Annotated in this window: 38 protein-coding genes and 3 pseudogenes; 8 read left to right on the top strand and 33 right to left on the bottom strand. The window is 66.1% G+C overall.

Going from position 1 to position 42,922, the window contains the following annotated elements; translation table 11 throughout:
- The 3 genes and pseudogenes from CXZ05_RS18580 to CXZ05_RS18570 all read left to right on the top strand — a co-directional run.
- A pseudogene (locus CXZ05_RS18580) lies at nt 1-392 on the top strand (lipoyl synthase); the annotation flags it as partial.
- 88 nt (nt 393-480) lie between these two features.
- Nucleotides 481-1,233 carry a DUF4191 domain-containing protein gene (locus CXZ05_RS18575; protein ID WP_102974000.1) on the top strand — a complete coding sequence of 251 codons (753 nt, stop codon included), beginning with the start codon at nt 481-483 and terminating at the stop codon, nt 1,231-1,233.
- A 134-nt stretch (nt 1,234-1,367) separates the two neighbouring features.
- Nucleotides 1,368-1,679 (top strand): annotated as a pseudogene (locus tag CXZ05_RS18570) (DUF3817 domain-containing protein); the annotation flags it as partial.
- Nucleotides 1,680-1,685: 6 nt separating this feature from the next.
- Here the strand turns inward: CXZ05_RS18570 and CXZ05_RS23505 are convergent.
- Nucleotides 1,686-2,123 carry an RDD family protein gene (locus CXZ05_RS23505; RefSeq protein ID WP_102973998.1) on the bottom strand — a complete coding sequence of 146 codons (438 nt, stop codon included), beginning with the start codon at nt 2,121-2,123 and terminating at the stop codon, nt 1,686-1,688.
- A gap of 39 nt (nt 2,124-2,162) precedes the next feature.
- Nucleotides 2,163-2,207 (bottom strand): annotated as a pseudogene (locus tag CXZ05_RS23725) (hypothetical protein); the annotation flags it as partial.
- A gap of 187 nt (nt 2,208-2,394) precedes the next feature.
- Here CXZ05_RS23725 and glnA (CXZ05_RS18560) point away from each other — a divergent pair.
- A complete protein-coding gene (gene glnA / locus CXZ05_RS18560) occupies nt 2,395-3,819 on the top strand; it encodes a type I glutamate--ammonia ligase (RefSeq protein ID WP_102973997.1) in 1,425 nt (474 codons plus the stop codon).
- Between the two features lie 358 nt (nt 3,820-4,177).
- On the opposite strand, the gene CXZ05_RS18555 is transcribed toward glnA (CXZ05_RS18560), so the two are convergent.
- The 5 genes from CXZ05_RS18555 to glnA (CXZ05_RS18535) form a co-directional block, all read right to left on the bottom strand.
- Nucleotides 4,178-4,786 carry a hypothetical protein gene (locus CXZ05_RS18555; RefSeq protein ID WP_102973996.1) on the bottom strand — a complete coding sequence of 203 codons (609 nt, stop codon included), beginning with the start codon at nt 4,784-4,786 and terminating at the stop codon, nt 4,178-4,180.
- 130 nt (nt 4,787-4,916) lie between these two features.
- A complete protein-coding gene (locus tag CXZ05_RS18550; RefSeq protein ID WP_102973995.1) occupies nt 4,917-5,432 on the bottom strand; it encodes a GNAT family N-acetyltransferase in 516 nt (171 codons plus the stop codon).
- A gap of 6 nt (nt 5,433-5,438) precedes the next feature.
- Nucleotides 5,439-5,864 (bottom strand): VOC family protein, encoded by a 426-nt coding sequence (locus CXZ05_RS18545; protein ID WP_102973994.1) that lies wholly within the window; start codon nt 5,862-5,864, stop codon nt 5,439-5,441.
- A 21-nt stretch (nt 5,865-5,885) separates the two neighbouring features.
- Nucleotides 5,886-8,897 (bottom strand): bifunctional [glutamine synthetase] adenylyltransferase/[glutamine synthetase]-adenylyl-L-tyrosine phosphorylase, encoded by a 3,012-nt coding sequence (locus CXZ05_RS18540; RefSeq protein ID WP_102973993.1) that lies wholly within the window; start codon nt 8,895-8,897, stop codon nt 5,886-5,888.
- Between the two features lie 9 nt (nt 8,898-8,906).
- A complete protein-coding gene (gene glnA / locus CXZ05_RS18535; RefSeq protein ID WP_102973992.1) occupies nt 8,907-10,247 on the bottom strand; it encodes a type I glutamate--ammonia ligase in 1,341 nt (446 codons plus the stop codon).
- 242 nt (nt 10,248-10,489) lie between these two features.
- Between glnA (CXZ05_RS18535) and panB the strand changes: the two genes are divergently transcribed.
- The gene (gene panB, locus CXZ05_RS18530) at nt 10,490-11,395 is read left to right on the top strand and encodes a 3-methyl-2-oxobutanoate hydroxymethyltransferase (RefSeq protein ID WP_102973991.1); all 906 of its coding nucleotides are present in this window, start codon (nt 10,490-10,492) and stop codon (nt 11,393-11,395) included.
- Nucleotides 11,396-11,416: 21 nt separating this feature from the next.
- Here panB and CXZ05_RS18525 read toward each other — a convergent pair whose 3' ends face one another.
- Complete coding sequence (locus CXZ05_RS18525) at nt 11,417-11,581, bottom strand: SPOR domain-containing protein (RefSeq protein ID WP_003801719.1); 165 nt, start codon at nt 11,579-11,581, stop codon at nt 11,417-11,419.
- Nucleotides 11,582-11,705: 124 nt separating this feature from the next.
- On the opposite strand from CXZ05_RS18525, the gene map reads away from it, so the two are divergent.
- Nucleotides 11,706-12,584 (top strand): type I methionyl aminopeptidase, encoded by an 879-nt coding sequence (map, locus tag CXZ05_RS18520; RefSeq protein ID WP_102973990.1) that lies wholly within the window; start codon nt 11,706-11,708, stop codon nt 12,582-12,584.
- A gap of 80 nt (nt 12,585-12,664) precedes the next feature.
- A complete protein-coding gene (ppgK, locus tag CXZ05_RS18515; protein WP_102973989.1) occupies nt 12,665-13,468 on the top strand; it encodes a polyphosphate--glucose phosphotransferase in 804 nt (267 codons plus the stop codon).
- Nucleotides 13,469-13,600: 132 nt separating this feature from the next.
- Here ppgK and nrdR read toward each other — a convergent pair whose 3' ends face one another.
- The 3 genes from nrdR to CXZ05_RS18500 all read right to left on the bottom strand — a co-directional run bounded on the left by nrdR (nt 13,601) and on the right by CXZ05_RS18500 (nt 16,300).
- Nucleotides 13,601-14,155, bottom strand: coding sequence for a transcriptional regulator NrdR (nrdR, locus tag CXZ05_RS18510; protein ID WP_102973988.1), 555 nt, complete (start codon nt 14,153-14,155; stop codon nt 13,601-13,603).
- 154 nt (nt 14,156-14,309) lie between these two features.
- Complete coding sequence (gene hisD, locus CXZ05_RS18505; RefSeq protein WP_102973987.1) at nt 14,310-15,686, bottom strand: histidinol dehydrogenase; 1,377 nt, start codon at nt 15,684-15,686, stop codon at nt 14,310-14,312.
- Nucleotides 15,687-15,727: 41 nt separating this feature from the next.
- On the bottom strand, nt 15,728-16,300 hold the full coding sequence (locus tag CXZ05_RS18500) for a hypothetical protein (protein ID WP_102973986.1): 573 nt from the start codon (nt 16,298-16,300) through the stop codon (nt 15,728-15,730).
- Nucleotides 16,301-16,480: 180 nt separating this feature from the next.
- Here CXZ05_RS18500 and CXZ05_RS18495 point away from each other — a divergent pair, with 180 nt between their 5' ends.
- Nucleotides 16,481-16,939 carry a flavin reductase family protein gene (locus tag CXZ05_RS18495; protein ID WP_180987453.1) on the top strand — a complete coding sequence of 153 codons (459 nt, stop codon included), beginning with the start codon at nt 16,481-16,483 and terminating at the stop codon, nt 16,937-16,939.
- A gap of 51 nt (nt 16,940-16,990) precedes the next feature.
- Here the strand turns inward: CXZ05_RS18495 and dnaE are convergent, their stop codons facing one another.
- From dnaE to CXZ05_RS18385, 22 genes are all read right to left on the bottom strand, one after another.
- Complete coding sequence (gene dnaE, locus CXZ05_RS18490; RefSeq protein WP_102973984.1) at nt 16,991-20,548, bottom strand: DNA polymerase III subunit alpha; 3,558 nt, start codon at nt 20,546-20,548, stop codon at nt 16,991-16,993.
- A gap of 52 nt (nt 20,549-20,600) precedes the next feature.
- Nucleotides 20,601-21,527, bottom strand: coding sequence for an RluA family pseudouridine synthase (locus CXZ05_RS18485; protein WP_102973983.1), 927 nt, complete (start codon nt 21,525-21,527; stop codon nt 20,601-20,603).
- On the bottom strand, nt 21,520-22,092 hold the full coding sequence (gene lspA, locus CXZ05_RS18480; protein ID WP_102973982.1) for a signal peptidase II: 573 nt from the start codon (nt 22,090-22,092) through the stop codon (nt 21,520-21,522). Before lspA ends, CXZ05_RS18485 begins: the two co-directional genes overlap by 8 nt.
- Nucleotides 22,093-22,173: 81 nt before the next feature.
- Nucleotides 22,174-22,869: a DivIVA domain-containing protein gene (locus CXZ05_RS18475; RefSeq protein WP_102973981.1), complete on the bottom strand. Its 696-nt coding sequence runs from the start codon at nt 22,867-22,869 to the stop codon at nt 22,174-22,176.
- Between the two features lie 171 nt (nt 22,870-23,040).
- Complete coding sequence (locus tag CXZ05_RS18470) at nt 23,041-23,328, bottom strand: YggT family protein (protein WP_102973980.1); 288 nt, start codon at nt 23,326-23,328, stop codon at nt 23,041-23,043.
- Nucleotides 23,329-23,461: 133 nt separating this feature from the next.
- Nucleotides 23,462-23,992 carry a cell division protein SepF gene (locus CXZ05_RS18465; protein ID WP_102973979.1) on the bottom strand — a complete coding sequence of 177 codons (531 nt, stop codon included), beginning with the start codon at nt 23,990-23,992 and terminating at the stop codon, nt 23,462-23,464.
- Nucleotides 23,993-24,081: 89 nt separating this feature from the next.
- Nucleotides 24,082-24,819: a YggS family pyridoxal phosphate-dependent enzyme gene (locus CXZ05_RS18460; RefSeq protein WP_102973978.1), complete on the bottom strand. Its 738-nt coding sequence runs from the start codon at nt 24,817-24,819 to the stop codon at nt 24,082-24,084.
- The gene (locus tag CXZ05_RS18455) at nt 24,812-25,528 is read right to left on the bottom strand and encodes a polyphenol oxidase family protein (RefSeq protein ID WP_102973977.1); all 717 of its coding nucleotides are present in this window, start codon (nt 25,526-25,528) and stop codon (nt 24,812-24,814) included. Before CXZ05_RS18455 ends, CXZ05_RS18460 begins: the two co-directional genes overlap by 8 nt.
- Nucleotides 25,529-25,597: 69 nt before the next feature.
- Nucleotides 25,598-26,830 (bottom strand): cell division protein FtsZ, encoded by a 1,233-nt coding sequence (ftsZ, locus tag CXZ05_RS18450; RefSeq protein ID WP_102973976.1) that lies wholly within the window; start codon nt 26,828-26,830, stop codon nt 25,598-25,600.
- Between the two features lie 204 nt (nt 26,831-27,034).
- Nucleotides 27,035-28,126, bottom strand: a complete 1,092-nt coding sequence (locus CXZ05_RS18445; protein WP_102973975.1) for a cell division protein FtsQ/DivIB — start codon at nt 28,124-28,126, stop codon at nt 27,035-27,037.
- A complete protein-coding gene (murC, locus tag CXZ05_RS18440; RefSeq protein ID WP_102973974.1) occupies nt 28,119-29,498 on the bottom strand; it encodes a UDP-N-acetylmuramate--L-alanine ligase in 1,380 nt (459 codons plus the stop codon). Before murC ends, CXZ05_RS18445 begins: the two co-directional genes overlap by 8 nt.
- On the bottom strand, nt 29,495-30,595 hold the full coding sequence (gene murG, locus CXZ05_RS18435; protein ID WP_102973973.1) for an undecaprenyldiphospho-muramoylpentapeptide beta-N-acetylglucosaminyltransferase: 1,101 nt from the start codon (nt 30,593-30,595) through the stop codon (nt 29,495-29,497). Before murG ends, murC begins: the two co-directional genes overlap by 4 nt.
- Before the next feature lie 10 nt (nt 30,596-30,605).
- Nucleotides 30,606-31,931 carry a putative lipid II flippase FtsW gene (gene ftsW / locus CXZ05_RS18430; RefSeq protein WP_102973972.1) on the bottom strand — a complete coding sequence of 442 codons (1,326 nt, stop codon included), beginning with the start codon at nt 31,929-31,931 and terminating at the stop codon, nt 30,606-30,608.
- 2 nt (nt 31,932-31,933) lie between these two features.
- Nucleotides 31,934-33,538 (bottom strand): UDP-N-acetylmuramoyl-L-alanine--D-glutamate ligase, encoded by a 1,605-nt coding sequence (murD, locus tag CXZ05_RS18425; RefSeq protein ID WP_102973971.1) that lies wholly within the window; start codon nt 33,536-33,538, stop codon nt 31,934-31,936.
- Nucleotides 33,520-34,629, bottom strand: a complete 1,110-nt coding sequence (gene mraY, locus CXZ05_RS18420; RefSeq protein WP_102973970.1) for a phospho-N-acetylmuramoyl-pentapeptide-transferase — start codon at nt 34,627-34,629, stop codon at nt 33,520-33,522. Before mraY ends, murD begins: the two co-directional genes overlap by 19 nt.
- Nucleotides 34,626-36,098 (bottom strand): UDP-N-acetylmuramoyl-tripeptide--D-alanyl-D-alanine ligase, encoded by a 1,473-nt coding sequence (gene murF / locus CXZ05_RS18415; protein ID WP_102973969.1) that lies wholly within the window; start codon nt 36,096-36,098, stop codon nt 34,626-34,628. The genes mraY and murF overlap by 4 nt, the downstream gene beginning before the upstream one ends.
- A 6-nt stretch (nt 36,099-36,104) precedes the next feature.
- Nucleotides 36,105-37,751 (bottom strand): UDP-N-acetylmuramoyl-L-alanyl-D-glutamate--2,6-diaminopimelate ligase, encoded by a 1,647-nt coding sequence (locus CXZ05_RS18410; protein WP_102973968.1) that lies wholly within the window; start codon nt 37,749-37,751, stop codon nt 36,105-36,107.
- A gap of 83 nt (nt 37,752-37,834) precedes the next feature.
- Nucleotides 37,835-39,643, bottom strand: a complete 1,809-nt coding sequence (locus CXZ05_RS18405) for a penicillin-binding protein 2 (RefSeq protein ID WP_102973967.1) — start codon at nt 39,641-39,643, stop codon at nt 37,835-37,837.
- Between the two features lie 44 nt (nt 39,644-39,687).
- Nucleotides 39,688-40,353, bottom strand: a complete 666-nt coding sequence (locus CXZ05_RS18400) for a hypothetical protein (RefSeq protein ID WP_102973966.1) — start codon at nt 40,351-40,353, stop codon at nt 39,688-39,690.
- Nucleotides 40,350-41,348: a 16S rRNA (cytosine(1402)-N(4))-methyltransferase RsmH gene (rsmH, locus tag CXZ05_RS18395; protein ID WP_102973965.1), complete on the bottom strand. Its 999-nt coding sequence runs from the start codon at nt 41,346-41,348 to the stop codon at nt 40,350-40,352. The genes CXZ05_RS18400 and rsmH overlap by 4 nt, the downstream gene beginning before the upstream one ends.
- 174 nt (nt 41,349-41,522) lie before the next feature.
- Nucleotides 41,523-41,951, bottom strand: coding sequence for a division/cell wall cluster transcriptional repressor MraZ (gene mraZ / locus CXZ05_RS18390; protein ID WP_102973964.1), 429 nt, complete (start codon nt 41,949-41,951; stop codon nt 41,523-41,525).
- Nucleotides 41,952-42,354: 403 nt separating this feature from the next.
- Nucleotides 42,355-42,726 carry a DUF3040 domain-containing protein gene (locus tag CXZ05_RS18385; RefSeq protein WP_102973963.1) on the bottom strand — a complete coding sequence of 124 codons (372 nt, stop codon included), beginning with the start codon at nt 42,724-42,726 and terminating at the stop codon, nt 42,355-42,357.
- Nucleotides 42,727-42,922: the final 196 nt, after the last annotated feature.

The following is a 42,922-nucleotide window of genomic DNA, read 5'->3' as shown; positions in this document are numbered from 1 at the left end:
AGGGCCGGAACCTGGGCATGGTCACCAAGTCCAACCTCATCCTGGGCATGGGCGAAACCCGCGAAGAGATCTCCGAGGCCCTGCGCGACCTGCACCAGGCAGGCTGCGACCTGATCACCATCACCCAGTACCTGCGCCCCTCCGAACGCCACCTCCCCGTGGACCGCTGGGTCAAGCCGCAGGAATTCGTGGACCTCCAGCACGAAGCCGAGGAGATCGGCTTCCTCGGCGTCATGTCCGGCCCCCTGGTCCGCTCCTCCTACCGCGCCGGCCGGCTCTGGGCCACCGCCATGCGCAAGAAGGGCTGGGAAATCCCCGCCGAACTCGCCCACATCGAGTCCTCCGGATCCACCCGCCAGGAAGCCAGCTCCCTGCTCGCGGCGCACCAGTAGCAACAGGCAATTCCCACGGTCAGGGGCCGGACGCCGGAACTATTCGGCGTCCGGCCCTTTGTCGTGGATCACGTAGAATTAAGGCACTATGGCGAAATCCCCTGACTCCAGCAACAACACTCCTGCGGCCGCTGATGGCTCCAAGCGCGGGCTCTTTGGGCGCAAGCCCAAGGCCGTGAAGGAGAAGAAGCCCAGCCGGCTCAAGCAAATCCGCGAGGTCTTCAACATGACCCGCCGCCACGACCCCATGGTTCCGTGGCTCATGCTGCTGGCGTTCCTTGGCGTAGTGGCCGTCAGCCTTGTTGTTGGCCTGTTGCTGAATAACTGGATTACCGGCCTGATCATCGGCATCCCGTTGGGTTTCCTCGCGGCTACGTTCATTCTTTCCCGCCGTGCCGAGGGGGCCGCCTTCGCCCAGATCGAAAACCAGCCGGGAGCATCCGGCGCTGCCCTCAGCACGCTGAAGCGCGGCTGGATCACCGAGGAGCAGCCCGTGGCCGTGAACCCGAGGACCCAGGACGCCGTTTTCCGCGCCGTCGGACGTCCCGGCGTCGTGCTCGTTGCGGAAGGGCCCACGCACCGCGTGCGCCCGCTGATCGAAGGTGAACGGAAGAAGCTGGCGCGCATCCTTCCCAACGTCACCATCCACGTCATCGAGACGGGCCGTGGCGAGGGCCAGGTACCCATCAGCCAGGTGGCGAAGAAGATGAACAAGCTGAACAACGAGCTCACCAAGACCGAGGTCAGCGCCGTGTCCAAGCGCATCGCGTCGCTGGGCACCCGCCTTCCGATCCCCAAGGGCGTGGACCCCTACAAGGCCCGCCCCCAGCGCGGACGCTAATCCGCCTGATCCGCCCCGGTGGCCGCCGCATCTGCGCCGGCCCCGGGGCGTTTTTCGTTGAACGGGCATATCCCGGTTGAAACGCATATTAAAGCCAGCCAGACCCCCAGCACCTTCAGAAGCCGGAGCCTCCTGTGAAATTCCCGTCCGCGTCCGCCGTCATCCGCGCCTTCCGCCTGCTGGCGGTGGCGGAAGCCTTTAGCTGGGCCGCGCTCCTTACCGGCATGTATCTCAAATGGATCGCCGGGACCACCGAACTCGGCGTAGAGATCGCCGGGCCGGTTCACGGCGCGCTGTTCATCGGCTACGGTGCGGCGGCCCTTGTCCTGTGGCGCCTGCAGCGCTGGCCCTTCAGGGTGGCGCTGTTGGCAGGCCTCTCGGCGGTGTTCCCCTTCGCCACGGTCCTGTTTGAGCGGTGGGCGCTCCGCCGGGGATGTCTCTCGGCCGGGCGGCTACCTGCGGATGAGAACGGTGTTCATGGCCTTGTCATGGAGTCCGCGCTGGTCGGGATCGAAGATGACCGCCGGGATCACCAGACAGACCAGGACGGTGCGGACCAGGGCGGCCAGCGGGCCTGCCGCTGAGCCGTCCAGCTTCACCACGTGGATGCCCATCGCCCGGTGCCCGATGCTGTAGCCCAGGGTCCCGATCAGCAGGATCTGCTCGGCGGCAAAGACGGCAAGCGTGGCCATGGAATTGCCGGCGAGGAACACGTTGCTGATCAGCAGCGCGATGGTCCAGTCGATGGTGATGGCCAGGATCCGCCGGCCGGCGCGGGCCATGGATCCGGGGCCTGCCTCGGGGAAGCCCAGGCGTTCCCCCGGGTACTTGGAAATGCCGGAAGTGTCCGGCCCGCTGAGCCACGAACCGATGTCTTTGCGATCTACCACCTACCAAGTTTACCGAGCCGCGGGCAGCCCCTCGGACGTTCACACTATGGATAGGCGTGGACCACAGTGTGGACACCGTATAGCGTTTACATATCAGTAGGTTCTGTAACCTGCCGGAAACAAAGCGGACACGGACGGGAAATCCCGAATCCCTAGGGTGGTAACAGTTGCTAGCGAGCCTGGAGCGGGGCACTTTTGTGTTTCCGCTCATTGGATTGCGCTGGACCACTTGGCTTTATAGCCAGTTATTACATATGCGTAAGGAGCATAGATGTTCAAGACTGCGGACGAAGTCCTCAAGTTCATCAAAGATGAAGACATTCGGTTTATCGATATCCGCTTCACCGACCTCCCCGGCGTTCAGCAGCACTTCAACGTGCCCGCCAAGAGCGTGGACGCCGACTTCTTCGTCAACGGCCAGCTCTTCGATGGTTCTTCCATCCGCGGCTTCCAGGGCATCGCCGAGTCTGACATGCAGCTCATTCCGGACGTCACCACCGCGTTCCTGGACACGTTCCGCATGGAGAAGACCCTTGCGCTGAACTTCTCCATCGTGAACCCCCGCACGGGGGACCCCTACCACCGCGACCCGCGCGGTGTGGCAGAGAAGGCTGAAGCCTACCTCGCCTCCACGGGCATCGCCGACACCGCGTTCTTCGCTCCCGAAGCAGAATTCTTCGTGTTCGACAACGTCCAGTACAAGTCCTCCCCGGAGGGCAGCTTCTACAAGATCGACTCCGAAGAAGCTCACTGGAACACCGGCCGCGAGGAAGAAGGCGGCAACCTGGGCTACAAGACCCCCATCAAGGGCGGATACTTCCCGGTTTCCCCGACCGACAAGCAGGCCGACCTGCGCGACGCCATGTGTGTTGCCCTGGACGAGGCCGGCCTCGAGGTCGAGCGCAGCCACCACGAAGTTGGCTCCGCTGGCCAGGCCGAGATCAACTACAAGTTCACCACGCTGACCCACGCGGCTGATGACCTGCAGAAGTTCAAGTACGTCATCAAGAACACCGCCGACGCCTGGGGCAAGTCCGTCACCTTCATGCCGAAGCCGGTCTTCGGTGACAACGGCTCGGGCATGCACTGCCACCAGTCGCTGTGGAGCAACGGCGACCCGCTGTTCTACGACGAGAAGGGCTACGCCGGCCTGTCCGACACCGCCCGCTGGTACATCGGCGGCCTGCTGAAGCACGCCGACGCGGTCCTCGCGTTCACCAACCCGACGGTCAACTCCTACCGCCGCCTGGTCAAGGGCTTCGAAGCCCCGGTCAACATGGTCTACTCGCAGGGCAACCGCTCCGCCGGTATCCGCATCCCGATCACGGGCTCCAACCCGAAGGCCAAGCGCATCGAGTTCCGCGCTCCGGACCCCTCCTCCAACCCGTACCTGGCCTTCGCTGCCCAGCTGATGGCCGGCATCGACGGCATCCGCAACCGCATCGAGCCCCCGGCTCCGATCGACAAGGACCTCTACGAGCTCCCCGCCGAGGAAGCCAAGGACATCCCCAAGGCTCCGGGCACCCTCGAGGAAGCACTGCAGGCACTGGCCGAGGACAACGAGTTCCTGCAGGCCGGCGGCGTGTTCACCCAGGACCTGATCGACACCTGGATCGAGTACAAGTACGAGAACGAGATTCGCCCGCTGTCCCTGCGCCCGAACCCCTACGAGTTCGAGCTCTACTACGGCGTCTAGCTAGATCAACGGGCTGAACCGGGTTTAGTCCGTAAGAACCTCGTTACAGCGAAGGCCGGCCCCAGGTTTCAATCACCTGGAGCCGGCCTTTCGTCGTCTGCGGTTCACGGCTCTTGGGACACCCACTTAGCCGCGGCTTCAGTGGGGTCGGGTTCTTGACTCGCGTGTCTAAAGGTCAGGTCGTACTTGCCCCCAGGAAGTTCAATTGGGAACTCCGATAATTCCCGAAGCTCAGACTTACTGTCCTTGTCTCCACCTTGATATGTCACATGTAGCCTCATAGCCGCAACGGTAGAACAACTGCTGATTCTTAGAAAGACGCCTCGCCGAGGGATTGCGCACGAGAACGGGTGCGGTCTCACGTACCCGTGCAGGGTTCCTCCGCGTACCGTCCCCACAACGAGTCTGCACCCGTGCCGCCGAAGGCTGCCCGGTCATCCCGCAGCGCGCGGCACAGAATGAGGGAGTCCGCGAAGCTCCGCCGGATGTAGGCCTCCCAGTCCGCCCGTTCAGAGGTGAAGGCCTGCGTTCCCATCTGGTACTTCAGGTGGGCGAAGTGATCCAGGATCCGGTGGGCCGTCGCTTCGGCCCGGCCCGCCAGCTGCTGTGCCGCCAGCTTCGCCGCAGGATCCGCGACCGCCGAGACGTCCGGCAGTTCCTGACGGCGCCAAAAATACGGTTGCAGGTCCACATTGTCCACGAAGATCCTGTCGATCTCCTGCTGCTGGGCATAGAGCGAGGAAGCCGTGCTGCTTTCCAACGTGCTCCTGATCCCGGCGTACTGGTACGCCGCCGCGATGAGCGTGGCGGCCACACCCGCCCCGATGAGCAGCAGCTCAGCCCTCCCGAACCTCCTGGCACGGCCGCCCTTCGCCCGCGCCCGGGCATGGTCTGCGTCCTGCCGCAGTTGGGGCGCCGGAAGCCGGCCCCCGACGTGCTGAGACCGGGAGCCGGCCTGTTCCGGCAAGTGCCTCCGAGACGAAGACCCTTTCAAGCCTTCCCCCCAACAAGGTTTGAAGTGCACTGCCAAGACACAGCGTAGGCACGCACCTGTGCTCGCGCAACGGTCCGGCGGTGTTTCGGGACGGGATCAGCGCTCAAAAGGCGGCGTACATGGTCCGCTGGGGCCCGGCCTCGCCGCCCAGATAGAGGCCTTTGTCCGCAAAACCCGCCTTCAGGTAGGCTCCCTGCCCGGCGGGGTTGCGCTCGTTGACTGAAAGCACGACGCCGGCCTGGCCGCCTCCCAGCCTGGCGGTCAGTTTGGCGGCGGCCGCCACTGCCGCGGAAGCCGCCGCCTGTCCCAGGCCCTGACGCTGCCGCCGCCTGTCGATCAGGAACCCGCGAAGCAGCCAGGCGGAGTCGTCGTCGGGCCAGCCGGCCAGCCCGGCTGCCCCCGACTGCAGCGTCAGTACCCCTGCAGCCGTGCCGCCCGCCTCGATGACATAGGGCCTGCGGGACCCGTCCTCGAGCCCTGCCAGCATCATGCGCAGCGGGTCGCCCACAAACTCGTGCTGGCCCGGGGCGAGTTCCAGTTCCGCCACCGCGCCCAGCTGGATGGCCCGGGCATCGGCATCCAGGTCCCGCAACGGAATGAGCCATACGTCCGGCCTCATGATCCGTCAGGAAGCAGGTGCCGCCCCGTCGGAGGGCGGACCCGCCGGATCCATCCACATGACCTCCCACAGGTGCCCGTCCGGATCCTGGAAGCTGTGGCTGTACATGAAGCCGTAATCCTGCAAAGGCTGCGATTCGGATCCGCCGGCGGCCAGGGCCTTGCCCACCATCTGGTCCACTTCCTCCCGGCTGTCCACCGAGAAGGCCATGATGGCTTCGGTGGCGGAGGTTGCGTCCACGATCTCTTTGGCCGTGAACGTCTTGAAGAACTTCTCCACGAGGAGCATGACGAAGGCGTCGTCGTTGATCACCATGCAGGTGGCGTTCTCATCCGTGTAGTCCTGGTTGAACTTAAAGCCCAGCGCGGTGAAGAACTGCACGGACCTATCGAGGTCCCGGACGGGCAGGTTCATGAAGATTTGGGTAGCCATGCGCCCAAACCTAGCACCGGTTCAGTGGCCGTAGAAGACTTTCTCGAACACCGCACGGGCGCGCCTGCTCACCCGCAGGTAGTCCTCCTCGAACGCTGTGGCCATCCCTTCCTCGTAGCCGCACCATCTGGCCACGGCCTCCAGGTCGCGGCGGGAGGAGGGCAGCAAATCCGAGGCGCGGCCCGTCCAGATCACGTTCGCGGAACGGATCCGGCTGGCGAGCTGCCAGGCGTCGGCCAGCAGGCCGGCGTCTTCCTCTTCCAGCAGCCCCAGCGAGGCCGCCGCCTGCAGAGCCTTCAGGGTGGACGTGGTGCGCAGTTCGGGGTGGCTTCCGGCGTGCTGGAGCTGCAGCAGCTGCACGAGCCATTCCACGTCGCTCAGTCCGCCGCGTCCCAGTTTGAGGTGCCTGGCAGGGTCGGCGCCGCGGGGCAACCGTTCGGATTCCACCCGCGCTTTGATCCGGCGTATCTCCCGGATGTCCGCGTCGGAGACGGCGGCCGGGTAGCGGATGGGATCAACCAGCGTCACGAAGTCCGCCGCGAGCCCGTCGTCACCGGCGATCGGCCGGGCGCGGAGCAGTGCCTGCGCCTCCCAGATGAGCGACCAGCGGCGGTAGTACTCGCCGTAGGACTCCAGGGACCGCACCATGGCCCCGTTCTTGCCTTCGGGACGAAGATCGGCGTCGACGGCGAGAACCCGCTCGGCCATGATAGCCGGTTTGAGCGGCTGCGTCAGAAGGCTGGAAAGATGGCCCACGATCTTCGCGGCCTGCTGCTGCGCTTCATCGTCCGGGGCTCCGGGCAACGCCCGGTGGACGTACAGGACGTCGGCGTCGGACCCGTAGCCGATTTCCAGCCCGCCCTGCCGGCCCATGGCCACCACCAGCACCGCTGTCTTCAGCGGACCGGTGGCGGAGACAATGTTTTCCGCCACCCGCAGGGCACCCAGGATGGCGGCCCGGTCCGTCTCTGCCAGCGCCTCCCCCACTTGGTCCTGGCCGAGCAGGCCGGCGCTGTCCGCGATGGCGATCCGCAGGATTTCACGCCGGCGGATGAGCCGGATGAGGCGCATGGCGCTTTCCGGGTCCGAGTGCCGGGACATTTTGGAGGTGATCTCCTGCCACTGCGCCTCAAAGCTGAGCGGCGCCAGTTCCTTGTCCGTCCCCAGCCAGGACACCGATTCCGGCGACACTTCCAGGAGGTCGGCGATGAGGCGGGAGTTGGACAGCATGTGGCACAGCCGCTCGGCCGCCGCAGCGGAATCGCGGAGCATGCCGAGGTACCAGTGCGTGGTGCCGAGCGACTCGCTGATCCTGCGGAAGGCGAGCAGCCCGGCGTCGGGGTCCACGCCTTCGGCCAGCCAGCCCAGGAGGATGGGCAGCAGCTGCCGCTGCAGGGCCGCGCGCCGGCTGACCCCGGCCGTCAGGGCCTCGATGTGGCGGAGTGCACCCTGCGGGTCCCGATAACCGAGCGCCGCGAGCCTGCCCTGCGCCGCTTCCGGCGTCAGGCGTGCATCCTCGCTGCTCAGCTTGGCGGCCGTGTTCAGGAGCGGACGGTAGAAGATCCGGTCGTGGAGTTCCCGGACCGAGCGTTTTGTCCGCTGCCACGCGGCCAGCAGGGCGTCGGGGTGCGGCCGGTCGGTGGAGAAGGGCCCGAGCACCGCCTTGGCGAGCGTGCGGAGGGGCTCCTCCTTGACCGGCATGAGGTGCGTGCGGCGCAGCTGGAACAGCTGGATGCGGTGTTCGAGCAGGCGCAGGTACCGGTAGGCATGGTCGAAGGCCGCTGCGTCCGCCCGGCCGATGTAGCCCCCCGTCGACAGTGCGGCGATGGCCGATGTCGTGTCGCGGCGCCGGAGGGACTCATCTGACTTGCCGTGGACGAGCTGGAGTAGCTGGACTGTGAATTCGACGTCGCGGAGCCCGCCCCGGCCCAGCTTGATCTGCCGCTGTTCCTCGGCCGGCGGGATGTGTTCGGTGACCCGGCGGCGCATGGCCTGCACGGATTCAACGAATCCGTCGCGGTTCGCCGAGGTCCACACGAGCGGCGATACGGCCTCCTCGTAACGCGCGCCCAGCTCGGCGTCGCCCGCGATCGTCCGCGCCTTCAGGAGCGCCTGGAACTCCCAGCTTTCCGCCCAGCGGGCGTAGTAGCTTTGGTGCGAAGCCAGTGTCCGGACCAGCGGCCCGGACTTTCCTTCCGGACGTAGGTTGGCGTCAACTTCCCACAGCCCGGGCTCACGCGCCGGGGACATAATGGCGCGCGAGATGCCGGACGCCAGCGCCGTGCCGATGGTGTTGGCCCGGGCGTCGTCCAGCTCGCCTGACTCCACAACGTAGATGACATCTACGTCGGAAATGTAGTTCAGTTCCCGGGCTCCGCACTTGCCCATCCCGATTACTGACAATGCGACGTCGGCGACCTCCCCGGCGTCGAACTTCCCCCCTGCTTCGGCACGGGAGACCGCAAGGGCGGCCTCGATGGCCGCTCCCGCCAGGTCCGCGAGTTCGGCGCCGACGGCGGGCATGAAGTCCAGCGGGTCAGCGGCGCAGAGGTCCTTGACGGCGAGGTCCACCACGCCCCGCCGGTAGGCGGTGCGAAGCGCCACGTAGGCCTCGGGGCCCGAAATGCCCGCCACCGGCCGGGCCGCGGTGGGGTCGGCGCGCACCGACCTGAGCAGCTGGGCGCGGAGCTCCGCTGGATCGGCCTGGAGCGGTTCCGGACTGGCGGTCACGCTGAACGCGTCCAGGTGCTCCGGGTGCCGGATGAGGAATTCACCCAGCGCCTCGCTGGCGCCCAGGACCCGGTAGAGCGGTTCGCTCACCTCGGTGTCCGCCGCTGCCAGCTTCCGCAGGTCCGGGTGCTTCTCGATCAGCCGGACCAGGGACTGCAGCGCGGCGTCCGGGTTCGCCGCCAGTTGCAGGCCGGCAAACAGGACGTCCCGGTCAATGCCCTCCAGCTCGGGGGCGGCGAGAAACCGTTCGCCCTTCTCGAGGTCACTGAAGCCGGCGGTAATGAGCCGGCGGGCCAAGCTCACCGCAGCCGCCTAAAGGATGGCGAGGTTGCGCTGCAGCTCATAGGGGGTCACCTGCAGGCGGTAGTCCTGCCACTCGGCCCGCTTGTTGCGCAGGAAGTGCTCGAAGACCTGCTCGCCCAGGATCTCCGGCATCAGTTCCGAGTCCTCCATGGCACGGATGGCGTCATGCAGGCTGGCGGGAAGGGGGTCGTGGCCCATCGCCCGGCGCTCGGCGGAGCTCAGCGACCAGATGTCGTCCTCGGCCGCTGCGGGCAGTTCGTAGCCCTCCTCGATGCCCTTCAGCCCGGCGCCCAGGAGCACGGCGTAGGCAAGGTAGGGGTTGGCGGCCGAATCAATGCCGCGGTATTCGATCCGGGCTGACTGTCCCTTGCCCGGCTTGTACAGCGGGACGCGGACCAGGGCGGAGCGGTTGTTATGCCCCCAGCTCAGGTAGCTGGGCGCCTCTCCCCCGCCCCAGAGGCGCTTGTAGGAGTTGACGAACTGGTTGGTGACCGCGGTGAATTCGGGGGCGTGCTTGAGAACGCCGGCAATGAACTGGCGGGCCGTCTTGGAGAGCTGGAACTCCGCACCTGCCTCAAAGAAGGCGTTGGTGTCACCCTCAAAGAGCGAGAAGTGCGTGTGCATGCCCGAACCCGGGTGGGCCGTGAAGGGCTTGGGCATGAAGGTGGCGTACGTGCCCTGCTGCAGCGCCACCTCCTTGATGACGGTCCGGAAGGTCATGATGTTGTCCGCCGTCTGCAGGGCGTCCGCGTAGCGCAGGTCGATTTCGTTCTGGCCCGGCCCGGCCTCGTGGTGGCTGAACTCCACGGAGATCCCCACCGACTCCAGCATGGTCACGGCAGTGCGGCGGAAATCCTGGGCCACGCCTCCGGGGACGTGGTCAAAGTAGCCGCCCTCGTCGACCGGAATGGGGGAACCATCGGGGCCGGGTTCTTGGGACTTAAGCAGGTAGAACTCGATCTCCGGGTGCGTGTAGCACGTGAACCCCATGTCGGCTGCCTTGGCCAGGGTGCGCTTGAGGACGTTGCGCGGATCCGCTGCCGAGGGCTCGCCGTCGGGAGTAAGGATGTCGCAGAACATGCGGGACGTTTGCTCGGTCTCGCCGCGCCACGGAAGGATCTGGAAGGTGGACGGGTCCGGCTGGGCCAGCATGTCCGATTCGAAGACGCGGGCAAGCCCCTCGATGGCAGAGCCGTCAAAGCCCAGGCCCTCGTCGAAGGCACCTTCGACCTCGGCAGGAGCCAGGGCCACCGACTTGAGCGAGCCCACGACGTCGGTGAACCACAGGCGCACAAAGCGTACGTCCCGCTCTTCGATCGTGCGCAGGACAAACTCTTGCTGGCGGTCCATGAAGGCCTCTTTTCCGGTCTACGTTCATGCCCCGGTCCGTCCACGACGGAGCAGCGGCAGCTCACGAATCACTTTACTAAGCATTTACGCGTGATGCTGGCGGGGCTGCAGCGCGTAACACAGCGTTAACACTCAACCGGAGAGCGGGCGGCCCCGCCCGGGCAACCCATTATGACGCGAATCACCAGTGGTCCCCTGCCGGCCGGTGGCTAGCACGGCAGGTCCCGGACTACGCTCTAGCCATGGCCTCAAGCAGCAGTCCCGATGCAAGCATGTCCGCGGAAGTAACCGCACCTTACGGGAGCGGCCCCGCGGCAGCCGCAGCGCCGCCGTCGGAATCCGCACGGAAGCCGCTCCCCCGGATCCGCACGCACCACCTGCAGCAGGCCAAGACCAGCGGCGAACACTTCGCCATGCTCACGGCGTATGACCAGTACACGGCAGAGATCTTCGACCAGGCCGGCATCGAGGTCCTGCTGGTGGGCGACTCCGCGTCCAACAATGTCTTTGGCAACGAAACCAGCCTTCCCGTCACCGTCGATGAGCTGCTGCCGCTGTGCCGCGCGGTCGCACGGTCAGCGAAGCGCGCGCTGGTGGTGGCGGATCTCCCCTTTGGCAGCTACGAGGTTTCGCCGCAGCAGGCTGTGGCCACCGGCGTGCGCTTCCTCAAGGAGGGCCTGGCGCACGCAGTGAAGATCGAGGGCGGCAAGTTCTACGCCGAAACCGTCAGGGCCATGGTCCAGGCCGGCATTCCGGTCATGGCCCACATCGGCTTCACGCCCCAGAGTGAGCACTCACTGGGCGGCTACCGCGTGCAGGGCCGGGGCGACGACGCCGCGCGGCTGGTTGAGGACGCTGCGGCGCTGACCGACGCCGGTGCTTTCAGCGTGCTCATGGAAATGGTTCCCGCGGAGACGGCAAAGGCCGTGGACGCTGCCATTCCGGTGCCCACCATCGGCATCGGCGCAGGCAATGCCACGACGGGCCAGGTTCTGGTCTGGCAGGACATGGCCGGGCTCCGCGGCGGCAGGATGGCCAAGTTCGTCAAGCAGTACGCGGACCTCCGGACCGTCCTGAGCGACGCGGCCAAGGCCTACGGCGAGGATGTCCGGTCGGGACAGTTCCCCGGACCGGAACATTCGTTCTAGGCTTGGGCGGCGCCGGCAAAATCAGTCGTCGTCGCCCTTTTCCCAGGTTTCATTGCGCGCCTTGACCTTCTCGAGGGCGTGTTCCGCCTCTTCCCGGGTCTTGTAGGGACCGATTAGCTGGGTCCAGTCCGACATCGCGTCTTCCTCCACCATGTGGGTCTTGACGTTGTACCAGTACTCGGGCATCGGTGTTCCTCGCTTTCCGGGTTAACAGACACTGCCGCCGTGATCCACGTAACGTAACCCGCAACGGAAGCCGCCGGGCGCATTAATTTACATGGCGTTCTGTGCTGCCTTATATGATCAATCTATGCCTTCCTTAGCCTCGACCGCACCCACCGGCACGCTTACCCCGGGAACCATCAGCCCGCAGCGGGCCGTTCCCGCGTCGATCGCGCGGCCGGAGTATGTCGGCAAGTCAGGTCCGGCCAAATTCACCGGGTCAGAGGTCAAGTCACCGGAAACCATCGAGAAGATCCGAGTGGCCAGCAGGATCGCCGCCCAGGCCATCGTGGAGGTGGGCAAGCACATCCGGCCGGGCATCACCACCGACGAGCTGGATCGCATCGGCCACGAGTTCCTGCTGGAGCACAACGCCTACCCGTCCACACTGGGGTACCGCGGTTTCCCCAAGTCCCTGTGCTCGTCGCTGAATGAGGTCATCTGCCACGGCATCCCGGACAGCACGGTGGTGCAGGACGGCGACATTATCAACATCGACATCACCGCCTTCATCGGCGGGGTCCACGGCGACACCAACCACACGTTCCTCGTGGGAGAGGTGGACGAGGAGTCGCGGCTGCTGGTTGAGCGCACGAAGGAGTCCCTCAACCGCGCCATTAAGGCCGTTGCCCCGGGACGCGAGATCAACGTGATTGGCCGGGCCATCGAGTCCTACGCCAGGCGGTTCGGCTACGGCGTGGTCCGCGACTTCACCGGACACGGCGTGGGCGAGGCCTTCCACACCGGGCTCATCATCCCGCACTACGATGCCGCGCCGGCCTACAACACGGTCATTGAGCCTGGCATGGTGTTCACCATCGAGCCCATGCTCACCCTCGGCACCATCGAGTGGGACATGTGGGCCGACGACTGGACCGTGGTCACCAAGGACCACAAGCGCACCGCGCAGTTCGAACACACACTCCTCGTCACCGAATCCGGTGCCGAGATCCTTACCCTTCCCTGACGCCAGGCAACCGCCCGCGTCATCCCGGCAAGTCACCCTTGCCCAGCCCGAGCCCCTACCCTGCCACGAACGGAATCCCATTGGCCAAGAAGGACGAAAAGACCCGCAAGAACGCCCCGCTGATCGGCATCGACATCGGCGGAACCGGAATCAAGGGCGGCATCGTCGACCTGAAGAAGGGCAAACTGATCGGTGATCGCTTCCGCCTGGCGACGCCGCAGCCGGCCACACCGGAAGCGGTCGTCGAGGTGGTGGCCAAGGTTGTCGAGGAACTCTCGGCACGCCCCGACGCACCCGAGGCCGACAGCCCCATCGGCGTGACCTTCCCCGGCATCATCCAGCACGGCGTGGTCCACTCTGCCGCCAATGTGGACAAGAGCTGGCTCAACACGGACATTGATGCACTGCTCACGGCCCGCCTGGGTCGCCCCGTGGAGGTCATCAACGACGCCGACGCGGCCGGCCTGGCCGAAGCCCGGTACGGTGCAGGCGCCGGAATCGGCGGCACAGTCCTGGTCATCACCCTCGGCACCGGCATCGGGTCCGCGTTCATCTTCAACGGCCACCTGGTGCCCAACGCCGAACTCGGCCACCTGGAGGTCGACGGCTTCGACGCTGAAAGCAAGGCGTCCGCGGTGGCCCGTGAACGGGACGGCCTCAGCTGGGAGGAGTACAGCGTGCTGCTGCAGCGCTACTTCTCCCACGTCGAGTTCCTGTTCTCCCCCGAGCTCTTCATCGTCGGCGGCGGCATCTCGAAGCGCGCAGACGAGTACCTGCCGCGCATGAAGCTGCGCACTCCCATCGTTCCTGCTGAGCTGAAGAACGAGGCCGGCATCGTGGGCGCTGCCCTGGAGATCGCCGTCAAGCACGAACTGGCCAAGTAAACCCCGGCGGGCAGCGGCAAGCGCGGCCCGCAGAAACGCTGAAGGCGGCAGACACAGGGTCTGCCGCCTTCAGCGTTTGCACTGGAGCCGGTGGCGGCTGCGGCTTCCCCTCCGCTGCCGCCACCGGAGACTTTAGAGCGTGCTCTTCGCGGTGTTCTTAGCCTCGGTGTTCTTAGCCTCGGAGCCCTTGCTTTCGGAGCCCTTGCCTTCCGCCTTGCGCGTTGCTGCTTTGGCCTCGACGTCGGACTCGTGCCGGAGCAGCGCAATGGCGGATTCGAAATCCTCAAGTGATTCAAAGGCCTGATAAACACTGGCGAAACGGAGGTAGGCCACCTTGTCCAGCTTCTGCAGCGGCCCGAGGATGATCAGCCCCACCTCGTGGGCGTCGATTTCCGCTGCCCCGGAGGCCCGGATGTTCTCCTCGACTTCCTGCGCCAGCATCGCGAGGTCGTCCTCGCTCACGGGCCGGCCCTGGCAGGCCTTACGGACACCGTTGATGACCTTGCTGCGGCTGAAAGGCTCGCCCACGCCGGAGCGTTTTATCACGGACAGGCTGGTGGTTTCCACCGTGGTGAAGCGGCGCCCGCACTCGGGGCACTGCCGCCGGCGGCGGATGGCTGAACCGTCGTCGGCCATCCGGCTGTCCACCACGCGTGAATCAGGGTTGCGGCAAAACGGACAGTACACGTTTTTCCACCCTTCCTTCGCTACCCTTCAACGGGCAGCCACTTGCCGGGAAGCCCGATACCGCAGCTTCTTCCGGCACCAGTCTATGTCCAGATATAGCGGAATAACAAGCCTGTAATTACTATATGTAGTGGGCCGTCACTACATGTAGTGGTCAGCTGCCCGCCCGGAAACGGACCGTGACGGCGTCGCCGTGCGCGGGGAGGTCCTCCGCGCCGGACAGGCTGACGATGTGGCCGCTGACCTGCCCCAGCGCCGCCTCCGAGTAGTTGATCACCTGGATGGCGCGCAGGAACGTGGTCACGTTCAGCCCGGACGAAAAGGCCGCAGTACCGCTCGTGGGTAGCACGTGGTTGGAGCCGGCGCAGTAGTCGCCGAGGCTGACGGGGCTGTAGTCGCCGACGAAAATGGCGCCCGCGTTCCGGATCCGCGCCGCCACAGCGGGGGCGTCCGCGGTCATGATCTCCAGGTGTTCGGCCGCGTAGGCGTCGCATGCTGCGATCCCTTGGTCGAGGTCGTCAACAAGCACGACGCCGGACTGCGGGCCCGAAAGTGCCTCGCGGACACGCTGGCTGTGCTTGGTGGATGCAGCCTGCAGTTCCAGCTCCTCACGGACCTCGGCGGCCAGCTCAAGGGAATCCGTGATCAGGACCGAGGCGGCCTTCGGATCGTGCTCGGCCTGGCTGATCAGGTCGGCAGCAACGAAGGCCGGGCGGGCCGTGGAGTCCGCGAGGATGGCAATTTCCGTGGTGCCCGCCTCGGAATCGATCCCCACGACGCCCTTGACGAGGCGCTTGGCCGTGGCCACGAAGATGTTCCCGGGCCCGGTCACGACGTCGACGGGTTCCAGCGCGGGAGTCCCTGATTCGCCGGGCACGCCGTAGGCGAAGGCGGCGATCGCCTGGGCACCGCCGATTGCGTAGACCTCGTCAATCCCCAGCAGCGCCGCAGCGGCCAGGATGGTGGGGTGCGGGAGGCCGCCAAAGTCTTTCTGCGGCGGCGAGGCGAGGGCGATTGATTCCACCCCGGCGGCCAGTGCCGGAACCACGTTCATGATCACCGACGACGGGTAGACCGCCAGGCCGCCCGGGACGTACAGGCCCACGCGTGCCACGGGCACCCACTTCTGGCTCACGACTGCGCCGTCGCCCAGGGAGATATCGACGTCGGCCGGGCGCTGGCCGTCCGCGAACCGGCGCGCACGCCTGATGGACTCCTCAAGCGCCGAACGCACGGCAGGGTCCAGGCCGTCCAGCGCTGACTGCAGCGCCCCGGCCGGAACGCGCGGATGCGTCTGCTCCACGCCGTCGAACGCCCGGGCGAAGTCTGCAAGGGCGGCAAAGCCGCGCTGGCGGACGGCCGTGATGATGTCCGTGACCTTCTGCTCGGCGTCGTGGACTGTCTGCTGCCGTGCCCGCGGCACCGCCTCGCGGAGTTCGGCCAGGCTGAGGCTGCGGCCGCGCAGGTCAACGGTGCGGAAATCGACGACGGGGGCATTCGGGCGTGCGGAGCTGTCCGGAGATGTGGTCACCCGTTCATTTTACGCGCCGCGGCCCCGCGCCCCGACGAGTGTTACTGCCACGTGTGGCTGTCGGCGCTGTTGCTTTCCGGGTCCCGGTCCACGGAAGCGCGGAGGAGGCCGATGATGCGCAGGACGAAGAAGCCGGCGGCGACCGCCGCGGGCCAGAGGACAAGGACAGTCAGGGACCGCAGCGAGAACGCCACACTGGCGTTAGCCGACGTGTCCTGCGGACCTCCCAGCCAGATGCCCGCCAGCACGCCGGTCCGCCAAGCCAGGACGGCTGCCGCTGCGCTTGCCGCAACGGACAGCAGCAGCAACCGCCGCGTCCCGCCGTCGCGGCGGCCTGACAACAGCACAGCCACCAGGCAGCCCGCGAACACAAACAGTCCCGCCAGGACCAGGTCGCGGGGCAGCCAGCCCTGGCTGTTGGTCCCGGACGACAGCGCGGAGTCTCCCGAGATGAGGTTTTGCCCGCCCGGGGCCAGGAGCCACCAGAGGAGCCCGGCGGGGATGCCGGCACCGAGGATTCCGGCCGCCAACGCGTAGCCCCTGCCGGGTCGCCGCCGGGTGCCGTCGGCCTCGTTGGAGGAACGGACCGGAGGGACGTGTGCAGGCTGGGTCATGAAGAAACGTTAACAAATGTTGGCCGGCACTCCGCGCCATGCGTCCGCCCGCCAAGGGAATCTCCCATCCGCCCGGAAGCCCCATAGTCTTGTACTAGAGACGCAATCGGCACGGATGCAGTAGGGAGATCGATTCCAGTGACCTCAGATGATGTCGCCTTCGAGGGCACGTTCAAAGAGATGTTCCGCCGGCACGCAGCGGGCGTGGCCATCATCACCGTGAACTACGACGGTGTCCCCTACGGGTTCACGGCAACCTCCGTTGCCTCGCTTTCTGCCAAGCCGCCGCGCTTCACCTTCAACATGGCGCGCAGTTCCAGCTCGTGGCCGGCGGTTGCCAACACCACGTACATCGGCGTGCACATGCTCGGGCTGGACAACCAGGAGCTGGCCGACCGGTTCGCGCGCACCAAGGAACGCTTCGCCGGCGACCACTGGGCCCACGGCCCCCACGATGTGCCGGTGCTCAAGGACGTTGCCGGCTGGCTGATCGGCAAGATCCAGATGCGCCTGTCGTTTGAAAACAACGCCGTCGTGGTGGTCGAAGTGGTGGAAGGGCAGGTTGGCGAGGACGGCTCGCCGCTGCTGTACCACTCCGGAACGTACGGGCAGCCGGTTCCGCTGGACTACGAAATCTGACCCGGCGCCGGAGTCCGGCGCCGGCAGGCAGCGAGGTCTTGGCAGCGTGGTCTAGGCGTCCAGGCAGGCCGGACCCAGCAGCACCTTCAGGTCCCCGAACAGCGACGGGTTGGGGTTTACCCGCAGGTGCACAGGAAGCGCCATGACCTCGATGCGGCTGTCGCCCTGCAGGTTCACCCTGACCTCGGAGTTGCCCCGGTGGTTGCGCAGCACGTCCCCCAGTTCCGTGACCACGGCTTCGGTGGCCTTGTGCGTCGGCATGGTGATCACCAGCGGTCCGTTAGTGCCCTGGCTGAGGTCCGGGACGGAGAGCTCCATGCAGTTCAGGGTCACGGCGCCGTCGTCGCGCCGCTGCAGCCGGCCCTTGACCACCACGATCAGGTCCTCGGCGAGAACCGAGGCGATCGGCCCGTAGACCTGGCCGAAGAACATGACCTCCATGGAACCACCGAGGTCCTCGATCTCCGCCCGGGCATAGGCGTTTCCGCTGGCCTTCGCGATCCGGCGGCTCAGCGATGTGATCATGCCCGCGATGGTGATGATGGCGCCGTCCTGCGGCCCGTCCTCCGCGATGATGGAGGTGATGGACTGGTCGGCGTGCTGGCTCAGGACCCCTTCTAGGCCCTGCAGCGGGTGGTCTGAGACGTAAAGGCCCAGCATGTCCCGCTCGAACGCGAGCTTGTCCTTCTTCTCCCACTCCGGCAGGTCGGGAATCTCGATGCTGAGCGACGCTTCGGACTCGGCCTCATCGAAACCGGCGAACAGGTCGAACTGGCCGATCGCCTCGTTGCGCTTGAGGGTGATGACGGAGTCGATGGCTTCTTCATGAACCATGGCCAGGGCGCGGCGGTGGTGGCCCAGCGAGTCGAAGGCGCCGGCCTTGATCAGGGATTCGATGGTGCGCTTGTTGCACACCACGGCCGGCACCTTCATGAGGTAGTCCTTGAATGAGGTGTACGCGCCCTCGCTTGCCCGGGCGGCCACCATGGCCTCAACTGCGTTGACGCCCACGTTGCGGATGGCGCCCATGCCGAAGCGGATGTCCTCCCCCACCGGGGTGAAGTTCAGGGCTGACTCGTTGACGTCCGGCGGCAGCACCGTGATGCCCATGCGCCGGCATTCGTTGAGGTAGATCGCGGACTTGTCCTTGTCGTCGCCGACCGAGGTCAGCAGCGCTGCCATGTACTCCGGCGCGTAGTGTGCCTTCAGGTATGCGGTCCAGTACGAAATCACGCCGTACGCCGCCGAGTGAGCCTTGTTGAAGGCGTAGTCGGAGAAGGGAAGCAGGATGTCCCACAGCGTCTTGACGGCCTCCATGGAGTAGCCATTGTCCTGCATGCCCTGGGAGAAGCCCGCAAACTGCTTGTCCAGCTCGGACTTCTTCTTCTTACCCATGGCGCGGCGCAAAATGTCTGCCTGGCCAAGGGAGTAGCCGGCCAGCTTCTGCGCCACGGCCATAACCTGTTCCTGGTACACGATCAGGCCGAACGTCCCGCCCAGGATCTCCTTCAGCGGTTCCTCAAGCTCCGGGTGGATCGGGATGACGTCCTGGATCTTGTTCTTGCGCAGGGCGTAGTCGGTGTGGGCGTTAGCACCCATGGGTCCCGGCCGGTACAGCGCCAGCACGGCGGAGATGTCTTCGAAGTTGTCAGGCTTCATGAGTTTAAGCAGCGACCGCATGGGGCCGCCGTCGAGCTGGAACACGCCCAGCGTGTCGCCCCGGGCCAGCAGCTCATAGGACGCCGCGTCATCCAACTCCAGCGTTTCGAGATCGAGGTCGACCCCGCGGTTCATCTTGATGTTTTCCAGGGCGTCCGAAATGATCGTCAGGTTTCGCAGCCCGAGGAAGTCCATCTTGATCAGGCCGAGGCCTTCGGACGTCGGATAGTCGAACTGCGTGATGACCTGGCCATCCTGGAAACGGCGCATGATCGGAATGACGTCGATGATGGGGTCCGAGGACATGATCACGCCGGCCGCGTGCACGCCCCATTGCCGCTTCAGGCCCTCAATGCCCAGCGCCGTCTCAAAGACCTTGGCGGCCTCGGGGTCGGTACTGATCAGCTGCCGGAAGTCACCGGCTTCGCTGTACCGCTTGGCATCCTTGTTCTGGATGTCGGCTAGCGGAATGTCCTTGGCCATCACGGCAGGCGGCAGTGCCTTGGTCAGCTGCTCACCCATGCTGAACGGGTACCCGAGCACGCGGGAGGAGTCCTTCAGCGCCTGCTTGGTCTTGATGGTGCCGTAGGTGACGATCATCGCCACGCGTTCGTCGCCGTACTTGCGCGTCACATAGTCGATGACCTCGGAACGGCGCCGGTCATCGAAGTCGACGTCGAAGTCAGGCATGGAGACGCGGTCCGGGTTCAGGAACCGCTCGAAGATCAGGCCGTGGTGCAGCGGGTCAAGGTCGGTGATGCGCATGGCGTAGGCCACCATGGAGCCCGCACCGGAGCCACGTCCGGGACCTACCCGGATGCCGTTGTTCTTGGCCCAGTTGATGAAGTCGGCCACCACGAGGAAGTAGCCCGGGAAGCCCATCGAGGTGATGACTTCCAGCTCGTAGTCGGCCTGCTTGCGGACCTTGTCCGGAATGCCCTGGGGGTAGCGGTAATGGAGTCCCTTGTCGACCTCCTTGACCAGCCAGGAAGTTTCGTCCTCGCCCTCGGGGCAGGGGAACCGGGGCATGTAGTTGGCGCCGGTGTTGAAGGACACCTCGCACCGCTCGGCGATCAGCAGCGTGTTGTCGCACGCCTCGGGGTGGTCGCGGAACAGCTCGCGCATTTCCTGCGGCGACTTCAGGTAGTAGCCGCTGCCGGAGAACGCGAAACGGGAGCCGCCGTTGTCGTAGGTGGGTTCGAGCAGCGTCGAGCCGGACTGGATGGCCAGCAGGGCCTCGTGCGCCTTGGCGTCGTGTTCATGCGTGTAGTGCAGGTCGTTGGTAGCAACGAGCGGGAGGTTCAGGTCCTTGGCGAGGCGCAGGAGATCGCCGGTGACGCGGCGTTCAATGTCCAGGCCGTGGTCCATGAGTTCACAGAAGTAGTTCTCTGCGCCGAAGATGTCACGGAATTCCGCGGCGGCTTCCCGGGCCTCGCGGTACTGGCCGAGCCGCAGCCGGGTCTGGACCTCACCGGACGGGCAGCCGGTGGTGGCGATGAGCCCTTCGGAGTAGGTGTTCAGCAGCTCGCGGTCCAGCCGGGGCCACTTGCCGAACACCGAATCCAGGGAGGCGATCGAGGAGGCACGGAACAGGTTCCGCATACCCACGTTGTTGTAGCTCAGCAGGGTCATGTGGGTGTAGGAGCCACCGCCGGAGACGTCGTCCTTGCGCTGGCTCTCGTCTCCCCAGCGGACGCGGCCCTTGTCGCCGCGCGCAGTCCCGGGCGTCACGTACGCTTCGACGCCGATGATGGGCTTGATGCCCTTGTCGGTGGCCTTCCGCCAAAAGTCGAAAGCCCCGAAGAGGTAGCCGTGGTCGGTGGTGGCCAAGGCGGGCATCCCCAGCCGCTCGGTTTCGTCGAACAGCTCACCGAGCCTGGCGGCGCCGTCCAGCATCGAGTACTCGGTGTGGGTGTGGAGATGTACGAACGAGTCATTGCTGGAAGTCACCGGACCATTCTAGTGCCGACCCTCTGACAATTAATGTCGGCGTGCCGCAGGCTCAGGCCTTGCCCGTGCCCAGGACTTCCAATGCGTAGGCAAGATCCTCGGGGTACTCGCTGGTCACGGTGACACGTTCCCCGGTGCGCGGGTGGTCAAAGCCCAGTTCACGGGCGTGCAGCCACTGCCGGGTGAGCCCGAGCGTAGCGGCGAGCCGCGGGTCGGCCCCGTAGGTGAGGTCTCCGGCACACGGATGGCGGAGTGCGGCGAAATGGACCCTGATCTGGTGAGTCCTGCCGGTCTCGAGGTGCACCTCCACCAGGGTGGCCTTGCCGAATGCCTCAAGCACCTCGTAGTGCGTCACCGATGGCCGGCCGTCCTCGATGACGGCGAAGCGCCAGTCGTGGCCGGGGTGCCGGCCGATCGGGGCGTCGATGGTGCCCTGCAGGGGATCCGGCAGGCCCTGGACCACCGCGTGGTAGACCTTGTCCACGGTGCGTTCCTTGAACGCCCGCTTGAGGGCGGTGTAGGCGGGTTCTGTCTTGGCCACCACCATGACTCCAGAGGTCCCGACGTCGAGGCGGTGGACGATGCCGGCGCGCTCGGCGGAACCGGAGGTGGAAATGCGGTAGCCGGCCCCGGCGAGTCCGCCGACGACGGTGGGTCCTACCCAGCCCGGGGACGGGTGCGCCGCAACCCCCACCGGCTTGTCGACCACCACAAAGTCGTCGTCATCCAGCAGGATCTTCAGGCCTTCCACAACTTCCTCCACGACTTCAAGGGGATCCCGGCGCTCGGGAACCGTCACGTGCAGCACGGTGCCGGACGCGAGCTTGGCAGATTTGCCCACCGGTTTGCCGCCGCTGACGACGTTGCCCTCGGCTATCAGGGTGGCGGCGGACGAACGGGACATGCCCATCAGCTTGGCCAGGCCGGCGTCCACGCGGGTCCCGTCCAGCTCCTCGGGCACCACCACCCGCTCAGACATTGTCGGTCCCGTCGTGCTTTTCGACGCTGTGATGCGATCCGTCAAGGGCGATCCCCCGCAGGGTCAGCAGGCAGATGATGACCACCGACGAAACGACGGCGGAGTCGGCGATGTTGAAGATCGCAAAGTTGGGCAGTTGGATGAAGTCCACCACGTGCCCCATGCCGAAGGACGGGTCCCGGAACAGCCGGTCCGTCAGGTTCCCGAGGGCGCCGCCGAACAGCAGCCCCAGTGCCAGCGCCCACCACGCGGATCCCAGCTTGCGCAGCTGGAACAGGATGGCGGCGGCGACCACCACCATGATGATCGTGAACACCCAGGTCACGTTCTCGCCGATGGAGAAGGCTGCGCCGGAGTTCCGGATGTAATACCAGTGCAGCAGCGGGGGCAACACCGGAATCCGTTCGCCTTCCACCATGGTGCTGGTGACCCACAGTTTTGTGAGCTGGTCGAAGACGTAGGCGAAAACAGCCAGTCCGGCGAACAGGGACAACAGGACGGCGCGCCGTGGCCGGGGTGATGATGAAGCTGGGTGCGCTGCGTCAGCGGCAAGGTCGTCAGTCATGGTGCTTTCATTCGGGAACCGTCGTTAATGGCAAAAGCCGGTGGCCGAGGAATCCTCAGCCACCGGCCTTCAGAATACGTGCTAAACGGCGGCGCTGCTGCTTTCGCCAACCTCAGGGGCGGCAACGGAACCGCGGGCGTCCAGGTCACGCAGCTGGCCCTCGATGTAGGCCTTCAGGCGTGAGCGGTAGTCGCGTTCGAAGCCGCGCAGCTGCTCCACCTTGCGCTCGAGGACGGAACGCTGCTGCTCCAGGGCACCGAGGATCTTGCGGGACTTCTCCTGCGCGTCGTTGACCAGGCTGCTGGCTTCGATCTGTGCTTCAGCGATGATCTTGTCGCGCTGCTGCTGGCCCTCGGACACGTGGCGGTCGTGCATCTGCTGTGCCATGGCCAGCAGGCCCGCAGCGGACTCCGAGACGTTGCTGCTGGTGACGGCGGGTGCCGGGGCTGCAACCGGAGCTGCCTGCTCGGCTGCCTTCTTCTTGGCAGCTTCGGCGGCCTTGGCCTCAGCCTCCGCCTTCGCGCGTGCTTCGTCCTTCTCGGACTTGGACGGCGCGGGGACCTTCTCAACAACAGGGGGGACGGCGGAGGTGGCAGCCGGCGATCCGGAGCCGCCTTCGGCGAGCTTCTTGCGAAGTTCTTCGTTCTCCTGGTTCAGGCGCCGCAGTTCGACGACGATCTCGTCCAGGAAGTCGTCAACTTCGTCCTGGTCATAGCCTTCGCGGAACTTGGTCGGCTGAAAGCGCTTGTTGACAACGTCTTCTGGCGTCAAAGCCATCTGGTCACCTCGTTGGTCTAGTTCGTCAGGAGGCCTTCCGGCCGTCAAAACTACGGTACCTAAATATGGTCTGGTTCCTCTAATTCAACACCGTGGCGTCAAAGAAAAGGCTTTCTGCGCTAGAGCAGGCATCCATGTGGACCGGCCCCGGCGCGGCAAGCTGATATGAAGTTATGCAAATGACTTGGTGATCGCCATGGCAATGCTCAGGCCGATGAACAGCACCAGAAACCCGAGGTCCAGTGAGACGCCGCCCAGCCGCAGCGGCGGGATGAGGCGCCGCAGAACCTTCAGCGGCGGATCGGTCACCGAGTAGACCGCATGAGCCGCCACCAATGCTACCCCGCGGGGACGCCATTCCCGCGCGAACATCTGAACCCAGTCAAAGACGAGGCGGACAATCAGAGCGACGAAAATGAACAGCAGAACGATATAGACAAGCCCGAATAGTATTCCCATGAGCTAACCCATTGTCTCCATGTTCATCGCGGGCACTTCCATGCCCTGGGATCCTGCCAGATTGTGCTGCTCCCCTATTTCAGCACGGATGCCAGGCAGGTGCGTCCCTGCCTGGCATCCGGAGAGCGGATTTTTAGCTTTGGTTGAAGAAGCTGGCGGTGGCCTCACTGGCTTTCTTGTCATCTCCGATGACTTCAACGTACGACGGCGACAGCAGAAAGACCTTGTTTGTCACGCGCTCGATGCTTCCGCGCAGACCGAAGACGAGGCCGGCGGAAAAGTCGACAAGACGCTTCGCGTCCGATTCCCCCATGTCCGTCACGTTCATGATGACGGGGATACCGTCCCGGAAGCTTTCGCCAATGAGCTTGGCGTCGTTGTAGGAGCGGGGGTGGATCGTGGTGATCTGCCGCAGTCCGGTGGTCTCTTCGCGGCTCGATGCCGCACGCTTGATGGGTGTCACGGGTGCGCGGTATTCCTCTTCGGCAGCTGGTGGCACTTCACGGGCGACCTCTCGGAGCGGCGCCGGCGCGCGGCGCTCTTCGCGGTCATGCTCCATTGAGTTGTCCTCGTCCTTTTGCTGGGTGGAAAGCTCAGACTCGTAGTGTTCATCGCCGTCGGCGAGCCCAAGATAGATCATTGTCTTGCGCATAGCGCCAGCCATGGTCGACTCCTAATCGTGTCCGGAAGCGGGCCGCCCAAAGGTCAAGACAGCACTGGAAGCCCCGCCATTCACTTCCAATACGACAGACGCTACCGCACCGTCGGGCGCGAACCGAGAATATCTGAGCCAATTCGGAGGTGTGTCGCACCGAATCGGACAGCTGCTTCCAGGTCCTGGCTCATGCCGGCCGAAATCCCCGAGGCGCCAGGGAAATCCCGCTGCAGGCCGGTTGAAACGCCCAGCAGTTTTTCAAAGGCCCGGTCAGGATCCGCCCCGAGCGGCGCCACCGCCATGACCCCCGCCAGGCGCAAGCCGTCGGCGGCTTCGAGCTGCTCCGCCAGTTGCGGCACGGCGGCGGGGGCTGCCCCGCCGCGGTGGGCTCCGGCGTCGTCTTCCAGGCTCACCTGGATGAAGCAGTCCAGGTCGGCCCGGCCGGTCAGCTCCTGCTCGCCGGCCATGGCCCGCTCCAGGGCCGTCACGAGCTGGGAGCGGTCCACCGAGTGCACGGCGGTGGCGTAGCGGACCACCGTCTTGGACTTCTTGCTCTGGAGCTGGCCCACGAAGTGCCAGGTGAGGTCCAGGGCCTCGAGTTCCTGGGCCTTTGCCGACGCCTCCTGGTCGCGGTTCTCGCCGAAATCCCTGACGCCAAGCGCTGCCAGCCGGCGGACGTCCTCGGCCGGGTGAAACTTGCTGATCACTATGAGGCTTGGCGGGTTGTTCCCGCGGCCTGCCGCCCCGGCGGCACGGTTGATGCGTTGCCGGACAGCGTCAAGGCGCTCCGCCAGCTGCACCGCCCGGGCGTCCCCGGGTGCCGGGCTGTCAGTCATGGGTCCACACCAGTCCGGCGAATCTGCCGGACCGTGAGTCGCGGCGGTAGGAAAACAAGGACTCGTTTTCAAGCGTGCAGGGCCCCCGGTACTCGATGGGAACGCCGAGGGCGTCGAGCTGGCTGGCGGCGCCGCCGGGCAGGTCGAGCGCCGGCGTCCCCCAGGATGTGGTTGACCATGCTGACGGCAGGACGGCGGCAACCTCGTCGCGGAGTTCAGCGGGCACCTCATAGCAGCTCCCGCAGACGGACGGGCCGAGCCAGGCCCGGATGCCCTTGGCGCCGGAGGCGCGCATCTGTTCCACTGCCGCCGGAATGACTCCGGAGAACAGGCCCGGGCGCCCCGCATGAACGGCGGACAGTACGGGCCCGGAAGACCCTGTACCCACCAGGACCAGCGGAATGCAGTCCGCCACCATCACCGCAAGCGGGCCGCCGAATGACACCAGCGCGTCCGCAGTTGGTGCTTGCGGGCTGGGTAAAAGTTCAACGCCTGTTCCAGATTCAACCACAAGGGACACTTCGTTGCCGTGGACCTGGTTCATGTACTGGAACCTGCGCGGCGAGATGCCGGCGATGTCCTCCAACCTTGCCCTGCGGCGCAGCACCGCGGCCGCTTCATCACCCACGTGCAGGGCGAGGTTACCGGCGTTCGTGTCGGTGAACGCCACGGACACGCCAGGCTGCACTTCAGCACGCCACAAAAACAAATCTGAACTCCGGCACTCAGGGTTAGGAAGCAGGGGCAGCTGCCGGGCGGATGTCCGCCCGGCATCCTCTTACTTCAGGAAATCGGGGACGTCCAGGTCGTCAGACCGGCTGCCGGTCAGGTCAGGCTCAACCACCGACGGAAGGTCGACGTCGAAACCCGAGTCAGCAGGGACAGCGGACGGGCGCTGCTGCCCCCAGCTGCTGAGACCTGCAGCGCCGACACCGGCGTGCACGGGCTGGACGTGGACCTGCTGGCTGCCCGCGGACGGCTGGCTCTGCGGGGCGGCCGCCGGAACAGCGGGGCGCTGCGGTGCAACCTGCGGCTGCGACTGGTCCATGGACGGCGAGGTGGCCTTGACATCGTCGAAGCCTGCCGCGATGACGGTGACGCGGGCTTCATCGCCCAGGGCGTCATCGATGACCGCACCGAAGATGATGTTGGCCTCGGGGTGGGCAACTTCCTGCACCAGGCGCGCAGCCTCGTTGATCTCGAACAGTCCGAGGTCGGAGCCGCCCTGGATCGACAGCAGGACACCGTGGGCGCCGTCGATGGACGCTTCGAGCAGCGGGGAGGCGATGGCGAGCTCTGCAGCCTTGACCGCGCGGTCCTCGCCGCGCGCGGAACCGATACCCATCAGGGCGGATCCTGCACCCTGCATAACGGATTTCACGTCGGCGAAGTCAAGGTTGATCAGGCCGGGCGTGGTAATGAGGTCCGTGATGCCCTGCACACCGGACAGCAGGACCTGGTCAGCGGAGCGGAAGGCGTCCAGGACGGAGACGTTGCGGTCGCTGATGGACAGCAGGCGGTCGTTGGGGATCACGATCAGGGTATCCACCTCGTCGCGCAGGGCGTCGATGCCCGCCTCGGCGGAGCCTGCGCGGCGCCGGCCTTCGAAGGTGAATGGACGGGTGACCACACCGATGGTCAGGGCGCCAAGGGAGCGCGCAATGCGGGCAACGACCGGCGCGCCGCCGGTTCCGGTGCCGCCGCCCTCACCTGCGGTCACGAAGACCATGTCGGCACCGCGGAGGACTTCCTCGATCTCGTCAGCGTGGTCCTCGGCAGCCTGCTTGCCGACCTCGGGGTTTGCCCCGGCACCCAGCCCGCGCGTCAGTTCCCGTCCGACGTCAAGCTTGACGTCGGCATCGCTCATCAGGAGGGCCTGGGCATCGGTGTTGATTGCTATGAATTCGACGCCGCGGAGACCCACCTCAATCATGCGGTTGACTGCGTTCACGCCACCGCCGCCGATGCCGACGACCTTGATGACGGCCAAGTAATTCTGCGGAGCTGCCACGTTACGTGTCCCTTGTTAGTGTCCTATTGCGAAAAACTGATGGAGTCGAGCTTGAAGCCCTGAACCTTAACCTTCGAGTTGAAGGTTATAGTTATGTCAAGTAACTCACCTCTGTGACGCTATTTCCTATGCTGGCTACATTCAATAACCGCCACCGCGTGTCGTCCTAATCCCCATGAAATACACGGGCGCCCCGCGTCAAGATCACCGCGTCACCGGATGCCGCGGCACACTCACGTCGTAAGTGCTGACAGGGTTGGCGGGATCTGCCGGCACCTTGAGTAGCGCCTCCAGCACCCGGGCCTTGAGTTCCTTCTCCCCCGCGTTGCCCCAGATGACGGTCTGGCCGTCCAGCAGCTTCAGTTCCACTGCGTCGACGGACTTGGCAGAGGCGTTGGAGAGCTTGGCAAGCACGTTGGCCGGGAGCGCACCGAGGACCTCGGCCGTGGCCTGGAAGAGGTCCTTGCCGATGGTGCCTGCGCCGCCGTCAATCACGGGCAGCTTCACGGAGGCGGGGTCTGCGGTGGTGCTGAGTCGCACGCCGTCGACGTCCACGAGCATGTAGTCCCTGCCGCGCTTCACGAGGGCGACGGGGACGCGTTCCTGAACCTGCACCACCAAAACGGACGGCGGGTGGGCCTCGGTGGTGACCGACTTGATCTGGACGAGCGGCTTCAGCAGCGCGTTCACCTCGGAATCGCTGACCTGCGGCAGCGGCTTGCCCAGAATTGGCTTGAGGGCCGCCTGCACCTGGGCGGGTTTGAGGAGCTTCGTGCCGGTGATGCTCACGCTTTGGACCGCCAGCACCGGGGAATAGACGGCAGCCACGATGAGCCCCGCCACGAGGGCAGCCGTGACACACACGGCAACCAGGATGTTGCGCCTGATGCGCCGGCCCCGGGGTTCGGGAAAGGCCAGCACATTGTCCTGCCCGGTGCTCCTCGACCCGGTGCTGTCCGGCCCCTCATCGGTCGCCGTGGTGCGCTGTTTCTTGGGTTCCGGCTTCCCGGCATTGGCTCCCGGTTTGGCCGGTCCCGGGCTTTTCGGCCGCGACCAGGGGGCTTTCGCCGGCTTGTCCTGGACTTTGGCCTTCGGCGTGCTGCCTTGTGCCTTCTCCTGCACGCTACCCTCCGGGACGCCCTTGGAGGCAGTGATGACGGCCGGCGTGCCGCCGCCGGGCCCGGCGCCGGCGTCCCGGCCGGCGCCAGCCTCCAGGGCAGAGCCAATGTCCCGGCCGGCAGTGTCCCGAGCCGCGGGCTTGGCCGGACGGTAGGTGGGACGCCGGGTGCTAGCCACCGAGAGACTCCACGATGAGCGGCCCGTAGGCGGTGACGTCCCCGGCGCCGGCGGTGAGGATGATGTCCCCCGGCTGCGCGGCGGCGGCCAGGGCGGCTACGGCCTCGTCGCCCGCCCCGACCAGGCTGCCGCCGGCGCCGAGGTGCTCGGTGATGAGCGCGCTGGTGACGCCGGGGATCGGATCCTCGCGGGCCGGGTAGATGTCAAGCACCAAGGCAGTGTCCGCGGCATTGAGCGCATCGGCGAACTCTGTGGCAAACTCCCGGGTCCGGGAGAACAGGTGCGGCTGGAAAAGGACGTGCACCTTGTGGTCGCCGGCCACGGACCGGGCCGCCGCCAGGGCGGCGCGTACCTCCGTGGGGTGGTGGGCGTAGTCGTCGTAGACCCGCACGCCCCTGCCCTCCCCCTTGTATTCGAACCGCCGCGACGCGCCGGAGAAGCCCGCCAGGGCGGAGGCAGCGGCCTGGGCGTCAACGCCGAGTTCCAGTGCCACGGCCATGGCGGCTGCAGCGTTCAGCGCATTGTGCCGTCCGGGGACCTGCAGTACCAGCGGGAACCGGCCCCCCGCCGTCGTTATGGCCACCCTGCCCGGTCCGCCGTCGTCGAGCCGGAGATCGGCAGCCTCAGAGGTGCCGTACAGAACAACACGGGCTTTGCCCCGCTCGCGGGTTCGCAGCGCCAGCGCATGCGCGCCGGCGTCGTCCGCGCAGGCCACCAGCACGCCGTCGGCGGGCAGCAGTTCCGTGAACCGGTCGAAGGATTCATACACCGCCTCCGCAGTTCCGTAGTGGTCGAGGTGGTCCGGTTCCACGTTGGTGACGACGGCGATCTGCGGACGGTAGTTCAGGAACGAACCGTCGGATTCATCCGCCTCGGCAACGAACACCCGGGAACTGCCGTTCGCCGCGTTGACGCCGAGCGCCGGAACATTGGCGCCGATCGCGAACGACGGGTCCAGGCCCGCGCCCTGCAGCAGCACGGTGATCATGGACGTGGTGGTGGACTTCCCGTGGGTGCCGGCCACCGTTACTACGAGGTCATCGCCCATGGTGGCGGCCAGCGCTTCGGAACGGTGCAGCACCGGCAGGCCGGCGGCCCGTGCGGCCTCGAGTTCGGGGTTGTCGCCGCGGATCGCCGATCCTGCCACGACGGTCTGGGCGTCGCCGAGGTTGCCGGCGTCGTAACCCACGCAGATCCGGGCGCCGGCTGCGGCGAGCTCCGCCATGACCGGCAGGTCCTTCGCATCCGTTCCGCTGACGGGAATCCCGCGCGCCACCAAGATCCTGGCGACGGCGGACATGCCCACGCCCCCGATCCCGATGAAGTGCACGCGGCCCAGTGCGTCCTGGCTGGGTGCTGCGTTGGTGGTCATTTGGATACCGCTTCCAGTACGAGGTCGGCCATGAGCTGGTCGGCATTTCGGATGCCAAGGTTCTCCGCGTTCGCCGCCATCGCGTCGAGGCGGGAACGGTCGGTCAGCAGCGGGATGAGGCTGGTGCGGACCCATTCGGGGGTGAAGTCCCGGTCAGCCACCAGGAGGGCGCCACCCGCATCCACAAGTCCGCGCGCGTTCAGCGCCTGCTCACCGTTGCCGATCGGCAGCGGCACGAAGACCGCTGGAACGCCGACGGCGGCCACCTCGCTCACGGTGGCAGCGCCGGCACGGGCGAGCAGCAGGTCAGCCGCGGCGTAGACGGTCTCCATGCCGTCCACGTATTCAAGCTGCCGGTAGCCGTCCGCGCTCAGCGTATTGCCGTCTGAGTCCGCCACGGACTTGCCGCGGCCGGTGATGTGGATGGTCTGGACGCCGGCCCGGGACAGCGCTCCGAGTGACGCCGCCACTGTGCGGTTGATGCTTTGCGCCCCGGACGAGCCTCCGGTGACGATGAGCACCGGCTTCCCGGGCTGCAGGTCCAGGCTGCGCAGGGCGCCGTTCCGCGCCGTTGCCCTGACCATGGCCGAAACTTCGCGGCGCATGGGCATGCCCACGTGGCGGGCGTTGCGCAGCGGGGTGCCGGCGAAGGCCACGGCCACGTGCCGGCTCAGCCTCGCTCCAACCCGGTTGGCCAGGCCCGGGCGGGTGTTGGCTTCGTGGATGACGATGGGGATCTTCCGCCGCCAGGCAGCGAGGTACATGGGCGCGCAGACGTAGCCGCCCACGCCCACGAGGACGTCCGCGCCGGCGTCGTCAAGGATGCGCCCGGCCTGCCGCACGGCGCCGGCGAGGCGTCCCGGGAGGCGGAGCAGGTCTGCGGAGGGCTTCCGCGGGAACGGGACACGGTCGATGGTGGCAAGCTCCAGCCCGGCGGCCGGAACCAGCCTGGTTTCCATGCCGGCGGCCGTTCCCACCGCGAGCAATTGGGCGTCGGGACGGGCATCACGGATGGCAGCGGCGATGGCCAGCAGCGGGTTGATATGCCCTGCTGTACCGCCGCCGGCGAGGACCACGGACAATGACTCGGTTTTCATCAGGTGCTGGTTACGCTTTCGTACGGGATTTCTTGAGCCCGGGCAACCGCCACGGGCCGAGCAGTTTACGTGGCCGGATGTTGGGCTCCATCTGCTCCCGGGCCAGTGACAACACTACGCCGATCGCGCAGAGCGACATCAGCAGCGCGGAACCGCCGTAGGAGATGAAGGGCAACGGGACGCCGATCACCGGCATCAGGCCGGTGACCACGGCCATGTTGACCGTTCCCTGGCCCAACAGCCACACCATAATGGTTCCGGCAAGGACCCGGTGGAACAGGTCCTCCTGCGCCACCACCACGCGGTAGATGGCGGCGCCCAGAATGGCGAAAAGAACCAGTACGACGACGGTCCCCACCAGCCCGAGTTCCTCACCGATGATGGCGAAGATGAAGTCGTTGTGGGCCTCGGGGATCCAGCTGTACTTTTGCCGGCTCTGCCCAAGCCCGACGCCGAACCAGCCCCCCGACGCCAGCCCGTAGAGGCCGTTGGTGGACTGGTAGTTGGCGTCGATTCCGTCACCGCAGCTCTGCCCGGTCCACCACGAGGTGATGCGGCAGACCCGGTTTGAGCTGGTGAGGGCCATGACCGCGGCTCCGGCCGCGAGGACGAGCGCGGCGAAACCGAACAGGTAAAGACGCACGCCGGCGAAAAACAGGGCGGCGGCTGTGATGAGCATGATGATCATGCCTGTGCCGAGGTCATTTCCGACCAGGACGAGTCCGATGATCCCGCCGGCTATGGGCACCACGGGGACCACGGCGTGTCCCCACTGGTGCAGCAGCGACGCCTTCTTGGCCAGCACGGTGGCCATCCACAGGGCCAGGGCAAGCTTGGCTGCCTCGGACGGCTGCAGGGTGAAGAACCCGCCGATGTCGATCCAGTTCTTGTTGCCGTTGACGCTGGTGCCAATGACCAGCACGAGCCCCAGCAGGGCGTAGGCGATGATGATGCCCAGCCACGCAAGGCGCTTCAGCCACACCACGTTGATCCGGGACAGCATGAACATGCAGAAGGTGCCGATTCCGGCGAACAGGCCCTGTTTGAGGGCCGCGGTGTAGGGCGACTCGCCCGCCGCGATGGCCTCCACGCTGGACGCCGAGAGCACCATCATGATGCCGATGGCGGTCAGGGCCAGCGTGGTGCCGAGGATGAGGTAGTAGGTGGAGCCGTTGCGCGACTTGCCGTTTCCCTCCAGGGCGGACCAGAAGCGCCTGTACCACCGGAGCAGTCGGCCGCTCGTGGGAACCTTGGCGGGAGTGGATGCAGCACCCGGTCCGGGTTTCTCCCCCGCCCGCTGCCGGGCGGCCGCGGGACGCGTGGGTGTGCTGACCATTCTTACTCCTTGCCGGTCCGGGCATCCCCTTCCACGAGCTCCCGGACCGCTGCAATGAAGGCGTCGCCACGGTGAGCGTAGGAAGAGAATTGATCCATGGATGCAGCAGCCGGGGCCATCAGCACAGTGTCACCCGAGGCGGCGAGCTGTGCCGCCGATGCGACGGCCTGTGCCATCACGGCCTTCCCGGTTTCGGCTGAATCCGGTGCGGCATCATGTCCGGTTCCGGCAGACTGCACCATTTCAGTGTGGCCTGCCGCCTGCCGGATGACGGGGACATCCGGTGCGTGTCGCTGCAGGGACTCCTCCAGTGACGCAGTGTCCTTGCCAATGAGCACGACGGCCTTCAGGCGGCGTGTGTGGTCGCGGACGAGGTCGTCGTAGCTGACGCCCTTCGACAGGCCACCGGCAATCCACACCACCGGGTCGAAGGCGGCCAGGGAGGCGGAGGCGGCGTGCGGGTTGGTGGCTTTGGAATCGTTGATCCAGAGAACGCCGTTCTGCTTCGCGACCGGCTGGATGCGGTGGCTTCCGGGGATGTAGGCCTGCAGTCCTTCGCGCACATGCTCGGGGCTGACGCCGTAGGCCCGCACCAGGCCGGCGGCGGCCAGGGCGTTGGCCACCATGTGGCGGGGGGCCACCGGACCGAGGTCGGACATGGACGCCAGTTCGACGGCGCTGTCCTTGCGTTCGGCAATGAAGGCCCGGTCCACGAGCAGGCCCTCCACGACGCCGAGCATGCTGATGGCGGGCGTGAGGGTGGTGAACGCCACCGCGCGGCAGCCCTCCACCACGTCGGCGTCCTCCACCATGCGCTCGGTTTCGATCTGCTCGTCGTTGTAGATGCAGGCCTTCTGCGTGTTTTCGTAGATCTTGGCCTTGTCGGCGAGGTAGGACTCGTAGGAGCCGTGCCAGTCCACGTGGTCCTCGGCGACGTTGAGGCACACGCTGGCGACAGCCGAGACGGAGTCGGACCAGTGCAGCTGGAAGCTGGAGAGCTCCACCGCGAAGACGTCGTACTCCACCGGGTCACGCAGGGCATCGAGGATGGGCGTGCCGACGTTGCCCACCGCGATCGCCTTCAGGCCCGCGGCGCGCAGCATGGACTCGGTCAGGCCGACCGTCGTCGTTTTGCCGTTCGTGCCGGTGATGGTGAGCCAGTCAGCTGTTTTCCGGCCTTCGCGGACGCGCAGCCGCCAGGCCAGTTCGACGTCGCCCCAGACAGGGATGTGGGCGCGGGCGGCAGCCGCCAGCAATGCCTGGTCCGGGCGCCAGCCCGGCGAGGTGACCACGAGGTCCGGCTTCAGGCCGTCGATCTTTGGCAGCGTGCGGACGGCCTCCTCCCCCAGGAGAACGTCGGCCGCGCCCACGATCCGCAGCGTGTCGGCCTTGCCTTGGGCCGTTTCCGTGGTGGCGCCGTCGACCACCACCACGCGGGCGCCAAGTTCGATCAGCGTGTCCGCGGCCGCGAAGCCCGAGACACCGATCCCGGTGACCACGACGCGCAGCCCGGCCCAGTCGGAGTCCCAGCTCACCAGGCCGCTGAGCCTGGCCGGACCAGATACTTCAGCATGGGATTCGGAGCCGTTCACAGGAGGACCACCCATTCTGCGTAGAAGATGCCAAGGCCAGCGGCGACGAACAGGCCGGCGAGGATCCAGAACCGGACCACCACGGTGACTTCCGCCCAGCCCTTGAGTTCGAAGTGGTGCTGCAGCGGCGCCATCTTGAAGAAGCGCTTGCCCTTGGTCACCTTGAAGTAGCCCACCTGGATGATGACGGAGAGCGTGATGAGGACGAACAGGCCACCGATGAAGGCCAGGAGCAGTTCGGTGCGGGAGAGGATGGCGAACCCTGCGATGGCGCCGCCAATCGCGAGGGAGCCGGTATCGCCCATGAAGATTTTGGCCGGTGAGGTGTTCCACCACAGGAAGCCCACCAGCGCGGCGCTCATGATGGCGGCAAGAAGCGCCAGGTCCAGCGGATCCCGGACGGAATAACAGCCGCCACCCGTTTGACGCGGCGAGCCGCACGCCTGGTTGCTCTGCCAGATGCCCATCAGCGTGTAGGCGCCGAAGACCATGACCGCGGCGCCCGCGGCCAGTCCGTCCAGTCCGTCGGTAAGGTTGACGCCGTTGGTGGCGGCGGTGACGATCAGGTTTGACCACAGCACAAAGAGGATTGCACCAAGCACGGTGCCGCCGAATGCCAGGTCCAGCCACGGGATGTCACGGACCAGCGAGATCTTGGTAGACGCCGGGGTAAGGCCGTCCCCATCCGGGAAATACAGGGCCATGACGGCGAAGATGATGCCCACCGCTGCCTGGAGAATCAGTTTCGCCTTGGCGTTCAGGCCCAGGCTGCGCTGCCGTGAAATCTTGATGAAGTCGTCCAGGAAGCCCACCAGGCCCATCCCCACCATCAGGAACAGCAGGAGCAGCGCCGAGGCCGACGGCCCGGCCGACCGGGGGTTCATGAGCCACATGATGAGGTGCGTCAGGCCGTAGCTCAGCAGGACTGCGCCCACCACCACGGTGCCGCCCATCGTGGGGGTGCCGCGTTTGGTGTGGTGCGAGGTGGGTCCGTCATCGCGGATGAACTGGCCATAGCTCTTACGGACCAGCAGGCGGATGAACAGCGGCGTACCCACCAGAGCCAGCAGCAGGGCCAGGCCAGCTCCGATCAGTAGTGCAATCACAGCAGCTCGCTCCCTTCATTGGCATTTGTGGGGGTGGCGTGTGGGGGTAATGCTATCCGATCGCCCAAATGGCGCAGGCCCACGCTGTTCGAGGACTTGAAGAGCACCAGGTCACCGGGTTCGAGCTGCTCCTGGAGCAGTTCGTAGGCCTCATCAACAGTCTCGGCGAAGATGCATTCATCGCCCCAGGAACCTTCCTGCACGGCGGAAACGTACAGTGAACGCGCTTCCCGGCCCACCACCAGGAGGCGGGAGATGTTCAGCCGCACCACCTGCGTGCCGACGGCGGTATGCTCGCGGATGGAATCGTCGCCCAGTTCCAGCATGGCCCCGAGCACGGCCCAGGTGCGGCGTCCGCGGCCGAGGTCGGCCAGCGTGCGCAGGGCCGCCCGCATGGATTCCGGGTTGGCGTTGTACGCGTCGTTGATCACCGTGACGCCGTCGGGCCGTTCGGTGCGCTCCATGCGCCAGCGGCTTGCCGCGGACTGGGAGCTCAACGATGCGCTGATCCTGTCAGCCGGTACGCCGGCCGCGTGCGCGGCCGCCGCGGCGGCGAGGAGGTTCGCCACGTGGTGTTCACCGATCAGTTTGCTGCTGACCCGCACCGTGGGCTCCCCCGGCACTTCGAGGTCGAACTCCGGGTTGCCTGAGGCGGTGGTGTCCAGGTTGGCGGCACGGACGGCGGGAGCGTCCGGATCGGCATCCCGGGAGGAGAAGCCCAGAACTGTGCCGCGGGTCCGGGCGGCCATGGCGGCAACACGGGGATCGTCAAGGTTCAGCACGGCGGTGCCTGCGGCGGGTACGGCCTCGGCGAGTTCGCCCTTTGCGGCCGCGATGTTTTCCACGCCGCCGAACTCCCCGGCGTGGGCTGTTCCCACGCCGAGCACCACACCAATCTCTGGCCGGACCATGTTGGCCAGGTAGCGGATGTGTCCGATGCCGGTGGCGCCCATCTCGATGACCAGGAACCGGGTGTCGAAGCCCGCCTGGAACACGGTGAGGGGCACGCCGACCTCGCCGTTGTAGGAACCCTGGGGTGCAACGGTAGGCGCCTCGGCCGACAGGATTCCCGCCAACAGGTCCTTGGTGGTGGTCTTCCCCGCCGAACCCGTGATGCCGATGACGGTCAGCTGTTCGCCCGCCGACTCGCGATGCTGCCTGATCCGCCGGACCGCTTCTGCCGCGAGGGCGCCCATGGCCAGCACCGCATCCTCGACGACGACGGACGGATAGTTCCGGCCGGCGTCGTCCTTGATTTCACGTTCGGTGAGGGCCAAAACCGCGCCGCGGTCAAAGGCCGCGCCCACGAAGCTGTGCCCGTCTGCGCTTTCGCCTGGTTTGGCGACATAAAGGGAGCCGGAACCGGCCTCCCGCGAGTCGGTCACCACGGATACCGGGGTGACGTCGGGGTCGGCAAGCAGCCGGCCGTTGGTAATTTCGGCGATTTCCGCCGCAGTTAGTTCAATCATGTCGGTCTAGGACTCTATCCCGTCGTCTTGGAGAACGGTGAATCCTCGTGCCGTCAAGGCGTTCCGTAGTTCCACCCTGTCGTCGAGGGCAAGGTTCACTCCCTTGACCTCCTGCCACACTTCGTGTCCGCGACCCGCAACCAGGATGGTGTCCTCCGGAGAGGCCAGGTTGACGGCTTCACGGATGGCAGCATCGCGGGGGAAAACTTCCATGATCTTGCAGTCGAGCTGCTCGGCTTCCTTGGCGTCCGTCGCACCCACCAGCACCTCGGCGCGGATGGCAGCGGCGTCCTCATCGTGGGGGTCGTCATCGCTGACGATCACGACGTCGGCGAGCCGGGCCGCGGTGGCGCCCATGGAAGGGCGCTTGCCCTGGTCGCGCTGGCCGGTGGCGCCGAAAACCACGATCACCTTGGACGCGGGCTCCGGGGACCGGACGGCCTCCAGGGCGCGTGCCAGTGCATCCGTGTTGTGGGCGAAGTCGACGACGGCGGCCGGCCGGGTGGCGACCAGCTGCATGCGGCCGGGCACTGCAACAGTGAACGGGTCCCGGGCATCCAGCGCTGCCTGCACTTCGGCCGGGTCAGCACCGCCGGCGAGGACCATGGTCAGGGCCAGGGCCGCGTTGGAGACATTGAACGCCCCGGGCAGGCCCGTGTGTACGCGGAGTTCCGTGCCGTTCCGGCCGCGGAGGGTGAATTCCGTACCGAGGCTGCGGGGCTTCGGGGCGGTGACGGTCCAGTCGGCGGCTGGCCCGCTGCCCGGCTGGAGGGTGGCGAGCGTGGTGACCGGAAGCTCAGTCTGGGCGGCGAGCCGGCGTCCCCATTCGTCGTCGACCGTCACGACGGCGGCACGGGCGCGTGCGGGGGTGAACAGCTGCGCTTTCGTCCGGTAGTACTCCTCCATGGTGCCGTGCAGGTCCAGGTGGTCCTGGGTGAGGTTGGTGAACCCGACGACGTCGAAGACCACGCCGTCCACGCGGCGGAAGGACACCGCGTGCGAGGAGACCTCCATGGATGCGGCGTCAAGGCCGCGTTCCCGCATGAGGGCAAGCAGGGCATGGACATCGGTGGATTCCGGGGTGGTCAGGAGGCTGGGAATCGGGTCCCCGCCGGCCAGGATCTCGATGGTGCCGATGAGTCCGGTCTTCTTGCCCATCGCCTGCAGCAGGGCGTTGATGAAGTACGTGGTGGTGGTTTTTCCGTTGGTGCCGGTCACGCCGAACATCGAGGGGCCCGGGAAGTCGGCGTCCTGGCTTCGGTAGATCAGCCTGGACAGGCGGCCCACCACGCTGCGGGGCTCCGCCACCACAAGCACGGGCACGGCGAGGTCCGAGCCGACGGCAAGAAGCCGCGCGCCGGCGTCGTCCGTCAGTACCGCAGCTGCGCCGGACCCGATGGCCGTCGCGGCGAAGTCGGCACCGTGCCGCTCCGCCCCCGGCAGGGCAACATACAGGTCGCCGCGTTCCACGGACCGGGAGTCGAGCGAGATGCCGGTGACCTGAACGGACGCGGAGGCCCGCGGCACCGGAACTCCCACTGACTGGCCGATGACACCCAGTTCGACGGCGGCGACGGCGGTGGGCCGGAAGCCGCTCTTGGATGCCTGCCCCTCCGGGGCGTCGGCAGTGCCGGGGTCATGGTGCTGTGACAACTGAATCTCCGTTGGTGCTAGCGGACCAGCGGACACGGCAGAACTGTTGTGTTCAGGTGTACCGCGGTCTTTCTTGGCGGGTGTTACTTGGCGAACTGCGGCAGCCTGACGGGCGTGCCCTTGGACGGCGGAACGTTGTACGTCCGCAGTGCCTGGCTCATGACCGACCGGAACACGGGCCCGTTGGTGATCCCGTAAATGGACCCCTTGGGACGCTGCAGGACCACCTCCACAATAAACCGCGGATCGTCCATCGGCGCCATCCCCACCATCGAGGCGGTGTATCCGCAGAAGCCTGCGGTCCCGTCGTCGCAGGGCGACTGCGAGGTACCGGTCTTGGCCCCCACCCGGTAGCCGTCGATCGCGGCCTCCTTGATCTGGCCCTCGGTGACGGCACTTTCGAGGATGTCCCTCACCTGCTGCGCCGTCTGCTCCGAGACCACCCTGCGGGACGGCTTGGCCGCCACCTTTTCCTCGGTTCCGTCCGGGCTGATGTAACTGTCGATGAGCCGCGGCTGCAGCATCACACCGTCATTGGCGATGGACTGGTAGGCGCGGACCGTCTGGAGTGTCGACTGCGAGACACCCTGCCCGAACAGCACCGTGTACTGCTGGCGGCCGTCCCACTGGTCGGCCGGGGTCAGGATGCCCTTCGCCTCGGCCGGCAGGCCGATTTCCGGTGCCTCACCGATTCCGAACTTCTGCAGCCAGTCGTGGCGCTGGTCTTTGCTGAGGCGCTGGCCGGCCATCACGGTGCCCGTGTTCATGGACCAGCCCAGGATGCCCGCCAGGGTCCGCTTCTCGGTGCCATGGGAAAAGGAGTCGTCGAATTGCTGGCCGTCCACCACCAGGGACGGCGGGATAACGAAGGTGTCCAGCGGTTTGGCCTTGCCTTCTTCGATGACGGCGGCGGCGGTGATCATCTTTTCCACTGACCCGGGCTCGTAGGCGGCGGTGACGGAGCGGACGCCGCGGTCCTTGGCGGCCACCTTGCCGGGGTCGTTGGGATCGGGCGTATTGGTGTCAGCCATGGCGATGAGGTTTCCGGTCTTCACGTCCGAGACGATGATGACCCCCCACTCGGCGCTGAGCTTGTCCGCCTGGGTCTGGATGGCCTGCTGGGCGAAGTACTGGAGGTCTGAGTTCAGGGTGAGTTTGACGTCCTTGCCGTCCTGCGCGGGCGTCAGTTCGTCGATGCCCACGGGAATACGGAGGCCGTCGGCGCCGATTTCGAACACGCGCTTGCCCGCAGTGCCGCGCAGTATTTCGTCCTGCGTCTGCTCGAGGCCGGCCTGGCCGGTGGTTCCGTTCTCGAGGAAGCCCACAATGCCGCCGGCCACCGATCCGTTCGGGTAGACGCGCTTACTGGTTCCCTCGGAGAAGATACCCGGGATCTGCAGTTCCGAGACCCGGTTTTCGACGTCGGGACGGAGGTCCTTGGCCACGATGTAGTAGGTCCTGGTTCCGGTGACGGATTTCCGCACGTCCTCGGTGTCCATGCCAAGGGCGGCAGCAAGCTCGGCGATCCCCTGGTCCCGGGAAACGGTGACGAGTTCGTCCTTGCCGTTTACCTTTTCAAGGCGCTTGAAGGATTCGGTCTTGGTGTTTACAGACTGGTCAACAGTGATGTTGTAGCGGATCACGCTGTTCGCCAGCACTGCTCCGCCGGCGTCCAGGATGCTGCCTCGCTCGGCCGGCAGCACGGTGGGGCGCAGCCGGTTGTCCAGGGCAGCTTCAGCCATGCCGCCGACGTCCAGTCCCTGCACGAGGAAGAGCTTTCCGCCGACAACCAACAGCAGTGCAAGCATGATACTGAGTCCGAGGCGGAGCCTCTTCGTGGCGTTAGCAGCCTTCTTCTTGCTTGCCTTGCTCTTGCCTTGCGCCACGCTCATCCCCTACTGCTTGCCATGCGGGCTACCAGCCGCCTGTTCCTGCCCTACTGCCCCGGCGTCCTTTGCTCCGGCGCCGGGATGGTCCCCCCGTTAAGGGCCGCGGGCTTGGCCGCAGCCGCCGGCTCGGCGGGCTTCGCAGCCGCCGGGGCCTCCGGCTGGGCAGCTGCTGATTCACCGGCAGCGGGCGCCCTGCTTTCCAGCGGCTCGCCCGAACTGGCGGGCGGGACCACGTTCAGCTGACCCGGGACGGCAGGGGCAGCGATCACCGCTCCTGCCGAGTCTCCCTTGACCGCCGGCTTGGCATCTCCGCTCACGGTCAGCGTGGAAAGATCAACCTGTCCCTTGCCGGTGGAAGCAACCATTCCCAATTGTGCGGCCTTGGCAGCCAGATTCTGGGGAGCCTCAAAATTTTGCACCTGCTGTGTCAGATCCTGGTTCTGCTTGGTGAGCGATGTCTGCTCGGCCCGGAGCTTGACCAACTGGTACTGCGCTGTGGAAACAGAGATGTTGAGCACCAGCACAGCAACCAGCGCGGCCGCCAGCAGGCCGAAGCAGAGGACAACGAAGGGCGCGCGGCGCTTCCGCGGTGCGGACCGGACCAGGGACAGCGGGGTGCGCGCCCTGCGGGCCGAACCCGGAAGCCCGGCCTCTATGTCATGGACGCTCGGGCCGGACGGAAGGGCGAGGTTCCTGGCAGCTGCGGTGCTCATGTTGCTCTCCTGGCTCTGATGCGTTCCACTGCGCGCAGCCGGGCTGATGCTGCGCGCGAATTCTCTGCGATCTCGACGGCGGTCGGCACCTCGGTGCCTTTGGTCAGGGTTTTGAGTTCGGCCTTGTGTTCTTCAAGCTCCACGGGGAAACCGAGCGGAGCTGATGATTTGGAGCGGGCTTGGAAAACGCCCTTGACGATCTTGTCTTCCAGCGAGTGGTAGGACATCACGACGATCCGACCGCCGAGCGCGATGGCATCCACCGCCGCCGGAACGGCACGTTCGAGGACTTCGAGTTCCTCGTTGACCTCGATGCGCAGGGCCTGGAAGGTGCGCTTGGCCGGATGTCCGCCGGACTTGGCGGCGGCAGCCGGGACGACGGCCCTGATCTGCTCGACGAGTTCCCCCGTGGTGGTGAACGGCTTTGCTGCCCGGGCGGCAACGATCCTGTTGGCGATGCGCCCCGCGAACTTTTCCTCACCCCACTTGCGGATGATCCTGACCAGTTCCTCTTCGCTGTAGTTGTTGACGACGTCCGCCGCCGTCTGGCCGCGGCTGGTGTCCATCCGCATGTCCAGGGGTGCGTCAAAGGAATAGGCGAAACCACGTTCGCGCTCGTCAAGCTGCAGGGACGAGACCCCGAGGTCCATCAGGATTCCGTGGACCGCAGGAATGCCCAGGTCCTCCAGCACCTCGGCGATTTCGTCGTACACGGCATGGACCAGGTCAGTGCGGGCCGTGAAGGGCTGGAGCCGTTCGCCGGCCAGCGCGAGGGCTTCTTCGTCGCGGTCGATGCCCACGAGGTGCAGGTCAGGAAAGCGCTGGAGCATGGCTTCGGAGTGCCCGCCCATGCCGAGCGTGGCATCTATGGCCACCGGTGCCTCACCGCGCAGGCGTGCGGCCTCGAATCCGGGCGCCAAAAGATTGATGCACCGGTCCTTCAGGACCGGTACATGGCGTTCGGACGTAGGCTTCGGCTGGTCGGGTTCTGTCATGCCTTCGTCCTTCCTTGAGCGCCTGGAATGATTCCTTGGGGGTGGCTTCTTGGGCCAGATCCCCATCCGCGCCTATCCCGTGGGCTGCCTGGCTCCGGGGAAGTGAGCCAGGTAGTCGGCAGGGATGGGCGGCTGGAGATCTCGTCCAAGAAACGGATACGGGTTCGGGCCGGCCTAAAGGATGCCGGCGATCGGGTTGTCAGTTTCGGAGAAGGAGGTTTCCTTCTCCGCCAGGTACTCATTCCAGGCTTGGGCATCCCAGATCTCCGCACGGGTGCCGGCCCCAATAACGGCCAGCTCCCTGCCGAGCCCTGCGTACTCCCGGAGCGCGGGAGGTATGGTCACGCGCCCCTGCTTGTCAGGTACCTCGTCCGAGGCTCCAGAGAGAAAAACCCGGATGTAGTCACGAGCCGACTTGTTGGAGATCGGAGCCTCCCGGATCTGCTCGTGCACCCTCGCGAATTCCTGCTCGCTGAAGACGTAGATGCAGCGCTCCTGGCCTCGCGTGAGAACAAGTCCGCCGGCAAGCTCCTCACGGAACTTGGCGGGGAGAATGATCCTGCCCTTTTCGTCAAGACGCGGCGAGTGTGTCCCAAGGAACACGTCCCACCGCCCGTCTGCCGTCAGAAGCCGAACAACCCCCGCGCTGCCACTACCCTCTTACGCGCTCCACTTTACTCCACTTCTCCCCACAGTCAACGCGGCGCGGGCAGTTCCCTGCTGCAGGAGCAAACATATTTCCGCGGAATGGCGGGGATTTTGCCTGGGGGTGGAAAGTGGAGGGAAATTGGGCCGCTCCGCTTACCGCGGCCGCGGCGGTCTCCAGCTTTGGAACACCCGCTCCCGGGCACAGTTCCCCGGGCTAAAGGCACAGTTCCCCCGGTTAAAGCGGAATGACCCGCCGCAGCGGGTCATTCTGAATTATTGGCGCCCAACCGGGGATGGACCCGGTGGTGCAATGTGGAGGGTGGTGCGATGTGGAGGTGGCGGGAAGTGGAGCGCGGGCTCAGGATTCCCCGCGGCGCCTTTCATCCCATCGTTCCTCGAGGCTGTTCATGAAGGAGCTCTTGCTCTTCGACTTCCGGCCATGCCCGCCGGCCTTCGCTTTGCCGGCCGCAACGCTGCGCATCGTGGCAAAGTAAACTCCGGCACCCATGACGACGAACCCGAGGACCCCTACGAATATGTTCTGGAGGGAGACACCCACCAGGAGGAGCAGCACCCCGGCCAGCGTGGCCAGTACGCCAATCACAATGTGCCGGGTGGACCAGCTGCGGCCGGGATCCGAGCCCATGGAATTGGCAAACTTGGGATCGTCCTCATGCAGTTGCCTCTCGAGTTGCTCGAGCAGCTTCTGTTCGTGCTCCGAGAGCGGCATCACGACCTCCTTAAGTAGGCCAACGTCCAGACAGGCCGGAACCGGTTGTTCCTGCCTCGTCAACGACCGGCATGCCATCCAGGTTCCCGGTCCCGCCAGCCTTGGCAGATCCAGGAATTCAAGCATACTGACGCGGCGGGTCAGGTGATCCACACATGTCCAGACGTTCGAAATCTTTGTATCTATAAGGATAGTT

Origin of the sequence: Arthrobacter sp. AFG20 (genome assembly GCF_002892795.1) — a bacterium.
Taxonomy (GTDB): Bacteria; Actinomycetota; Actinomycetes; order Actinomycetales; family Micrococcaceae; genus Arthrobacter.
The sequence above is the reverse complement of the archived record's forward strand: the minus strand, read 5'-3'. Positions and strand labels throughout refer to the sequence as shown.

Bases quoted from the DNA above. Each gene is read 5' to 3' on its own strand.
- map (WP_102973990.1), top strand. From the start codon at position 11,706: ATGCCTTCCTTAGCCTCGACCGCACCCACCGGCACGCTTACCCCGGGA.
- CXZ05_RS18400 (WP_102973966.1), bottom strand. From the start codon at position 40,353: ATGAGCACCGCAGCTGCCAGGAACCTCGCCCTTCCGTCCGGCCCGAGC.
- murC (WP_102973974.1), bottom strand. From the start codon at position 29,498: ATGACCACCAACGCAGCACCCAGCCAGGACGCACTGGGCCGCGTGCAC.
- CXZ05_RS18575 (WP_102974000.1), top strand. From the start codon at position 481: ATGGCGAAATCCCCTGACTCCAGCAACAACACTCCTGCGGCCGCTGAT.
- ftsW (WP_102973972.1), bottom strand. From the start codon at position 31,931: ATGGTCAGCACACCCACGCGTCCCGCGGCCGCCCGGCAGCGGGCGGGG.
- glnA (WP_102973992.1), bottom strand. From the start codon at position 10,247: ATGGACCGCCAGCAAGAGTTTGTCCTGCGCACGATCGAAGAGCGGGAC.
- CXZ05_RS18385 (WP_102973963.1), bottom strand. From the start codon at position 42,726: ATGCCGCTCTCGGAGCACGAACAGAAGCTGCTCGAGCAACTCGAGAGG.
- murF (WP_102973969.1), bottom strand. From the start codon at position 36,098: ATGATTGAACTAACTGCGGCGGAAATCGCCGAAATTACCAACGGCCGG.
- CXZ05_RS18405 (WP_102973967.1), bottom strand. From the start codon at position 39,643: ATGAGCGTGGCGCAAGGCAAGAGCAAGGCAAGCAAGAAGAAGGCTGCT.
- CXZ05_RS18475 (WP_102973981.1), bottom strand. From the start codon at position 22,869: ATGGCTTTGACGCCAGAAGACGTTGTCAACAAGCGCTTTCAGCCGACC.
- CXZ05_RS18470 (WP_102973980.1), bottom strand. From the start codon at position 23,328: ATGGGAATACTATTCGGGCTTGTCTATATCGTTCTGCTGTTCATTTTC.
- murD (WP_102973971.1), bottom strand. From the start codon at position 33,538: ATGGGTGGTCCTCCTGTGAACGGCTCCGAATCCCATGCTGAAGTATCT.
- CXZ05_RS18500 (WP_102973986.1), bottom strand. From the start codon at position 16,300: ATGACCCAGCCTGCACACGTCCCTCCGGTCCGTTCCTCCAACGAGGCC.
- rsmH (WP_102973965.1), bottom strand. From the start codon at position 41,348: ATGACAGAACCCGACCAGCCGAAGCCTACGTCCGAACGCCATGTACCG.
- murG (WP_102973973.1), bottom strand. From the start codon at position 30,595: ATGAAAACCGAGTCATTGTCCGTGGTCCTCGCCGGCGGCGGTACAGCA.
- CXZ05_RS18485 (WP_102973983.1), bottom strand. From the start codon at position 21,527: ATGTCTGAGCGGGTGGTGGTGCCCGAGGAGCTGGACGGGACCCGCGTG.
- CXZ05_RS18460 (WP_102973978.1), bottom strand. From the start codon at position 24,819: ATGACTGACAGCCCGGCACCCGGGGACGCCCGGGCGGTGCAGCTGGCG.
- CXZ05_RS18465 (WP_102973979.1), bottom strand. From the start codon at position 23,992: ATGGCTGGCGCTATGCGCAAGACAATGATCTATCTTGGGCTCGCCGAC.
- CXZ05_RS18525 (WP_003801719.1), bottom strand. From the start codon at position 11,581: ATGCCCGAGTACTGGTACAACGTCAAGACCCACATGGTGGAGGAAGAC.
- CXZ05_RS18550 (WP_102973995.1), bottom strand. From the start codon at position 5,432: ATGAGGCCGGACGTATGGCTCATTCCGTTGCGGGACCTGGATGCCGAT.
- CXZ05_RS18545 (WP_102973994.1), bottom strand. From the start codon at position 5,864: ATGGCTACCCAAATCTTCATGAACCTGCCCGTCCGGGACCTCGATAGG.
- CXZ05_RS18495 (WP_180987453.1), top strand. From the start codon at position 16,481: ATGTTCCGCCGGCACGCAGCGGGCGTGGCCATCATCACCGTGAACTAC.
- lspA (WP_102973982.1), bottom strand. From the start codon at position 22,092: ATGACTGACGACCTTGCCGCTGACGCAGCGCACCCAGCTTCATCATCA.
- glnA (WP_102973997.1), top strand. From the start codon at position 2,395: ATGTTCAAGACTGCGGACGAAGTCCTCAAGTTCATCAAAGATGAAGAC.
- panB (WP_102973991.1), top strand. From the start codon at position 10,490: ATGGCCTCAAGCAGCAGTCCCGATGCAAGCATGTCCGCGGAAGTAACC.